Origin of the sequence: Pseudomonas sp. URMO17WK12:I6 (assembly GCF_003253625.1) — a bacterium.
In the GTDB taxonomy this organism is placed as follows: domain Bacteria; phylum Pseudomonadota; class Gammaproteobacteria; order Pseudomonadales; family Pseudomonadaceae; genus Aquipseudomonas.
This window is the reverse complement of sequence record NZ_QKYZ01000002.1, coordinates 1-57,671: the sequence shown is the minus strand read 5'-3', so window position 1 is coordinate 57,671 and position 57,671 is coordinate 1. Positions and strand designations below refer to the sequence as shown.

The following is a 57,671-nucleotide window of genomic DNA, read 5'->3' as shown; positions in this document are numbered from 1 at the left end:
CCGATGGCCGCAAGATGTTCGGCCTGTATTCGTCACCGGCCTCGTTGCATGAGCGTATCGAGCAGCAGATCGGTGAATTTCCGTTTCCGGGTTTCTGGGGTCCGGCGGCCGGCATCGCATCGAGCCGCTGGATCGTCGACTGCGCCATCGCCGAATTCCAGCTCGATCGACCGGACCTGCAGTTGGTCTACCTGCCGCATCTCGACTATTGCCTGCAGCGACTGGGCCCTGATCATCCGTCGATTGCCGACGAGGTGCGGGCCATCGACAGTGAAGTAGGTCGCCTGCTGGCCTTTGCCCAGGGGCAAGGCGCGGCGGTGATGCTGTTGTCCGAGTACGGGATCGAAGCGGTACAGCAATCCATATCGATTAACCGGCTGTTGCGCTCGGAAGGCTTGTTGCAGGTGCGCCAATCGCTGACCTGGGAGTTGCTCGACCCTGGCGCCAGCGCGGCCTTTGCCGTGGCCGATCATCAGGTCGCGCACATCTACGTGAAGCAGGCGCACGACATCCCTCGCGTCAAGGCGTTGTTGCAGCGCCAGCCCGGCATCGAGCAGGTGCTGGATAAAACCGAACAACGGGCCTGGCAACTGGATCATCCGCGCAGCGGCGAGCTGGTGACCGTGGCCGCGCCGGGTTACTGGTTCGATTACTACTACTGGCTCGACGATCGCAAGGCACCCGACTTTGCCCGCACCGTGGACATCCATCGCAAGCCCGGCTACGACCCACTGGAACTGTTCATCGACCCGGCCATTCGCTTCCCGAAATTGAAAGTGGCGCGCCGCCTGCTGCAGAAGAAGCTCGGCTTTCGCTACTACATGGACCTGATTCCGCTGGACACCCGCCTGGTCCGTGGCAGCCATGGTCGCCTGCCCGACAGCGAGAACACCGGCCCGCTGCTCATCACCAATTGCGATCTGCCGTTGCCCCAGCGCCTTGCGGCCACGGCAGTGAAGCAACTGCTCCTGGAACACTTCCTGGGGCATTCACACACCGACCCGGCCAATGCCAAGGAGCTTCCATGCGGCGAGCCATTTCTATAACAGTTCTGAGTGCCTTGGCCGGTTTGGCTCAGGCACAGGACACCAACAACTTCAACTGCAGCAACTTCCTGCAATTTGGAATCAGTGCCGACCAGACCCGTACGGCGTTCAACAAGCACCCCGAGACCATGGCCTGGAACTGGTTCGTCTGCCTGAACCAGCCCGACGCCCAGGGTTACAACCGCGTGTGGGAGTCGTTCAAGCCTTCCGACCAGGTCTACCTGGCCAATGGCGTCAACCCTGGCTCGTATGACAGCCGCATGAAGCCGCCGGACGAGGTGCTCAAGCAAGCCAAGGCCCTGGGGCTGGACGCGAACCGTCTGCTGCACAACCTCAATGCCACGCAGCAGGTCGACGGGATGAGCCTGGAAATGGGCGGTACCGTCGTGCCTGAGGCACAGCGAGGCCAAGTCGTGCGCTTTCAACTGCTGATGTCCCAGGACACTTATAACTACATCGTCAAGAACAATGTCTACAACGTAGATGGCCAGGAGGCCCTGACGAGCAACCTGAACTTTCCCGCCACGGCCTGGGAATTGAAAGCCGCCTGGCTGTGGATCGGCGCGGACATGGACTACAAGAAGAAGCTGGAGAACGACGGCTACTACACCGCCCAGGCCTATTACCAGCAGGGCACCGACTACAGGGTCGGCTATGCGGCGTTGAGTGGCTTGCATGTGGTCAACAAACTGGACTCCAGCTGGGTCTGGACCACCTTCGAGAACGTCAACAACAGAAAGTACACCGTGACCAAGGGCCACCCGCCCCGGCCGATGACAAACAGCACCGGACCGACATCGGATGCCATACCGGTCAATACGCAGTTCCAGGCCAACAACCCGACGCTGTCGAAATACGAGTTGATCGGCGTGGAATATCAACCCAAGACCCAGGTGCTGGCGAACTCGCAGCTGGAATCGGCGTTCCAGGACACCTCATCCTGCCTGGCCTGCCACGGCACCGCCGCCTACTCGAAGACCGACGGTTACTTCAATTTCGCCATCCCGACCCAGGGCGGTCTCACCTACCCCACTACACCGCTGCCGGACAAAGACTTCAACGGCTACAAAAAACTGGATTTTGTCTGGTCGCTGAAACGCGCCCAGTGGAAACGCTAAGGAGAGCACGACATGAGCGTATTGAATTTTCCCCGCATCTACCTCAACGGCCAGATGTTCTGGAACCCGCCAACAGCCAACAACAACGACATGTTCCCGCTGTATGACGCGGTGAACACGGACATCAACTGGTCGTTCATGACGCACTTCGGCATCGACCGGAACAATGCTCCCGACACCCTGATGCCATGGGCCATCTCGACGCAGTACATGGCTGGCATGCCGACCTATGTACAGCAGGTGCCAAACAATATCAATCCGAAGCATGACCCGTACATGCCCGCCGAATGGGATCTGTTTGGCGACAACGGTTGCGGCCTGGTGAACTACGGGAAAACCAAGTCGACCGTTATCGGCGGCGAAGTGCAGCCCAATAGCTACATCGATAAGGATGCACTGATCGGCGCGCAATACCACTTGCTCGGCAGCCCCCTGGGCAGCAATACCCCGACCGCGGCGCGCTTCGTGGATATCAGCCCATGGCAGAACACCTTCACGGCGCTGTACTTCGACAAACTGGTGTTAGGGGACGCGAACTGCGGCCTGACCCTCAACCGCAAGTACCGGATGATGGACCGTTTCCTGAACTTCAGTTGGGGAGCCCTGGGTGGCCTGGTGAACGTCAGCACCACCTGGCAGACCTGCTTCCCCAAGGAGAATCTGGAATGGGCGCTCGGCAACTCGTCCCTGCTGGCCAACCTGAAGCAGCAGATGGAGCAGCAAGGGGCACAGGGCCTGATGTTCCGCTTTTGCGTCTACCTGACCTGCTATGACAAGAACGGGATATTCAACGATTACCCACAGCGCCTCGACACCCGTTCCAACAACCCGAACGTCATGGCGAAAGTGCGTGACCTCTACAGAAAGGGCTTGGACAACGTCAACGAGATTTTCTTCAATCCTGCCTACAGCCGCACCTCGGCGGTCCTGGGGCTGTGGTTCGCCGGTGAATACCCCACCGCGCCCGCCGGAAGGCGACTGGTGGCCAATAAGGCGGTGTCGATGAGCCAGCTGTATTCCCAGGAGACACAACAAGTCAAGTTGGGGGTGATTTCGGCACAGATCAACGACTACACCCTGTCACTTGACCTGGGCAATACCTTTCCGAGCTATCCCGTGGATGCCACGGCTGATATCCCCGTCCCGGAAAAATTCAATGCCGGTACCTACCATTTGGGTGCCGAGAAGGATGGAACATTCAAGCCGGCGGTCATCTTGAACTTCGCGGACTATCGGCAGTCGGCCTTCAACCAGCGCTCGGGTATCCTCGATGTTCCCCTCGATGACTATACCAAGGGTGTATTGGAATCCGGTCCCCTGATTCTACGTCGGTTGGGCCTGTACAGCGCTCCCCAGACCGTCGCCGCCACCCAGCAGACATGGACCGCCGAGGTGATCGAAAGCGGCAGCTTCATCGACGTCGGCGACTACAAGAAGCTGACCATCATGGTGCAGAACAATGGCCAGCCGGCCGCCAACACGACACTGTGGGTGGCCGAGTACAACAACCCCTACATGGTGACCAGCAGCGACTACTACCTGGCATTCAGCAACGCCGCCGACTTCACGCTGTTCTACGACAACCCGGCGGACCGCAGCAAGAACACGGCCGGTCTGCCGCAGTTCACCGACGCACCCTCGGTCGGCCTCTACCGCAGCACTGGCAGCGGCCGCCGACTGACGGACCTGCAGGACGTGCCTGAACCTTCTGGAACCCCAGTCGGTTATCAAGAGTTCCTCACTGTTTCCGGTAAACCGGTCGCGGTGAACCTGCGCCCCTGCCTGACCCTGGACAAGCCCATCGGTCGCACCGGTACGCTGAACGACGAGAAGGGCAACTCCGTCAATTACACCTATGCCGTCATCACCACCAACGCCCAAGGTATCGCTCAGATAGGCTGCAAGGCAGTCGCGCCAGGCTTCCCCACCCTGCGCTTCTTCGTGAAGGAAGGCGATAAGGATCCGACCATCCCCTTCAGCTTCCCGCTCTCCGAGGCCTACGTCGACTTCCTTGCCCCGCTGCGGGTCCTGCCGCTGGACATGAAGTTGCAACAGGACTTCATCGACACCTGGAACGGCATGTGCACCTCCACGCAAGCTCCGGAAGAAATATGGAACACGTTCATCTTTCCAAAGGTGCTGCAGTCGTTCTATTACCTCTACCCCATCATGAACAAGTACATGCCCCTTGATTCACGCACGCGGGTGGAGGGCGCCGTCGACCAGTTACTCATATTGATCAACAAGGACAACCAGGACGAAAGCACCCTGGCCATGCCGATCACCCGAGACCTGTCGCAAAGCCGCCGCGCCGTGCTGCAGCTGTGGGCCAAACGCCTGGTGAAACTCAACTTCCCACCCAGGAAACTCTCCATGAGCGACTACAACGACCTTTGACGTTTCACGCCGGATTACCGGGTGGCGAGTCCGCCACCCGGCACTTCACAGGAGGTGTCCCATGAAAATCATCTTGGACCGGTTGTTGCTGCTGATCCTGCTGCTCAGCCCGCCTGTTTTCGCCCAGGACAGCGAGGCCATCTACTTCAGCATGGGGGTGCACAACAACCTGGGGTGTAACGAAAAGAACGGCAACTGCATCGCCAAGCGTTCCGTGGGCGAGCCTTCCGATCCGTTTTTCCCGGCCTACTGGATCAGCGACTGGACCATGTACCGGGTGATGCACAACTACGAGAAAAACCCGCCGCCCTACAGCAATCCACCCACCACCCTGACCCCGGCGGACTACACCGTCTCTCGCGGCACCAGTTACTACGACACCGCCTACATCCCGCCGGATGGCGACGGCTTCGGCGCGATGATGGAACACTACGAGAAATACTGCCTGCCGATCTTCCCGATCAAGAACAACAACTACACCTGCTCCTTCGTGTCGCTGGGCAACAAGGCCTACTTCCTGACCTATCCCCAGGACCGTCCCAAGGACATGCCGGCCTGCTGCATGTTCTCGCCGATGAACCACCCACCACGGCAGGATTTCATCAAGCACCTGCCCTACAGTGCCGCGCGCAGCCAGAACCTCAATGGCAGCGTGCAAGCCTATGCCCTGGATGTCGACTCGCCACAAGGCCCGATCCTGTTCGGCTACGCCTTCTACAAGAACGTCACGGGACAACCGCCCTACCGGCATCCGCAATCGTTCTATTTCTCCGGTGATGCCAGCGTCGCCAACGCCCCCATCGTCAGCCAGAACTACACCAACTTCCGCATCGCCAAACCGGACCCGGCCCAGACCTGGGCGCAAGTGGCCGCCATGTGCCCGGCGAATCCGCCGCCCTGCCAATTGTTCGAGCCACCGGCGTCACAGAGCAACGGCCAAAAGGCGCAGTGGAACAAGCTCATGCAACGCAAACCCTGAATAACGACGAAGGATCGCCATGAAAACCACATTCCGTTTCTGCGTGATGTTAGTGGGCCTGGCCAGTCTGCCGGCCTTGATCCTGGAGCAGGCCCTGGCCCGAGAACAGGCCATGCCGTCGACGCAGGCCAGTAACCTGAGTTGCCAACCCCCCAGCACCGCGCCGGTCGCCACCGCCAGTCAGGACCAGTTCGATCAATACAGCTGGCAGATGTTCATCGCTTTGAACTGGCCCGCACAGGATGGGCAACGAGGTGATCCCGACTGCGCCAAACAGCTTGGGGATCCCGGCTACACCGTTTGGCAAACCTACAAGACCGTGGAGGAAATCTTTCTGCCGAGGGGTGCCAATCCTGGCCCGTGGAATACCCCGCAGACCGCCAAAAGCCTGGGCATCATCAACATCGCCGCGCTGAAGAACAGCACCCAGGTGAATGCCGTCGACCAGGCCGTCGGCGGCTGGCTGATCGACCAGGCAGGTAACCCGACCTACTACGACATCTCGGCCAACGAGACGTCCTACGACTACATCGTCAACAACAACTTCTATAACGCCGACGTCGTTTCCAAAGCCAATAACATCAACTTCCCCAACGGGGTCATCGAGGTCAAGTCGAGCTGGCGCATCCTCACCCCCAACGACAATGCCAGCCACTACCTGACCATGCTGGCGCGCGTAGCCACGTTCAACGACCAGGGCCAGCGCAGCGGTGTCACCGAGGCCTACCTGGGCCTGGTGGGCCTGCACATCATCACCAAGGTCAATGGCTACCCACAGTGGATCTGGTCGACCTTCGAGCAGATCGACAACGTTCCGCCCAAGGAGCTGGTGCACGGTCAGTGGGTCGATCAGCCGACACCCGGCACAACCTACTCCTACTTCAACCCCACCGCGCCCCTCGTCAGCCTCAACCAGTCACCCTGCGACTGGCAGACTCAGGGCGGACAACTGGTCTGCGTGCCCAAACCCGGCACCACGTTCCAGACCCCAAACCCACTGAACCGGGTCACCCCGATTGCCGAGATCACCAACGGGGTAAACACCAATTACCGCACCAACCCGGACGTGCAAAAAAGCGTGTTGAAGTACTACCAGCTCATCACCACCCAGCGCCCGCTGATGCCGGACAACCCCAGCAACCCATTGGGCCAGCCGACCCCGTCGCTCTCGGCCAACGTCACCATGGAGAGCTACATCCAGCCCAACAGCAGCTGCATGAATTGCCACTCCATGGCGACACCGGTCAAAAGTCCCTACAAGGCCGATTTCTCCTACATGTTCAAATTCGCCAACGCGCCTGTCGGCAAAACCACCAAGGACGAGGAATAGATCATGAGCATTCTCAATGGACCACGCCTGAATTTCTGGGGCGGCATCCGCACGGACGTCAGCCTGCCAAACAACTCCCCCACCATTCCTTACGACGGCAATGAGGAATGGCCGCTCTTCGACCTGACCACCTCGACCCTGGCGCCGACTGCTCAGTCTTATACCGACGATCAGCTGAACAACATGATCAACGCGCCCGACGGCGACTACTACACCGCTGGCGGCTGGAATCACTATGGGCAGCATGTCGTCGACATGCAGAACGCCTTGATTAGTTCCCAGGGTAGTCCGGGCAGTATCAGCACCACCAGCGACATGGTGGGCCAGCCGGTTTATCTGCTCGGCTCGGTGGATCCGGTGACCGGACAAGGCCCCGTCTCCGGCCCGATGATGGTGGACCTGGACCCGACCTCCTCAACGACCACCCAGATATTCGTCGGCGGCCTGCAGATTGGTGGTAACAGCGACATCCAGTTGCTGATCCGCAGTAATACCGTGTGCAGCAGTTTCGACGTGGCGGGACGTGTGCTGTTGCCCGCGAAAATGGATGCGCCGGGATCTTTCCACGCCAGCGGTACGTTTCAACTGACCTTCCCTTTGAGCAGCATCGTCAGCTGGAACCAGAACAGCAGTGGCCTGCGCTCGATCATCCAGGCGCCGGGTGCGACCGGCATTGTCCTGCGTTTCGTCATGTTCGAAATGTGCCCCACGATGACCACGGAACAACTGGACGCCGATTATGCCGCCGGCCGATACACCCCCAACCCGAGCATCGGCAGGGTCATCGGTACGCTGGCCCCGGCCTTCGCCGACGAGCCGCTGAACTGCCAGCCGGGCCGGCAACTGGTCAACCAGAGTACGGGGAATGCCGGCTATGCCGACCTGGGCGGCAACGGTTACCTGAGCATCGACATGGTGAACGTCATTCCGAAGCAAACCTTCAGGGCCGTCAGGGACGATATCACCAGCCCTATCGGACCGAACGCGAACTACGGCCCCGTCACCATCACCGCAGGCACCACTGAACTGGCCACCCTGGACCCGACCAACCGCTTTCTATTCGACTACTACGTGTATGGCGGCATCGTCGACCTGCCCCTGACCGCCAACCAGCTACAGGCAGTGCAGACCGCCGCCCTGGCGATCAACGCGCCCGGCAAGGTCGCCGGTACCACGTTGCAAGCCACCGAATCGACCTATCGGGTGTATGCCGATCAGCGCAACGTGTATCTGGAGGACTACCCCAATGGCCTGTCAATCACCTTGCAGGTCAGGTACTTGGGCGGTCCGGTCCCCAAAGCCACCGAAATCGACCTGCAGGCTGCTGCTCCTGCTGTTTACGATGAACCGCAATACTGGGATTTCCTCGATTTTCCTGCATCGCTGACCGTTAACCCTGGCCAGCTCGCGATCAGTTTCCCGGTCACCGTCAAAGCGGGTTCTGCCGCCCAGGCGGGTTTTGTCGCCTTGACCTGCACAGCCAATGGCCTTCCAAGCAGTGGCTACTTCACCAGCTTTCGCAAATACGCACAGACCGACTTCGGCATCCCCGCGGGCACCCACATCACCTGGGAGCTGATGTACCCGAACGTCCTACGCTTTCACTACCTGGCCTTCCCCGCCATGTCGCGCTACATCCCGCTCAATCAGCCCGACGCGGTCATGGGCGCCAAGAACCCCATCCTCGCCCGAACTTCGGATGCGTACAAAGGCACCACGCTGTTCATGCCTGTGGTGCGCTCGATGTCGCCCTGCCAGCGGGCGCTGCTCCGGGCTTATCTCACCGGTGAACCGTGGCAACCGCCGCAGTAACCGCATCCATCCGTTATTCATGGAGAGAGCCCTATGCCCATTCCCATTAATATCCCTGCGCGGCCCAGCGAAACCCTGTGCCCGAGCACCATCATCGCCGAAGGCCTGCTGAACCCTCGGGGCATTTGCGTGCAGGCCGATGGCAGCCTGCTGTTGACCGAAGCCGGCTCGGGCCTGCCGGAACAGCCCTTCAGCGGTCGTATCAGTCGACTGCGACCGGATCCGCACAAGCCCGGCGCCTATCTGCCCGGCGAGATACTGGCGCAAGGTTTTCGCGCCATGAACATGCAGGCCCGCATGCTGCGCGATGAAATCATGGGGCTGTCGGACATCGCCTGCGGTGACGGGCGCTGTCTGGTCAGCCAGACCGATTACGTCGAGGGTTCCAAACTGCTGGACCTGCAATTCACACCGCCCGAACCGGTGTTTCACAGCCGTGGCAATCTGAATGCGCTGTGTTACCACCCGACCCGCCGCAGTTGGCTGGCGGTCAAGCCCGATACCAATCAGTTGGTGGAATTCACCAGCGGACAGGACGAACGCGTGCTGGTCCAGTTGCCCGAACTGGATCAGGGCCAGGAAGCCGTCCCGGTGACCCTGGTGTACGAACCGGCGACCGACGCAGTGCTGATCAGTCTGTTTTCCGGAGAGTTGCAGGGCGACCCGACGCGCAAGGGCATCGACTTCGCCGAGAAGGCCGGCCAGGTGATTCGGGTCTGGCCTGACAGTGGGCAAGTCGAGCTCCTGATTCGCGGCCTGCAACTGCCCACCGGACTGGCGCTGTGTCCGAAGGGCAACGTGCTGGTGCTGGAACTCTGCGATCGCCTGCAGCAACCCTTGCCACCCGACTGGAACGGCGAACCGCTGCATGGCGGCTTTACCCGTTTTACCGGGCGACTGCTGAGCTGCAACTTGCATACCGCCCAGGTCGCCGTGCTCGCCCGCGACCTGGATACCCCTTCCAACCTGTGTCTGCTGGAGGATGCGGTACTGGTGAGCGAAGGCATGGGTTTGACCGGCCGGCCACTGCCCATGCCAGACAACACCGTCGTCCCGTTGAGCGGCAGGCTGCGGCGGGTGCAGCTCTGAAAAGGTGGGCCACACGTTGCCTGAACATTACCTGCCCCGAATTTGGCAGGAATGTTCAGGTCACGCATGACGATGGGATAACCGATGACGCTGCAATCGTTGATGACGATAGAAAACGTGCTTCACGCATTCGGCTGACACCATGTACAACAGGCTGATCGTCAACACCATCCCCAGAATGTGGAACGGCAGAGGCACCAACCCGAACCAGGATGCTGCCGGACTGTAAGGTAACCCGATTGCCAGCAGGCCAATGCCCAGCGCACTGATCATCAGCAGTTTCGCCGGGCGGCTTCGATAAAACGGCTTGTAGGTCCGCACAATAAATATTGTCAGCAGTTGGGTCAGCAGCGATTCGATGAACCAGCCACTGCGAAATACCTCGGGCACCATCTCCGCCAGCAGGTACAGGGCAATGAACGTCAGCATGTCGAAGAACGAGCTCACCAGCCCGAATACCACCATGAAGTTACGGATCTCGGTGATGTTCCAGCGGTGAGGTGTCTTTTCCCACTCGCGATCCACGTTGTCGTTGGCAATCCCCATGGCTGGGATGTCGGACAGGAAGTTGTTGAGCAAGATTTGTTTGGCCAACAACGGCAGGAATGGCAACGCCAAAGAAGCAAGTGCCATGCTGATCATATTGCCAAAGTTGGCGCTGGAAACGATGGAGATGTACTTGAGGGTGTTGGCAAAGGTATGCCGGCCCTCTTCGATGCCCTCGCGCAGTACATCCAGATTGTGCTCCAGCAGCACGAAGTCGGCGGCCTGCTTGGCCACATCGCTGGCGTTGTCCACGGAGATCCCGATATCGGCAACCTGCAGCGCCGGCGCATCATTAATGCCATCGCCCATGTATCCCACGGCATGTCCGGTCTTCTGCAGGGCTCGGATGATGCGTTCCTTCTGATTGGGATCGACCTCGGCGAACAGTGTCGTCAGCGGAGCCAGATGCATCAGCGCTTCGTCTTTCATCTGCGACAGTTCAGAGCCGGTAATGATTCGCGCCACTGGCAGGCCTACCGCCGCGGCGACATGGCGGGCGACCAGATGGCTGTCGCCACTAATGATCTTCACTTGCACGCCGAGCTTGTCGAGCGTGGCTATGATGTTTCTGACCCCAGGCTCCGGAGGATCGAAAAACAACAGAAAGCCGCGAAACGTCATTTCTTTTTCGTCGTCCCGACCATAGTGCGGCTGATCCGGCAACGTGCGGCTGGCCAGGCCCAAGACTCGAAAGCCCTGCTCACTCCAGTCGGCGAAACGCTGAGCGATCGCCGCAAGTTCACTGTCATTCAGCGCTGATACCCGTTCACCTCGTTGCAGGTGAGTGCAAACCTGGAGCACATTGTCCAGCGCCCCCTTGGTGATCATCAGCGTGCCGACCTCGGGTGCATTGGCCACTACCACGCTGAGGCGCTTGCGGATGAAGTCATAAGGGACTTCATCGCGTTTGATGACATCGGCGCACGAAACCTTGTCTTTGCCTGCCAGGGTGATGGCATCGTCCATAGCGTTGCGCATACCGGTTTGCAGACTTGAATTGAACACGGCCAGCTGCAAGACGTGCGGGTTGGCGACCCCGTCAACATCCATGGCACCGTCCAGCACCACGACACCCCGGGTCAGCGTACCGGTCTTGTCGGTACACAGGATGTCCATTGCGCCCAGGTTTTCGATGGCATTGAGGTGACGCACAATGACTCCTTTGGCAGCCATGCGTTGGGCACCTTTGGCCAGTGTGATACTGAGGATCGCCGGCAGCAGTTCTGGCGATAGCCCGATGGACAAGGCAATGGCGAACAAGAGTGTGTCGAGGGTCGGACGATGCAGCAGAATGTTGATGCCGAAGACCACGATTGTAATCACCAGCATCACCCGCAGCAGCAAGCCACCGAAATGACGCAAGCCACGCTCGAATTCCGTTTCGGGTGGTCGTAGCGACAAGGTCTTGGCGATGTGGCCGATTTCACTTTCTTCGGCATAGCGCGTCACGAGCACCTCGGCAGTACCGCTGCGAACCGAAGTGCCCATGAACACACAATTATGGCGCTGTCCCAAAGTCGCGTCGGGCGCACAATCACCTGGCAGCTTCTCCACCGGAAAGGTTTCCCCGGTCAACAGGCTTTCACTGATAAAGCAATTGAGGGCCTGTAGGACGCGGCCGTCAGCGGCGATCAGGCTACCGGCGCTAAGCAGCAAAATGTCACCCGGCACAACTTGATCCGCGGCAACATCGAGGGTCTTGCCCTCCCGACGTACCGTTGCCTGCAAGGCAATCTTGCTACGCAGTTGTTCCACCGCCGTGCTTGCACGATTTTCATACCAGGCGCTGAGTACCGCGCTGATCAACACGATGCACCAGACGATCGCGGCGTCCAGCCAATCTCCCACCACCAGCGCCACCAGCGCGCCGGCAATCAGAATCAGCACCAGTGGTGTACGCATTTGCTCGATCACCAATTTTGCCAAACCCTGTGGCCGGCCCTTGGCCTGAACCCGGGCACTGCGCATTCGTGCTTTGGCCTGCACACTGCTCAGCCCCGTTTCGGCGCTGTGCAATGTGCTGAACAACTGACTGATCGGCGGGCTCCAATAATCAGCGTTCGTGTAAAGCGCTGTTGCTTTAGGGGTGGCATGCCATTCGCGATGGGCCAGCCAAAGACCCGGCAACATTGGCAACCAGAAGGTCAGGCCGCGAAACAGCAGGGTGGCGGAAAGCGCCACCGCAATGTTCACGCCGATCCAGTGCAACGTCACGACAGCCGCCGCTTCGAAAGCGCCGAGACCACCCGGAACAATGCCGATACTGCGTAACACGCTGGCCAGCATGAATCCGGCAAATAGACCCAACGGTGGTGCCGATACGCCCAATGCACGTACCAATACCCACAACGTTGCGCTGTCCAGCAGGATGATCACCAACTCCAGTAAGGTAATGCGCCAGAGCAAGGCGCGGTTGCGTATCAACTGCTTGTCTGCCCCGGTGAGCAACAAAATTCCTTTGTTGATCATGGAGAAACGTTGTCCCGGCACATGGGTCGCCAGATGGGAGTTGCCCGCCAGTCTTGGCGTCAATACCGCCAACGCCAGGCTTACTGCAACAAACACCAGGCATGTGGTCGTGATCGCAGCCGTCGCATGCCCTTGAAATATCACCACTGGCAATGCCACGCCCACCGAGAGCACATAGGCCAGGAAGTACCCGGACAAATCCAACACCAGGCACGCCAGAACCACCGGTTTTGCGAATCCCATGCGCACGAAGGACGCGACGACCGCGAATGCCCCACTGATTCCGGAAGACGGCAAGGCTTGATCGACGAACAGCTTCATCAGGCTGAGTTTGCCCGCCTCCCACAGTGAAAGGTTCTGCGCCCCGGCTTTGAGCACCACACGAAAAATCTGTCCCTGCGCCATATAGGTCAAGGCTTGAAGACCGAGTGCACCGACGAGCCATATGGGTTCTGCTTGAGCCAACAGCTGCGCCAGGGATTCGACATCGGTCAGCCGCAGCGCGACGCCAATAACCGTCGCGAGCATCGCGGCGCCCAGCAGCCAGGTGATCCAGAGCGTAGAGCGACGGTAATGCTGCGCCTCCTCGAGCGCAGGCGCATTGGTGCAATCTGGAATGGGTGCTTTAACAGACATGCCATGCCCCTGAGCAATCCAGCAGATCGCTTGATTCTGGGCCGGTGTTTATGAAGTTGTTTGATCCATGTCAATCACACTGGCCCGAACGGACTCAGTCCGAGTTCTCTGTATCGCTGGGAACATTGTGCAGCTGCTCGCAAGAAGCAGCGTTGGCCTGAAGCGATCCTTGCAATGATATCCACGGAAATCAAAGCAAGGGTTCGCAGAAGTGTTTTTATACAGGCCGGGCCCGCGTCAATCGCGCTGTAAGGTGCCTCGGATTCGAGCGGGTGACACGATGATTTTCACGTTGTGCTCCTTGTTGTTAACCAATTGCTCAAAGCCCTGCCCGACAATCTGTTCCAGCTGAATACGCCCGGTTATCAGCGGCGTGATGTCCAGCCGACCGTCGGCGATAAAGGCGATCACGTCTGCGAACTCCCCGTTATAGGCGAGTGCACCCAGCACCTGTTTTTCGGTGGCGACCAGCTCGAAGAAATTGAACTCGCTGGGCTCCTCGAAGATGCCCACCAATACACACGTGCCGGCCTTGCGGATGAGGTCGATGGCGAGCTTGGCCGTGTGTTTGTTGCCGATGCATTCGAAACTGACATCCGCCCCCAGCCCGCCGGTCAGCCGCCGCACCTCAGCCAACGCGTCACACTCATTGGGGTCCAGCACCTGACTCGCCCCCACCTCCAGGGCCTTGGCCTTGCGCGCTCCCGACATTTCCAGAGCAATGACCTGGGCCGCGCCAGCCGCCTTGGCGCACATGATGGTGCACAGGCCGATGGTTCCCGCGCCAACCACCACCACATTTTTCCCCAGCAAACTCCCGGCCTTTTTCACCGCGTGCATGCCCACTGCCAGCGGTTCGATCAACGCCCCGGCTTCGGCGGGAAAGTTGGCCGGCAACTTGTAAAGCAGGTTGGCCGGTACGTTGACCAACTCGGCGAACGCGCCATTGTTCATCAGCCCGGTGAACGCCAGGTTCTCGCAAATGTTGTACAGCCCATGGGTGCAGTAATAACAAGTGCCACAGTGCTGACAGGCATCGGCTGCCACCGGTTCGCCCACACTGAACCCCTGGACCCCGGCGCCGATTTCGACGATCTCGCCACAGAACTCATGACCGAGAATGCACTGCCCCTTGATGCCGGTCAGCGGGTGCGGCGCATCCACCGGAATGAACACTGGCCCGGCCACGTATTCATGCAAGTCGGAGCCGCAAATACCGCACCATTGCACGCGAATCTGCACCCAGCCCGCCGGTGGCGAGACGGGCAACGGCACATCTTCGACGCGGATATCGTGACGACCATGCCAGACAGCGGCACGCATGCTGCGGGTCGGATCAATTGGAAGGCTCATGTTGGAATCTCCTTGAAATCGTTGGCCTTGGCGCCCGGCAAATGGCCGGCCGCCAAGGGAGGCATCAGTGTTGTTGGACAAAGTCCAGAATCAGCCGATTGACCTGCTCGGCCGCTTCCATCTGCACCATGTGCGCCTGACCCGGCAGGATTTCGACCTGAGCAGCCAGGCCAGCGCTGTGGGTCGCAGGAATGATCGCGTCGTCACTGCCCCAGATCAGCAACACCGGTTGCCGGTTTTCTTGCACCACGCCGCGCAGATCGAGTTGTTGCCGCCCTTCTTTGAACAGCCCCGCAACCAGCAGGCGCAGGGCCGCATCCACCCCTTCCAGACGCTTGTACTTGAGCATGTCTTCGAGCATCTGCCGATTGACCAGTTCGGGGTCGGAGAACAGTTTCACCAATTGTGGCTTGAGGGCATTGCGGCTGGCTGCCTCGACAAAACCTTGCAGGTAATCGCCGTTGATTTCCGCACCCAGGCCGGCGCTGCCGATCAAGCTCAGGGAACGCACCCGCTGGGGAGCCAGGCGCGCCGTGTTCAGCGACACCGCCCCGCCCATGGAATGCCCCACCAGATGCGCCACGGGAACATCCAGATGATCGAGCAGAGCCAGCAGCACCCCGCTCAACTCATCCAGAGTTCCGTGCTCCAACTGTTTGCCCGACTCGCCATGGCCCGGCAGATCCAGAGCAATCACCCGGCGCCCGGCGGCCAATGCTTCATGATTGAACATCCAGTTATTCAGGTCACCGCCGAACCCGTGCACCAGCACCAACGGCACCCCGCCTTCGCCGCGCTCGAAGTAACGGATCAGTCGCCCGTCCAGTTCGACCTTCTGCGGCTTCGGCCCACTGTCTTCCTCGGCACCGTCACCTGGCACGAACGCGGCCTGGAACTGCTCGATCACCGCATCGATCTCGGCCTCACTGGCTTCGCCGTCAACCACGATGCCGAGCAATGCGCCGACCGCGAGGGTTTCATCCTGGCGCGCGATCTGCCGGCGCAGCACACCGGAAAACGGCGCTTCGACACTGCTGGAAATTTTGTCGGTTTCTACGTCGAGCACTTCATCGCCCTTGGCGATCGCCTGGCCCTCCTCCTTGAGCCAGACATCGACCCGGCCTTCGGTCATGGACAAGCCCCACTTGGGCATGGTCAGGGTATGGATCTGGCTCATGAACGCTTGCTCCACTCGATCAGTTTGAGCACGGCGTTTTCGATCTTCGCCGCGTCGGGGATATAGAGGTCTTCCAGAGAGTCGGAGAACGGCACCGGTGTGTGCGGCGCGGTGACCATCTCGATGGGCGCCTTGAGCGAGGCGAACGCTTTTTGCGCCACCAGGGCCGAGATGTCGGTGGCCATGGAACAGCGCGGGTTGGCTTCGTCGATCACCACCAGGCGCCCGGTCTTTTCCACGCTTTCCAGAATGCTGTCTTCGTCCAGCGGGCTGGTGGTGCGCAGGTCGATGACCTCGCAGTCAATGCCTCGCCCTGCCAGGCTGCGGGCTGCATCCATCGCCGTATTGACCGTGCGCCCATAGGAAACCAGAGTCACGTCCTTGCCGTCGCGCAGGAAGTTGGCCTCGCCGAACGGGATGGTATAGAGCTCTTCCGGCACCTCGCCCTGCATGCTGTAGAGCAGTTTGTGTTCGCAGAAGATGACCGGATCGTTGTCGCGGATGGCCTGGATCAACAGGCCCTTGGCGTCATAAGGGGATGACGGGCAGACAACTTTCAGGCCGGGGATGTGGGTCCACAGCGACGTGAGCATTTGCGAGTGTTGGGCGGCGGCCCGCAGGCCCGCGCCGACCATGGTGCGAATCACCAACGGGGTGGAAGCCTTGCCCCCGAACATGTAGCGAAACTTGGCCGCCTGATTGAGGATCTGGTCCAGGCAGCAACCGGCGAAGTCGACGAACATCAACTCACACACCGGGCGCACGCCGCAGGTTGCTGCGCCTACCGCGGCACCGACATACCCCAACTCCGACAGCGGCGTGTCCAGCACGCGGCCGGGAAATTGGTGGTAGAGGCCCTTGGTCACGCCCAATACCCCGCCCCAGGCGTCGTTTTCACCGGGAGCACCGGCACCGCCGGCGACGTCTTCCCCCATGATGAACACGCTGGGGTCGCGACGCATTTCCTGGGCCAGGGCTTCGTTGATTGCCTGCTGATAACTGATTTTTCTCGCCATGATAAAGGTCTCGATTCTTGTTATAGGGGGCGTTCAGGGATAGGAAACGTAGACGTCGGTGAGCAGGTCGGCGGCGCTTGGCTTGGGGTCGGACTTGGCCTTGCGCACGGCATTTTCGATCAACAGGTCCACTTCGCCATCGATCTGGTCCAACTGGCTGGCATCGATCAAACCGGTCCGGGTGGTGCGCTCGCGAAACTGCATCAAGCAGTCGTTGTGTTCGCGGAAATACTTGACCTCGTCCGGTGCCCGATAGGTCTGGGCGTCGCCTTCAAAGTGACCGTAGTAGCGGGTCAACTTGACCTCGATCAACGACGGTCCTTCACCGGCTCGGGCGCGCGCCACCGCGGCACCGGCGGCTTCGTGAACGGCGAAAAAATCGAAGCCGTCGACGGTGACCCCAGGCATGCCGAAACCGGCTGCGCGGTCGGCGATGTGATCGCAGGCCACTGACCAGTTGGACGCCGTGGCCTCGGCGTAACCGTTGTTCTCGGCAATGAACAGGCACGGCAGGTTCCACACCGAGGCCATGTTCATCGCTTCGAACACGGCCCCTTCGTTGGAACCGCCGTCGCCGAAGAACGCGACGGCGACGCCATCGGTCCCCTTGAGCTTGGCGGCCAGGGCCGCCCCTACCACCAGCGGTGCACCGGCACCGACGATGCCATTGGCGCCGAGCATGCCTTTCTCGAAATCGGCGATGTGCATGGAGCCGCCCTTGCCCTGACAGACTCCGGTTTTCTTACCGTAGATTTCGGCCATCATCCCGTGCACATCAACGCCCTTGGCGATGCAATGACCGTGGCCACGGTGGTTGGAGGCGATGCAGTCGTCATCCCTCAGGTGAGCCATGACACCGGCGGCCGAGGCCTCTTCACCGGCATAAAGATGGACGAAACCGGGAATCTCGCCGGTGGCGAACTCCACGTGCAGGCGCTCTTCAAAGACGCGGATGGTGCGCATCACCCGATAGGCATGCAGCAATTGATCAGCAGTCAGCTGTGTCGACATTTTTATTCTCCAGGGTGTCTTGAGGCTCAAGTTTCAAAGTGCAAGGTTCAAAGGGTGTTGCGGGTGTTCACGACCGATGGCCAGCAGCCGCTCTTGCGCGGCATAGGCCAGCGCCGCATTGACATCGATGCTCAACGGGCCGCCGGCATCGAGGGTCACGGTGGGCAAGTCATGGGCGTTGAATTCGATTTCCCGTTCGCCATCCAGGGCCAGGGTGCCGTTGCTCAGGCACAGGCGATGGGCAACACCGGGTTCAAGGCTGCCGGCCGCGAGTACGCCGCAGCCTTGCAACAGGCCGGGCGCCAGGGGCACCAGCAAGGCTTCGGACGATTGCGGATCAAGGCGCATCCAGGCGCCGTTGGGGGCTTGGCGCGATACTGGAAACCACAACCCGCAGAGGGCCGATATGCCGATGGACTGAGGTTCCGCGAAAGTGACGAACACCTCCGCCAGATCGATCCCACGGCTGATTGCACGGGCGCCGATGAAGGGCAGCGGGGACACTGCCACGTCCACCAGCGCCACTTCGCACAGGTCGCGGCTCGGAATCCGCACCAGCAGGCGTTTATTGCGACGCAAGGCAATTTCGGGTGGGATCCGGCCGCTGGCGAATAGCCCGCCGGCCAGCCCGGCGCTGGTGGCCTCACGCAGTTCCGGGAAGGCATTGTTGGTCCCCGTCGACAGGGTCAGCAATGGAATGTCGCCGACTTCGGCAGCCACCGCTTTGTGGGTGCCGTCACCGCCGAGCACGGCGATCAGCGACACGCCGCGTTCAGCCATCCAGCGCGCGGCCTGGCGAGTGTCCGCCACGCTCTGGCGCAAGGTCAGTTCCAGGAACTCCAGAGTTGGCCAGTGGCTGTCACGCGCCTGGCGGCCATGACTGTTCTTCTTCACCGCCGCCGCGATGCCGGTCATGTCGGTGGGCATCAGCACGCGCTCGACACCGGTGGCGCCAAAAGCCGCCAGCAGCCGTTGGATCACCGAGACCTTGTCGGTGCTGGAAAACAACCCGGCATTCGCCGTCAGGCGCCTTACGTCCCGGCCGGACGCCGGATTGGCAATGATGCCGACGGTCAGGGGCAAGCGACTCATGTCGCCACCACGGGTACGGCAAAGTAAAAGCCTCGGCAGGAGGACATAGGGCACCTCTTGTTATTATCGGGTTGCCAGTCGTGCTGGTTGCCAGGGTTAGAGCAAGGCCGGTGCCAGAATCGCAAAAGATCGCCGAAAAGCCCGTTCCAGAGCGGTTTTGACTACATTTCCAAGTGATGGGATCCCGCTCGATTGAGACGTCCCATGTCAGCCTGCACGGGTTAGCGGCCAGACCTTGAGACGTCGCGTCTCAGCTTCGCAGTGGGGTGAACCGATGCTTGTCGACCGTCCGTGAACGGCGCTTAATAGCCCGAACAACTAAAAGAAGATCGAATCGGAGGCCCTAATGCTTTCCGCACACTCGAAGGCGCATGTGGATTGCGTCAGCCGTGTTTTGAAGAACGCAGCGCACCTGCCGCAACTGCCCGTGCCGGACTTGATCCTGGATTCCTGGCGCCGCTCCATGGAGCAACACCACTTGGACCCTGGCTCATTACAAGGGCCGCGGATCCTGTCCCAGAACGTGCTGCAAGAGTGTCGAGAACGCTCCGAACTGTTCCTGCGCATCGCCAGCGAAGAAGTCGCCCGACTCCATGGTCGCGTCCGCGATGCCGACTACTGCGTGTTGCTCACCGACGCCCAGGGCCAGACCATCGACTATCGCGTGGAAACCTCCATCCGTAATGATTGCCGCAAAGCAGGCCTGTACCTGGGCACCTGCTGGTCAGAAGGTGAGGAAGGCACCTGCGGGGTGGCCGCGGTGCTGACCGCACGAACACCGGTTACGGTGCACAAGCGGGATCACTTCCGCGCGGCTTTTATCGGGCTCACCTGCTCCGCCGCTCCGGTCTTTGACCCTCGGGGGGAACTGCTCGGGGTGCTCGATGTGTCTGCGGTGCGTTCGCCGGACGACCGTCGTTCGCAGCATCTGATCCGGCAAATGGTGGTGCAGAGCGCACGGGAAATAGAACAGGCGTTTTTCATGAACAGTGCCCAGGGTTACTGGGTGCTGCGGGCCCACAACAGCCCGGGCTACGTCGACAGCCAGCCCGACTACCTGCTCGCCTGGGACGACGACGGCCAACTGCAGGCACTCAACCCCGCGGCGCGGCAGTGGCTGTCGCAAAGTTTTGGTCAACTGCCGGACCACATCGGCCAAGTGTTCGATCAGCAGTTATTGCATCGCGCCAAAGACGAATCACTCTGCCTGTTTCACTGCCGGGGTGGCCGCCATGTCTTGCATGGGCGACTCAGCGCGCCACGGCAAGTGAAACGCAGCCCGGCTCGGCGGGTACTGTCACCCGCCGAACTCGACCCGCGACTGGAAGAAAGTTTGCGCCTTGCGGTTCGGGTCAAAGACCGTAATCTGCCGGTGCTGATCCACGGCGAAACCGGTTCCGGCAAGGAAGTCTTCGCCCGCCAGCTGCACCAGGCCAGTCTGCGCCGTGATCGACCTTTTATTGCGGTGAACTGCGCAGCGATTCCCGAAAACCTGATCGAAAGCGAGCTGTTTGGTTATGCAGCCGGCGCCTTCACCGGGGCTTCGAATAAAGGCATGCAAGGCCTGCTGGAACAGGCCGATGGCGGTACCCTGTTTCTCGATGAAATCGGCGATATGCCCCTGACCCTGCAAACCCGCCTACTGCGGGTTTTAGCCGAGGGCGAAGTGGCGCCCCTGGGAGCGTCAAGAAGCAAGGCGATAGACATTCAGGTGGTCTGCGCCAGCCACCGCGATCTGGAAGCCCTGGTGTCCAGCGGGGAATTTCGCGAGGACTTGTACTTCCGCCTCAGTGGTGCGCGATTCCAATTGCCGCCGTTGCGCGAACGCAGTGATCGACTGGCATTGATCAACCGGATACTCGAGGAAGAATCATCGGCCTGCGCGACAGCGATGCAACTGGGAAGCACCGCACTGGAATGCCTGCTCGGCTATCGCTGGCCGGGTAATGTACGCGAACTGCGGCACGTGCTGCGTTACGCTTGCGCCGTGTGCGAGTCCCAATTGATTCTGTTGAGTGACTTGCCTGAACATCTGCCTGGCCGTCGACTCAATGATTCGGCTTCAGCTGACGCCTTGGAACGCTGCGCCAGTCCGGAACGCGAGGCACTCATCGATGCCCTCGTGCGTCATCGCTGGAAACCCACCCCCGCGGCCAAGGCTTTGGGCATCTCCCGGGCAACGCTGTATCGACGGGTGCATCAACATGGCATCGACATGCCTGGCAGGGGCTGACCACGAGTTCATCCGGCGGCCCCGCTTAATGAGCGTTGGCCACCGGACAGCACAATGGACTTGCATCGATCACAGTATTGGTGAACGGCATCGAATAAATGTGGGAGCAAGCCCCGGCTATTAAAACCAGGTTTCCATCTGTATCCCGTATTGCCACACACCGCCGGCGTTGAAGTCGGTCTTGCCGAAGTTGTCTGTGGAGCTGTATCGGTCCAGGTCCGAAGACCAGTTCATGAAGCTGGCGAACACTCGCAACTCGGGGCGTGTAAGCAGGTCTCCAACGTCAGGTTTGAAGGTCGGGGCGATGGTGAATTTCCAGAAATTGCCGTCCACCGCATTACGTTGCAGGTAACCCTTGGGGTCGAGGTTCATGGTTTGCCAGCTCATTTCGTAGGCCATCTCGAAATTGCTGTTGATTTCATTGGCCAACCGCACGTTCAGGGTCATCCAGCGGTAGTCGTCACCCTTGACGTAGCGATCCTTGCTTTGTTCGGCCAGCAAGCTGGGGCCGATACGCCAGTGGGGTGCAATCGGTGTTTCGCCGTACAGCGCCAGGCGCAGCGCACGGGCGTCGTCGATCAGTTCGCCGTCCGAGCCGATGTTCTTGACCTCGGCTCCCAGGCCTTGCCCGTAGAGCAGCGCCGTCTTGAAGAAGCCTTCCCTGCCGAAAAAGTTTTTCTGATGATTGGCGATCATGGTGTGCAAGCCGGAGTCCGCAGGCTTCAGGCCCGCTTCATTGGTGCGAGTGCCAAAGTCGTTTTTCTTTGAGCCAATGCCATTGAACATCCACTGCCACTGACCATTATCGAAGAACTGGTTGGAGGTGAGGATGTAGCTTTCCACATCGGCATTGACACCGCCCTCACTGAAATCCCCGTAGTTACGCCCGATCAACGAGTAATTCGAGCGCCAGTTCTTGTTCATCTGCACGTCGTAGATACCACCCCCGGTGCCGGCCAGAAAGACGACGTCCGAGTCCAGCCAATGGATATCGAAGTTGTCCCTGTCGAATCGCTTGCCTGCCCACAGGGTGGCGTTTTCGAACGTCGAATTGCCCTTGAATGCGGCGAGATGATCGAGTTCCGTAAATACCTGGCGCACATTCAGGTTACTTTCGGCGGCCGTCCAGTCATTGGAGCTTTCCACTCCATCGGCGATGGAAACCGTGAATTTGGAATGGGTGCCGTTCTGCGCATAGGCTTCTTTCGACAGGTCTATACGCATGTAAGTATCGTCTTCATTACCCAGTCGCCCGACTGCACCACCGACTGAACCGGCAGGCGTTGTATAAGGACCGCCCCGCCCGCCCCCCAGGCCATCGTTGATCAGCAATCCCGAGCGGGCGTAGCCCTTGAAGCTGAACCCGTCGGTGAGGTGTCCGGTACTGCCCTCCTTCTCCAGGCTTTGCTGACGGGCTTCGAGTTTTGCCAACCGCGTATCCAAAGTGGGCGCCGCAGTGGCGGTCGCAGTGGACGCAACAGGCTGCAAGGCGGGAGTGGACTGTTTGAGCTGCTGCAATTCCCTGGCGAGCGCCTGGGTTTGTTGTTCGGCGGCGGCTGCACGTTTTTCCGCAGCGCTGGCGCGGGCTTCAAACGCGGCCATGCGTTCTTCCAGAGTCGCGGCCTGAGCAGTGGCCGCCGAGGTGCCGAGTACGCCTGCGAGTAGCCAGCTTGATGCTTTCTGCATGGGGGATTTCCTGTTTTGTTTTTATTTTTTGTCCTGCGACCGGCCTTTTTTTCGTGAATTGTTAATTGTCAAAATCCACGAAAAAAAGGATGCCTCATCGCAAATACGCTGCTACATTTGGCAATGTTAACGTTAACTTTTCTAAAAACAAAAATAAAGAGGGCTTTATGAAACAGCTCAAATCACTCTTTCCAGCAGCACTGCTTGCCCTTTGCGCCGGGCTTCCATCCCTCTCCAGCGCAGCCAATCTGACGATTTCCTGCGGTGCGGTGGGCGCGGAATTACAACTGTGCAAAGAGGCCGTCGAGGCGTGGTCTCAACAGACCGGCAATCACGTCGAGGTGGTGTCCACGCCTAACTCGGCAACCGAGCGGTTGTCGTTCTATCAACAGATCCTCAGTGCGCAGTCCAGCGACATCGACATCATTCAGATCGACATGGTGTGGCCGGGGATGTTGGCCAAACATCTGCTGGATCTGCGCGAGGTGCTGCCCGCCGACGCAACCCAAGGCTACTTCCAGGCACAGGTGGACAACGCCACGGTGAACGGACGGCTGGTGACGATGCCGTGGTTCACCGACTCGGGCCTGCTGTATTACCGCAAGGACTTGCTCGAGAAATACAACAAGCAAGTCCCCCAGACTTGGGAGGAAATGACCGCTACCGCCAAGGATGTACAACAGGCCGAGCGCAATGCCGGCAACGCCAACGCCTGGGGGTACATCTTTCAAGGGCGTGCCTACGAAGGCCTGACGTGTAATGCGCTGGAATGGATCAGCAGCCAACCGGACGGCGGGCTGGTCAATCCACGAGGCGACATCGTGGTCAACAGCCAGGCCTCAAGAACGGCGTTGACCCTGGCCAAAAGCTGGGTAGGCGACATCTCCCCGCGTGGCGTGCTCAATTACACCGAGGAAGAAGGACGCGGCGTATTCCAGTCGGGCAATGCGTTGTTCATGCGTAATTGGCCTTATGTCTGGGCCCTGGTGCAAAGCCAGGACAGTGCGGTAAAAGACAAGGTCGGGGTCGCTCCCCTGCCCCGCGGCGGCAGCACCGGCACCCATGCCTCCACCCTCGGCGGTTGGGGTTTGGCGGTATCGCGTTACAGCGCCAACCCGAAGCTTGCCGCCGAACTGGTGAGCTACCTGAGCAGTGCCCAACAGCAAAAACATCGTGCGCTGATTGGCGCCTATAACCCGGTGATCGAGTCGCTCTACCAGGATCCCGAGCTGCTCGCGGCCATGCCTTATTACAGTCAGCTGCACAGCATTCTCAATGATGGGGTCATGCGCCCCGCTTCAATCACCGCCGCTCGTTATCCACGGGTTTCCAATGCGTTCTTCGATCAAGTGCATGGCGTGCTGGCCGGCGAGTTGCCGGTCGATCAGGCGCTGACCGAACTGGAAGGCGAACTCACGCGTATCAAACACCGGAACTGGTAAGCCACAAGGAAGAAAATCACCATGTCTGTCTCTACTACCCATGCTCCCTGTGACGAGCTCCTGCTCGCCAGGGAAACGCCGGTACAGCGCCGCCGAGTGCGCGCTGCCTGGCTGTTTCTGACGCCGATGTTGCTGTGTCTGGCCCTGGTAGCGGCCTGGCCGTTGCTGCGGACATTCTGGTTCAGCCTGACCGACGCCAACCTGGCGGACACCGCTGGCGGCACCTTCGTTGGCCTGAGCAATTATCTGTTCCACAACGGTTCCAGCTGGTCGGGCATCCTGGTCGATCCGCAATGGTGGAATGCAGTGCGCAACACCTTGCATTTCACCGTGGTGTCGGTGGGGCTGGAAGTCGTGCTGGGGCTGCTGGTGGCTTTGCTGCTGAACATCCAGTTCGCCGGCCGTTCCCTGGTGCGAGCGTTGATTCTGATTCCGTGGGCGATTCCGACCATTGTCTCGGCGAAGATCTGGTCGTGGATGCTCAATGACCAGTTCGGCATCATCAATCACCTGATGCTCAGCCTCGGCCTGATTACCGCGCCTCTGGCCTGGACCGCAGATGCCGATCTGTCGATGTGGGCGGTGATTATCGTCGACGTCTGGAAGACCGTGCCGTTTGTCACCCTGCTGATGCTCGCCGCCTTGCAGATGTTGCCGAGTGACTGCTACGAAGCCGCCAGGGTTGATGGCATTCATCCACTGAAGGTGTTCTGGCGGGTCACGCTGCCACTGCTGATGCCCGCGTTGCTGGTGGCGGCGATCTTCCGCATCCTCGACTCCCTGCGGGTGTTCGACGTGATTTATGTGCTGACCTCGAACTCATCGAGCACCATGAGCATGTCGGTCTACGCCCGCCAACACCTGGTGGAGTTCCAGGACGTCGGTTACGGCAGCGCCGCCTCGACCCTGCTGTTTCTGGTGGTTGCAGTGATCGCCATGCTTTATCTCTACCTCGGACGCCGTCAACTGGAGGTCCGGTCATGAGCCCTCGCCTACTGAAAAAAGCACTGTTGCGCTTCGGTTTCTGGTGCCTGATCGGGGTGTTGCTGCTGTATGCGGTGTTCCCTTTCTACTACGCCATCGTCACGTCGCTGAAGCCGTCCAGCGCCTTGTTCGAGGTGAGTTACTGGATCAAAAAACCCGACTTCTCCAATTACGCGGCGGTGCTTAACCAAGCCTCATTCCTGCGGGCTATCGGTAATTCACTGGTGGTCGCGCTTAGCGTAGTGACGCTGGCGCTGTTCCTCAGCCTGACCGCCGCTTATGCCTTGGGCCGGGTGAAATTCCGTGGGCGTGGCACGGTATTGATGATGGTCCTTGGGGTGTCGATGTTTCCCCAGGTCGCGGTGTTGTCGGGGCTGTTCGAGGTGATCCGTGCCTTGGGCCTGTACAACACGTCCTGGGCGTTGATTCTCAGCTACACGATTTTCACCCTGCCCTTCACCGTCTGGGTGCTGACCACGTTCATGGGTCAACTGCCCCATGAGCTGGAAGAAGCGGCAATCATGGATGGCGCCTCGCCCTGGGTCACGCTGACCCGGGTGCTGTTGCCGTTGCTCTGGCCCGCACTGGTCACCACTGGCTTGCTGGCTTTCATCGCGGCGTGGAACGAGTTCCTGTTTGCCCTGACCTTCACCCTCACCGACACCCAACGCACGGTGCCAGTGGCCATCGCCCTGATTTCCGGCGGCAGCCCCCATGAGTTGCCTTGGGGGTTGTTGATGGCGGCATCGGTGCTGGTCACCGTCCCACTGGTGATTCTGGTGCTGATCTTCCAGCGCCGAATCGTTTCCGGCCTCACTACCGGCGCGTTAAAGGGTTGATGCCCGACAACTACAAGGAACAGCATCGTGATCAAGTTGAAACTGGATAACGTGAACAAACAATTGGGCGGCGCGCGGATTCTGCGCGACGTCAACCTGGAGATCGCGGCGGGTGAGTTCGTGGTATTCGTCGGCCCTTCGGGCTGCGGAAAATCGACCCTGCTGCGCCTGATCGCCGGACTGGATTCGATCTGCGCCGGCGACCTGCTGATCGACGGGCGTCGGGTCAACGACCTGGAGCCGCGCGAGCGTGGCGTCGGCATGGTGTTTCAGTCTTATGCGCTGTACCCGCACATGAGCGTCTACGACAACATCAGCTTTGGTCTGAAGCTGGCCAAGACCGAAAAGACCAGCCTGCGCGAGCGCGTGCTGAAGACCGCGCAAATCCTGCAATTGGACAAGCTGCTGCAACGCAAGCCAAAGGAGCTGTCTGGCGGGCAGCGTCAGCGTGTCGCCATGGGCAGAGCCATGGCGCGGGAACCGGACATTCTGTTGTTCGATGAGCCGCTCTCCAACCTCGATGCGTCCTTGCGGGTGCAGATGCGCAACGAAATCGCCCGGCTGCATGCCCGGCTGGGCTCGACCATGATCTACGTCACCCACGATCAGGTTGAAGCGATGACCCTGGCCGACAAAATTGTCGTGCTCAATGGCGGTCGCGTCGAACAGGTCGGCTCACCGCGCGAACTCTATGAGCGCCCGGCCAGTCGCTTTGTCGCCGGCTTTCTCGGTTCACCCAGAATGAACTTTCTGCTGGCGCGCTTGCAGGCGCCGGGCGAAACCAGCCTGGTCGACAGCACCGTGTTGGGGATGACGTCCCTGCCCTTCGACAGTTCGAACCTGGCGGCGGGCACGCTGCTGAGCCTGGGCATTCGCCCGGAACACGTGTCGCTCAAGTCAGCGGAAGGAGCCGCCGGCATCGTGGTGACCGCGGTCGAATACCTGGGCAGTGAAACTTATGTGCACCTCGAGACAGGTCAGGACGAGCCACTGATCAGTCGTTGTGAGGTCCACGCCGGATGGCAGGTGGGCGACCGGGTCGAGCTGCTGCTGGACATCGACAACCTGCACCTGTTCGACGCCGACGGCACAGCCTTGAAGCGTCACCCACATGCCATTGAAACCGTCCCTCTGCGCCCGGCACGAGCAGGCGCCCTATGACTTTGTCTTTGAATACCATGAGCGATCCAATGCCTGACTCCCTTGACCTTGCGCAACAGGCGCTGAGTGACGGCCTGTCTCGGGTCATCCACGATTACCGCCCCGGTTATCACATTGCCCCCTCGACAGGCTGGATGAACGACCCTAACGGGGTGGTGTACTTCCGTGGCGAGTATCACGTTTTCTATCAACACCACCCCTTTGACGCCAAGTGGGGCCCGATGTATTGGGGGCATGCCAAGAGCGCCGACCTGGTCCATTGGCAGCATCTGCCCATTGCCCTGGCGCCCGGCGATGACTTCGACCGCGACGGTTGTTTTTCCGGTAGCGCGGTAGTGTGTGGAGACACCCTGGCGCTGATCTACACCGGGCACACCTGGCTGAAGGACGTGGGTGATGAAAGCTCGATCCGTCAAGTCCAGTGCCTGGCCACCAGTGTCGACGGCATTCGCTTCGTCAAGCATGGCGCTGTCATCGACACCGCGCCGCAAGACTCGATCATGCATTTTCGTGACCCCAAGGTCTGGCAAGCGGACGACTATTGGTACCTGATTGCCGGCGCACGTCTGGGCGATCAACCGCTGCTACCGCTGTATCGTTCCACCGATCTGCACACCTGGGAGTTCCTCGATTATGTAGCCAGCGGCAGCGAGGGCGATGGCTATATGTGGGAGTGCCCGGATCTGTTTCGCCTGAACGGGCGCGACGTGCTGCTGTACTCCCCTCAGGGCATGCAACCCCACGGTTACGAACGGCTCAACAAATACCAGACCGGTTATCGAGTGGGCCAACTCGACAGCCAATGGCACTTCACCGGCGGGCCTTTTATCGAGCTGGATAACGGCCACGATTTCTATGCCGCGCAAACGCTGGTGGCCGCCGATGGTCGGCGCCTGGTGTGGGCGTGGCTCGACATGTGGGAAAGCCCGATGCCGAGCCAGGCCCATCACTGGTGCGGCATGCTCGGTTTACCGCGCGAACTTGAACTGCATGACGATCGCCTTTGCGTGTATCCGGCACGGGAGCTCACCGCGCTGCGCGAGGCGCCATTGCCGAGTACGCCTTGGCGGGATGAGTCGGGAACCTGTTGGGTGCCGGAAGTGAATGGCGACCTGCTGGAAATCCATGTGCATCTGGATTTACGCGGCTGCACCGACGGCCACCTGGGCATCGCCTTGCGCTGCAGCAACGATGGCCGTGAAGAAACCCTGCTCTATTACGATGCGGCATTACAGCGCCTGGTGCTGGACCGCAGCCGCTCGGGTGCGCAAGTCAGCGGCCAGCGCAGCGTGTCGATAGACCCGACACAAGAGCGACTGGAACTGCGCGTGTTTCTCGATCGCTCGTCCATCGAGGTGTTCGACGAAAACGGCCGCTTCAGCCTCAGCAGTCGCCTCTATCCGCGGCCCGACAGTCTGGGCGTGAAGTTGTTTAACCACGGCAGTGGCGGGCGTGCTTCGATTCCCAGGGCGTGGCCTCTCGCTTCAGGTTGGGTATGAGCGTTGTCATTCGAGTCGCGAGAAACCCGGGCCCTGTGTCATGATTCTGCGTCAACCTGACCGGCCTCGCCTCGCATGACTTCAGTGAAAGACGTTGCACAACTGGCCGGCGTGTCCCTGATGACGGTTTCTCGAGCGCTCAACAACCCGGAAAAACTGAGCCCCGAAACCCTTCAGCGGGTGCGTCGCGCCATTGATGAACTGCAATTCGTACCGAGCCTGTCGGCGCGCAAGATGCGCGGCGACAACCTCCAGTCGCGCACCATCGGTGTGTTCGCGCTGGACACCGCGACCACACCGTTCGCGGTGGAGCTGCTGCTGTCCATCGAACAGACCGCGCAGCAGGCCGGCTGGAATGTCTTCATCCTTAACCTGTTGAGCAACCCGCCCACCGACCAGAACATCGACCTGATGTTGTCGCACCGCCCTGACGGGCTGATCTTCAGCGCCATGGGCTTTCGCCACGTCAGCATTCCCGAGCGCTTGAAGAGCAAACCGCTGGTACTCGCCAATTGCCTGGCCGATGACAGTCGCCTGGTCAGTTACGTACCGGACGACGAAACGGGGCAGTATCGCGCCGTGCATCACGCGTTGAGCCAAGGCTATCGGCGCCCGCTGTGCATCAATCTGCCAAAACAGAGCCTGGCCTGGGGGCTGCGGCAAGAAGGCCTGCTGCGCGCCTGTCAGGCATTCGGGCTGGCGCCTGACGCGCTTCTGCAATACGACCTTTCCGAGCATGACGCCTACGGTGAAACCGCAGCTATCCTCGACCGGCACATTGTTGAGGGTCGCCCACAATTCGACATTCTGATCTGTGGCAACGACCGCATCGCGTTTTGTGCCTATCAGCTGTTGTTGAGCCGAGGCCTGAAAATTCCCGGCGATGTCGCCGTGCTCGGCTACGACAACATGATCGGTATCGCCGAACTGTTCATCCCGCCGCTGACCACGGTGCAACTGCCGTACTATGAGATCGGTCGCCGGGCTGCCCGGCATCTGATCGAAGCCCTTGAGGTAGAGGGAGCCCAGCCGGTTGATTGTCCATTGGTGGTCAGGGCGTCGCTATGAGTGCGAGCGCCGCAGACCAGCCTGTGCACGAGGTGCCTCAGGATTCGGCATCGACACCCGCGAGCATTGCCTCTCCCAATACGATTTTCCCGCTGTCCTTGAGTGCCTGACCTGCACCACGGATGTCTCTCGCTTCCTTATTCTGGCCCAGCTTGAATTTACCGACCAGGCGAGTGATCTCGATCTCTACCCCAACGATCGCTTTAAGCATCGAGGCGATGTAGTCCTTCGGGGCGTCCGTCATTTTCCATGGCTCGGGCTGGGAGGACTCATGGGTTCGGGTCAGGAGCGCCACCAACCCACGGACATAGCGCTCATCATCGTGAAGGGTGATCCTCCCATGGGCGTGCACCACCTTGTAGTTCCAGGTCGGAACCTGTTTATGTGTTTCGTGCTTGCTCGGATACCAGGTGGGCGAGATGTAAGCCTCGGCACCGCGAAAAACCACCAAGACTTCGTCGCCATTTTTAACGTCTTGCCAGACCGGATTGGCACGCGCGACGTGAGCTTGGAGAACACCGAACTGCCCCTGCGCAGCCTTCAACTCGAAAGGAATGTGGTTGGCATCCAGTCCGCTTTCACCGTTGGTAAACAAAATGCCCAGTGGGTGCTGCACGATCAGTTCATGAAGGGCTTCGGCGCGAGGCTCATCAAAATGGGCAGGTACGTACATATCAACTCCTTCAATCGTTCAAGGGTGGGGACAGCGCGCCAGTGGTGAGGTGGCCTTCGTGTGAATTGTGTGGATGAACTGGCCCATGGTATAGAGCCAATATCCAACATAATCACTGAGCCAGAATTGATGGCACGTAAAGCCAACGTTGTTGAAATTCCATCGCTGGGCACGCTGGATCGAACCGCCGGTCAATTGGGACGACAACTTGCTCAAGCGCTCAGGTCCGCGATCCGCAGGGGCGACCTCAAGCCTGGTGAGCTGCTGCCATCGACGCGCATTCTCGGCAAATCGCTGACGATTGCCCGAGGCACCGTTATCGAGGCCTTTGAGCAGTTGATCGCCGAGGGCTTCCTGGAATCCCAAGGCAGAGCAGGTACGCGGGTGGCCCGCTCTTTGGCAGATGCGTCGCCAACCACCCGGCAGGAGCAAGGTCGGCCCACCGAAGCCAGGTCGTGGACGCCCTCTTCCCGAATCGAACGGTTCGCTCAGGTGGCCCAGCAATTTAGAGCGGCTGCGCAGATTCCGTTCTCGGTCTCGGTGCCGATTGGCAAAGCGGCGCCTGACGATATCTGGCGTCGCCTTGGCAATCGCATCAGGGCGCGAGGGGCTGGAGCGCCCTCGGGATACGGCGATCCACAAGGTGCGCTTGAGTTACGGGAAGCGGTAGCGGATTACGTGCGCAAGTCACGCTCTGTGCGCTGTGAAGCGAGCCAGGTCATCATTACATCCGGCACGCAACAGGGCCTGTATCTCGCCTGTCAGGTGCTGCTCGATGTGGGGGATTTTGCGTGGGTGGAGGATCCGGCCTACCGGGGTATCACAGGAATTCTGGAAAGCGCAGGCCATACAAATCAAATGATCCGCGTCCCGGTTGATGCCGAGGGGCTGAATGTTGAAAACGGCATAGCGCAATGCCCCCAGGCACGAGCAGCCTTCGTGACCTCGTCACATCAATATCCACTCGGCATGCCAATGAGCATGGCCAGGCGCGATGCCTTGCTGGCATGGGCCCGGGCGTCCGATGCCTGGATCGTCGAGGACGATTACGACAGTGAACTGCGTTACGCCGGCCACCCTTTTCCATCCTTGCAGGGGCTGGACCCCGACCGGGTTATCTACCTGGGGACGTTCAGCAAAATACTGTTCCCCTCGTTACGACTCGGCTACGCAATCGTTCCGCCTTATCTGGTGCAAGCCTTCTGCGGTGCGCGGGTCCTGATGGATCGGCATCCCGCCAACGCCGATCAGCACGTACTCGCAGCATTCATCGCAGAAGGACATCTGGATCGGCACATCCGGCGAATTCGCGGCGTATACGCAGACATCCACAGGCAAATCATCGAGGCGGTTGCCAGGCTGATTCCTCGCGAACTTGCATGGCTGGAACCGAGCGATCAGGGCATGCATCTGGTGCTTTGGCTGGCGGAAGTTATCGACGATCAGTGGGTCGCCGCCAAAGCTTCCGAAGCTCAGGTATCGGTACGTGCCGTGTCGCCGATGTATGCCGGTGGCAATGGCCGTTCGGGATTGATTCTGGGTTTGGGCGGTTTCAGTGCCGAAGACATTGAGTCCGCCACCCGGCGCCTTGCGCAGGTCATCACGTTGGCCGCGAACCCGTCGGGCCGCAGAATCATGCCAATTGCCATAAAACATTTTTAAAACAATTAGTTGGACAACCTTAATAACTTATTGGACAGAAGGCTATATTTTTGACTAGTAACATTTGACAGGCCACCTTGAGTGATCAATACCTAACAGGGTCGACACCTGACAAAGGCGACGATCTAGTGGATGAATATCCATTGCTGACTGCATTGCAAATAAGGATTACGAACAAAAGTACTTATTTTTAAAGGGCCGAAGGTTCGGACCGTGCGGTAGCTTTGGCCATCGCAAAGTATCGGCTTCATTTCGTGCCTGAAGGCGACATCATGCACAGCGTTAATTAAGGTTTACACATTCCACTTTGCAATCACTTTGAAATCACTTTACCGTTTCCCTGGCGTTACATGCTTCATCATTGATACACCGTTTTAAAAGCTTAACACTTTCGCGACTTCCACAACCTCATTGCGTTCACTGGAAGGATAACGGCATCGCTGATACGCAACAGGCATGCTTAAACCAACGTTACGGAGCTTGCCAGTATGCTGACGACTACCCAAGCCTCTAACTGGTATCTTTTGCAGTGCAAGCCACGTCAGGACGAACGGGCGAAAATCAATTTATTGCGGCAAAACTATGTCATATTTTGCCCGCAAACCGTTAGCCAACGCAGGATACATGGTAGCCCCCATCAATCCCTTGAGCCGCTCTTCCCGGGGTACCTTTTCATTCAGCTAGGCCGTGACGACAAGTGGGCCCCTTTGCGTTCTACACGTGGCGTCAGCCGAATCGTCGATTTTAATCACGGCCCGGCAATGGTCCCTGACGATGTCATCACACACTTGCAAGAGCGGTGTTATAAACCACCGGAAATTCTTGCACCTCACACGTTCAAGCCCGGTGAAAAACTGCAAATAACCCGAGGACCGCTGTCGACACTCGAAGGTATTTTCATGACCATGTTAGGTGACGAGCGAGTTATGATCCTGCTTCACTTTCTGAATAGAGAGCAGCCGGTTCGTATTCCACTGACTGATATTGAGCGAGCACGCCTCCATCTATAAGCCCCTATTCAACTTACTTCAATAACAAAACCTGAACACATTCACCCAACTTTAAATTCAAACAAAAATTTATGCCTTTTTTATTTCATGGATTGTTTCCAGGCGAGTGATTACTCACACTTACGGACTCCATTCGCATGAAGAAATCACTGACATCAGCCGATATTACATCGCGCACATTCGGCCCTGTTTTTCCGGTCTATAGTCATTGGATTCATCCCCAAGGAGCAATGATATGACCCTTAAGACCCATGGCCCCTTCGCACTGATAGTGATCTCTCTATATCCCGGAGCGGCCTGGAGTCTCGACCCCCAGGCCATTAACATCTACGGATTCGACTTCACACCCACGTTGTTATTTTCAGAGAGCTACGATGACAACTTCCGGGAGCTGGATCGGGGACGTCAGTCTTCCATGGTGACCAAGGTGGCGCCCTCTTTCGAACTCAAGGCCGAAGATCGAAACAGTGCCACGCGACTTATCTGGCAGCCTACCCGCTACATTTATCATGATCATCCGGACGCCTCGAATACGGCACAACGTGTGCGGCTCGACAGCATCATGGAGTTCACCGACCGCCATCGCCTGAAACTTGAAGGGGAAGCGCGTAAATACGAACGCACGACATCGACTGCTGTCGATGGCATCAATGACAAGATTCGCACTAATCGCGTCAATGGTCTCTATACCTACGGCGCCAGGAGCGCTGCCAATCAGATCGATCTGGGCGCAAGTTACGCTCAACTTCGTTACGACAACTCCGACGGCATCAATAAAGACAAAGAGCGCAATACCACCGGCCTGACCACCACCTGGTACCACCGTATAGGCAGCAACACCCGCGGCTTGCTGGAGTACGACCATACCGTCTTCGACTACCTGCTCTCCGACAGCCGTCTCAACAGCACATCCAATGCGGTCCTGGCCGGTGCAGAGTGGGACTTCACCGCACGCACCACCGGCAAAGTACGCCTTGGTTATGAGCGTAAGAACTTTGATGACAGCAGTGTCAAAGACCTCAGTAACCCGACCTGGCAGGTGGACCTGCGATGGAAGCCACGAACCTACTCGACCTTTTCGTTCGTTGCTCGCCAGGCGCTGGCCGAGGGCGACGACGGTGCTGACGCCGTCAAGACCAGCTCTGCGCTGTTCGGCTGGCGTCATGGCTGGACCGAGCGGATCACAACGGTGGCCGAAGCAGGGCTGGCCCGCTATGAGTACGAGGGGCAGAACCGCACCGACAACCTTCGCGACTACAACTTCGCCGTGGAATACCAGATGCGCCGCTGGCTGGATATCGAATTGGGCTATCGCCACCGCAACGACAATTCCGATGCCGACAACCATAGTTTTGAACGCAACATCTTCCTGCTCAGCTTCAACGTAAGTCTCTAAGAGGTTTCCCCCCATGAACTCGCGAATGCTTGCCTTGTTGTTCGTGCCGTGGCTGTTGCCCGTGACTTTTGCAGCGGACACCGGCGCCCAGTACAAACTGGCGGCCGGCGATGTATTGCGCATCACCGTATTCGGAGAACGGGATTTAAGCTTCGACAAAATCCGCCTCAATGACGCCGGTACATTTTCCTATCCGTTCCTGGGTGAGATCTCCGCCAAGGGGCTCACCCCCAATCAGGTGGAAAAGATCATCGTCGACGGGCTCAAGCAAGGTTACCTGGTCGACCCCAAGGTCAGCCTCAACCTGATCGTCTACCGCTCGTTCTACATCAATGGCGAAGTACAAAAGCCCGGCAGCTATCCATACGAGCCCGGGCTGACACTGGAAAAAGCCATTGCACTGGGCGGTGGCCTGACCGAACGGGCCTCGATCAAGCGAGTGACCATCGTGCGCGGCGATGGCTCACCACCATTGACCGATACGGTCACGCGCAGCACCGCCATCGCTCCCGGTGACACCATCTCCATTGCACAAGGCTTTTTCTAAATCATGGATAACAGCCCAAGCATCTACGTTGAACGTCCGCTCCAGGCGCATCTGCCTCAGCACCAGCAGCATGGCGAGGAGAAGGACACCATTGACCTGCTCAAATTCTGGAGGGTGATCTGGCGTGCTCATTGGAAAATCGCTTGGTTGGTGCTGCTTGCCTGTGCGCTTGCGATGGCCATTCTGTCATTCATTCCCGCGCAGTACATCGGCAGCGCCACCCTGCTGATCAAAGAAAAAACGCCACCACTGCTGACCTTCCAGCAAGTCACGGACTCAAGCTCCGGTACCGTCGATTACTTGCAGACGCAATTGGCGCTTCTGCAATCGCGGGACTTGGCCGAACGCGCCGTCAAAAAGCTCAACCTCACCACTAACCCGGTGACCGATCCCCGCCAGCAACCGCAGTCATGGTTTACGCCACGCGAATGGTTGGCAAACCTTGATCTTGGACAGTGGTTGCCGGCATTGGGCTTTTTGATACCCCGACAGGTAGTGCCCACTGAAACCGATATTTTCAATGAAGTTACGCAGAACCTCATGAAGCGCACCGACGTCAAATTCGTCGGCAAGAGCCAACTGCTCAACATAGAGGTGTTGCTGCCCGACCCTGACCTGGCGGCCGCAACCGCCAATGCGATTGCCCAAGGCTTCATTGATAGCCAGTTCGACAATAGCCTGAAGTCCTCGCAGACCAACGCCAGTTGGATGAATTCACGCCTGGTCGAATTGCGCAATAACCTGCGCATTGCCGAAGACAAGCTTCAGGCTTATCGGGAAGAACAAGGCCTGGTCGATGTCGGCGGTGTCGCCACCATCAGCGCCAATGAACTGGAAATGACCGGCAACCGCATGATCGATGCCCGCCGTAACCTGGCGGAAGCCGAGAGCCGGTACCGTCAGGTCCAGGCCCTGAGCAATGGCGATCTGAGCAGACTCTCCAGTGTGCCCGCCGTCTTGAGCAACGCTTTGGTGCAGAAATTCCAGGCACAACAGGCCAAGGCTCAAGCCAAGGTCGAAGAATTGTCCGGGCGTTACGGTCCAAAACATCCGACCCTGATCGCCGCCCTCGCCGAGTTGCGTACGGCCACCGACAGTTTGCGTCTACAGGTTCGACAAGTGGTTGCCAGCATCGAACAGGATTACCAGCTAGCCAAGGCCAGTGAAAGCTCACTGCATAAATCATTCAACAGCAACAAGACGCAGATACAGGATATCTCGCGCAAGGAGTTCCAGCTGCGTGAGTTACAGCGAGAAGTCGACAGCAGTCGCGCGTTGTATGAGACCTTCATCACTCGCTTGAAGGAAACTGCGGCCACCTCAGACATGGATTCCACCAAAGCGCGTATCGTCGACCCAGCGATTGTGCCTTTGGAACCGAGCAAACCCCGTAAAACACTGATCATGGTGATTGTCGCCATCGCGGCCGCGCTGATCGGCATGGCGCTGGCATTAATATCCGAAGCCCGGAACAAAACCTTCAAGACCGACGAAGCGGTCGAAAGCATGCTTAATATCCCCCTGCTCAGTGTGGTGCCGCTGGTCACGAAGAGAAGCCGCCGGCAACTGGCGCGATTGTTCGACGACAACGAGCATCCGCGTTTTTGCGAGACCATTCGCAACTTGCGCACCTGGCTGATGTTGCACAGTGGAGAAAAGCCGTCACAGGTAGTGCTCGTTGCCTCGACCATGGCCGATGAGGGTAAAAGCACCATTGCCAACAACCTGGCTTACTCGCTTGCATTGCTGGAGCGGGTCCTGTTGATCGATGCCGACATGCGCCGATCCAGCCTTTCGCTCAATTTCGATTTTCCGGCAGACAGCCCGGGGCTGGCCAATGTCCTGGCGGGTACCGCCCGACTCGAAGACTGTATCCGGACTGTCGGCAATCTAGACATGTTGCCGGCCGGCAAGCTTGCGCCCCCGCCGCTTGATCTACTTAGCTCGCCGTGCCTGGCGCCCCTGCTCGAAGCGCTGAAGTCGCGTTACCAGCGCATCATCATCGACTCCCCGCCTGCGCAAATGGTCAGCGACGCGCTATTGCTGGCCAAGCATTCGGACGCGGTGATCTACGTGATCAAAGCCGAAAGCACACCGGTCAGCCAGGTGCAGAAATGCCTCGCCATTCTGCAACAGAGCCACGCGCCGGTGTTCGGTGTAGTGCTCAACCAGGTTGACCTGCGCAAGGCGCGCAAGCAGGGCTACAGCCATAGCGATACGTTCCAGAACTACGACTATCTGACCCGGTAAACCCTTGCGCCTGTCTCTTGAGTCGCTTCTTTCCAACAAACACCAAAAACTGCTTCATCCCAGTCGATCGATACCAGCGTGCGGGAACGAGGGCGTGCAGAATTCGACGCCGATGTCCAACCCATGCCTGGAGGTTGAGCCGATGACATCGCTATATACCGCTCAAATGATGCACCGGCGAGGTCTGACTTTCTGGGGCCAATGGGTGTGTGCGCTCAGCCTGGTCAACCTGCTATTGATATTGCTGGTGCATTGGAGGGTCGGCAGCCTGACCAGTGAATACCGCATCCTGATGGTTCTCACTGTGCTCGGCTCGATTCCGATCTACAGCGTCATGCAGGTTTACCACAAGCGTCATGAGTGGTTGTCGGGGCTCGGTCGTTTGCTGGCGGCCTGGCTGATTCTGCTGGCCGTTCTGATCAGCATCGCCTTTGTCACCCAGACCAGCGCGATTTTTTCGCGTCAAGTGATCATCGTCTGGACCGTATTGGGTTACCTGATCCAGGCTGCGAGCTTCCTGCCCTTGCATTACCTGGCTCGATTGCACTCGCGCAAGCTCTGTAACGAACGCCGCGCGGTAATCATCGGTACTTGCCCGACCGCATGCCGGCTTGCAAGGAAACTGTCCAGACCGAACCGCGTACCCGTACTGGGGTTTATCGCGACCGCCGAACATACCGGCCCGGCACCGAGCATTTTGCCGCTGCTGGGCCGCATCGACGAGATTCGCGAGATCATCACCCACCTGCACGTACGCCGGGTCTACATCGTCCTGCCGTTGGCGCAGGCCGCCATCATTGAAGCCCTGTACATCGACCTTCTGGACATGAATGTCGATGTGGTCTGGATTCCTGATTTCGGCAGCATGGTGCTGCTCAATCAATCGATCTCGGAAATAGAGCGAATGCCGGCCATCTACCTCAATGAAAGCCTCATCAGTTCGCACCCCGGCAGCCTGCTCTGCAAAGAGCTGTTCGAACGTAGCCTGGCCGCCGTGGCCATTATTGTGCTCAGCCCCTTGCTGCTGATCGTGGCGGCAGCGGTCAAGCTCTCTTCGCCCGGCCCGGTGTTGTTCAAACAAGATCGTTACGGCTGTAACGCCGAGGTGATCAAGGTCTGGAAGTTCCGCTCGATGCATGTGCATGACGACAGCGAAGTGCGCCAAGCCTCTCGCGAAGATGAACGCATCACCCCGCTCGGGCGCTTTTTGCGCCGTAGTTCGATCGATGAGCTACCGCAGCTCTTCAACGTGCTGTTCGGTGAAATGGCCCTTGTCGGCCCGCGACCGCACGCGGTCACTCACAATATTTACTACACCGGCAAAGTACGCGCCTACATGGCCCGTCATCGCCTCAAGCCAGGCATCACCGGGCTGGCCCAGATCACCGGGCATCGCGGTGAAACCCAGACGCTGGAAAAAATGCAGCAACGCGTCGCCCAGGACCTCAACTACATCAACCAATGGTCGCTGTGGCTGGACATCAAGATTCTCGTCAAGACCCCTTTCACGTTGTTCTCAAAGGACATTTATTAAGGAGTCAGCCATGATAGATCTGGAACTGATCGGGCATTTCGCACCGAACCTGCTGGACGCCAACAAAGCATTTTCCTTCATTAACTTTGCGTCCATCGGCAGTCTGTTCGATCGGAGTCCGACGTCCATCGCCTATTTTTGCGATGGAATGTTGATGTCTACCTTCATGTCGCGCATCACCGGCCGGACGATCGGTCGGGTCAGCTTCGACTTCACGTCCATCGCCGACGCTGTCTTCAGTTGTGCCGAGAAACAAGGCAAGCGAATCTATTTTGTCGGTGCCAGGCAAACCGAACTGGACCTGTTCATCAACAAGATCAAGGGGCGCTACCCGGCGTTGCTTATCGCCGGTCATCACAACGGCTATTTCGATGCACCGCAGGCCGCGTGCATTCAGGCGGACATCTGCCGCAGTGAAGCCAACATCCTGATCGTCGGTCTGGGCGCCGGGCTTCAAGAGCAGTTCGAACAGGATGCCCTGCGTGCCGGCTTCAACGGTGTGGCATTCACCTGTGGCGGCTTCATACGCCAAGAGGCGACGGCCACACACCATTACTACCCTGAGCTGATCAACCGTCTGCATCTGCGCGCGTTCTATCGGATGTACCGCGAACCCCACACCATCAAGCGCTACCTGGTCGATTACCCGACCAATTTTGTTCATCTGCTGGCGATGATCGTCCGGCGCCAAGTGACGATCCATATCACTTATCCCTGAGCGCCAACCATGCATATCCTGTTCATCCTCAAGGACTTCAAGCCCGATGGCGGCCTGGAGCGTGTCCAGCAGCGCCTGGCCCGGCAGTTTCTCAAGGATGGCCAGCGGGTCAGTTACTTCGTCATGAACGGCGATACCGCGGACGACGAAGAAGCGGCCACCTTCAATGGTGGCGGCAATGGATTCTTCGGTCTGCTCAAGTCGATCGGAGTGCTGCGTCGCCTTATCCGCCGCGAGCGTGTGACCCACCTTATCGCCGCCAAGGAACAGGCCAACCTCTGCACCTGGTTTGCCACCCTGGGTCGCTCATGCAAGGTCATCTACGCCCGTCACGCGGCACTGGATTGCGGCGAGCAGAGAATAGGCCTCACTACCCTGCGCCTGCTCTATGGGTTGTACCTCTGCGGCAACGATCAGGTGGTGGCGGTATCCAAAGGCCTGCATCAGGCCCTCGCCGATCTGGTGCCCTGGGGTCGCCAGCGTATCCGTTATTGCCCCAATGCGGTGGTCACCGAACAACTGCTCAGCGCCGCGCAGACGCCCCTGCTCAGAGGGTTGCCGACCGAGTTCTGGTTGGCAGTGGGCCGGCTGGTGGAACCGAAGGGCTTCCATTTGCTGCTCGATGCCTATGCCATGGCCTTGAGCAGCGCCGCGCTGCCGGATCTGGTGATCATTGGCGATGGGCCGCAACTCGCCGCGCTGACATTGCAGGCAAACCACCTGGGCATCGAGGACCGTGTGCATTTCACTGGTTTCCTGAGCAATCCCTACCCATTGATCAGGCATGCACGACTGCTGATCCTGAGTTCCTTTCATGAAGGCTTGCCGACCGTCCTGATCGAGGCCCTGGCGCTGGGTACGCCCGTGCTGGCCTGCGACTGCGAGACCGGGCCCAGGGAGCTGCTTGATAACGGCCGACTCGGCCAACTGGTCAAGGTCAATGATGTACCGGCACTGGCCGAAGGAATGCTGCGCAGCCTGGCCTCACAAGACCAGGCTGCGCCAAACGCACAAGTGGCCGCTGATGCAGTCCGCCAGTACACCAGTCAATACGCCGCGCAGGCGTATTACCAGGTATGGAATCAATGAAAAAATTGCTGATTATTCTGCAGGACTTGGGTGGAGGCGGTGCCGAAAAAATGATGGCGCGCCTCGCTGGAGCGCTGACTGACGCTGGCAATGACGTGACTTTACTGATGCTCACTGGCACCGGCGTGAACTCGGCGCACCTCGACCCACGGGTAAAACAGGTCGAGTTGCACAGCGCGCGCAGCTCCAGGGCCGTGCCGGCGCTGGCACGCTTTCTTCGCCACAATCGCTTCGACGCGCTACTGGCCGCCCTCACCCACGTCAACGTCGTGGCCATCGCTGCCGCCGCGCTGTCAGGTACGCTGGCGCGCCTGCATGTCAGCGAGCGCAACGCGTTTTCCCATGACAAATATGTCAACCCTGCGTTGAAGGTGCGCACAGCGTATCTGCTGGCACCATTGCTGTATCGACTGATCCCCAATCCGGTGATCTGCGTCTCGCGCGGCGTAGCCCAGGATCTGATCGACACCACCATCACCCGCCCCCAGGATGTCACCATCGCCGACAATCCGGTGCTCGACAACGATTTTCGCGACAAGGCACCGGCGCGTCCAAACCACCGCTGGCTGCAGGAAAAGTCCACCCCGGTGATTGTCGCCGTGGGCCGCCTGGCGCGACAAAAAGGCTTTGACGTATTGATCGACGCCTTCGCCCGACTGCCCGATCCCAGTGCCCGATTGATCATTTTCGGCGAAGGCGCGCTCAGGGCCCAATTGCTCGAACAAGCGGTCGCTGTGGGCGTGGCCGACCGGTTCGATTTACCAGGCTATACCAGTGATCCGATGGCAGAAGTGGCGGCGGCCGATTGTTTTGTACTGTCGTCGCGTTTCGAGGGCAGCCCCAACGCACTGGTCGAGGCCATGGCCACTGGCACTCCGGTGGTATCGACTCACTGCCCCTATGGACCGCAAGAGATTCTCGATAATGGCGCGATCGCTCCGCTGGTGGCCGTCGACGCCCCTGACGCGCTGGCGCAGGCCATCACGATGCAGCTGACGTTGCCGCGTGATGTAAATCGCCAGGCCCGCATCGATGCCGCCGCCCGTTTCGTGAGCGCTTGCGCGGCGAAAACTTATCTCGATGCGCTACTCGGGAGGCAGTCGTGATGAACACACTGGAACTCAGGTACAGCACGCTGCGCAACGCCTTCACGCTGTTCGGTGTGCTGTTCTACATCCAGGTGATCGGATTTTTTTCCGGGCTGGCGGATACGTCAAATCTGGACTTGGCCGAAAAAGACCTCGAAGGCAACGCGGTCAATCAGATTTGCGGTCTGATCACCCTGCTGGTACCGCTGTTCTTCTTCATCCGCAACAAGGTCTTCCTCAGCAAAAGCTTTTACAGGAACAACGCCTTCTTGCTGGTGTTCATGCTCTGCCTGGCGGTATCGATCAGTTGGTCCCACGACCCGATGTTAAGTTTCAAACGTTTTGTGGCGCTGATCAGCGTGGTCTTCTTTGCGGGTTTCATCGCCTACAACTACAGCCTCGAGAAAATCGCCTTCATGCTCGGCTGTCTCATCGGCGCCGCTGCGTTGTTCGGCTTGATACTGGCGCTTGTCAGGCCCGATGTCGCCTTCATTAACGGCGGTGTTCGCGAGGGTGCATTCAAAGGGATTTTCCCGGATAAAAATGCCGGCGCCCGGATCAACGCGATCGCCATTTTGCTACTGCTGCCGATGATCCGTCAGGGCAATCCCTGGGCCATCATCTGCTCGTTGTTCTCGCTGATCGCGATTGCACTGGCCCAATCCGCCACCGCCACAGCACTGATTGTTGCCGGCACCGTGAGCTACTGGTACTTCCTCACGCTGATCCGTTTGCACATCAACCGTTCATGGCCCGCATTCCTCGGCACGACGATCGTCTATTTGCTGATCTGTTTCTTTCTCTACGGCAACTACACGCTGCTGCTGGAGCTGACCGGTCGTGATCCATCACTCACCGACCGCACGTTGATCTGGGACCTGCTCACACCGCTGATCGACGCCGAATTCCTCAAGGGTTACGGCTTCGGCGCCTTCTGGTCCAGCCCCAGCGCCGAGGTCTTTATCAGCCGCTGGGGTTACATCGGTAATGCCCACAACGGCTACATCGAAACCTTGCTGAACGGCGGTATCGTTCAGTTGATAGCGCTGCTCCTCATGCTGATCGAGGCACTGCTAAAACACTATCGGGCCGTGATGGCGGACCAATCGGCACGGTTTCATGTCAGCGCGATGGTCATCGTCGGATCATTCATGCTCACCAACTATGTAGCGTATGTCGTGCCCAACTACCGCTCGGCGGAGTTTCTGGTGTTCTGCGTCCTGGCCCTGTCCTTTCGGCATCACCACGCGAAATACCCCGTGTTGTCAGCAGCAACCCTGCGTCAGCGTCCGTCCGGCGAGGCATTGCCGCGCGATTCAGCCAAGGCGTAACGAAAGGAGAAATAACCATGCCAGACCAAGCCCACCCTTCACCCAATACCGTGTGCGTCATAATCGCGATGTACAACGGCGCCGACAGCATTGAGCAAACACTGGCGTCCGTGGCCGGGCAAACGCGACTGCCCGATCACGTCATCGTCATCGACGATGGTTCCACCGATGATGGACCCCAACGGGTCAGGGACTTCGCGGCGCCGTTTCGCCTGACGCTGTTGCATCAAGCCAACGAAGGCCAGGCCAGCGCCCGCAACCACGGACTGCAGCACACTGAAGAGACTCTTGTGGCGTTTCTCGATGCCGATGACAGATGGTATCCGCGAAAGCTGGAGCAACAAGTGGCACTGTTTGAAGAACTGGATCGTCAGGGACGGCCGGTGGGGCTGATAGATTGCTACGTGCATAACGACTACAGCGATGGCAGGCGAATACTGGAAGACCGGCAAAAAAACGGTAGGCATTTCGACGATTTCATCCGCGCCAACGTCCTCAATGGCGTGTCCTCCGCGATGGTCAAACGCGACGTGATCATGCAACTCGGCGGCTTCAATGCCAGCCTGCGTTACTCCGAAGACCGCTTCATGTGGACCCGGATCGCCGAACACTGGGAGGTCCATACGGTGCCAGAGGTGCTGCTGCAGCGCATGGTCAACAGCGCCAACATGACCGCGCAACCGACAAGGTACTACCCGCACAAGATCAGGTTCATCGAAGAGTACCTCGCCCACTTTGGCCCGCAGCTCAGCAAGCAGCAACGGATCGATTTCGCGCTGGGCAGCCTCTCCGACTTTCTCGAACTGTTTTCCCGCAGAGGAGAGCATGCCCAAGTGATCGGTGTGTACCGGCGAATGCTGGAGTATTCCTGGCAAGCGCTGATCTTCAGGAACGGCAAACCGACATTGCGCTTCCTCTATGCATGCGTCCAATCATTGCGCAAGGCACCTGCGTCCACCACCGCTCATTGAGCCGGTATCCGCCATGGCCAATCATCGTCTGGTTAAATTGATCTGGATTTTCACCGAGAAATTCGGCCTGATTTTCCTGTCGATGATTACCTTTGTCGCGTATGCCAGGCTGCTGTCGCCCACAGAGTTGGGTGTGGGCACGGTCATCATTGCCGTCGTCGAGTTGATCGGGATGATTTATTCCTCGGTTCTGGAAGACCCGCTGGTACGACTCGAACGACTGGAAGACAAACACATCGCCACAGCCTTCTGGGCGTCGGTACTCGTCAGCCTGCTGTCCATCGTCGTCATCTCGGGCGCGGTAACGCTGTACACACCCGACCCGGTGCTGCGATGGATGACGGCGGTGGCCTCGGTGAAAATCCTGTTCACCATGATGGCGCGGGTCTATGTGGCGCAAATGCGCCGTAGCGGCAACTTCAGGATGTTGGCGTCGCGCACGTTACTGGGCAAAGTGTGTGGTGGCGTGGGTGGCATCGCTGTCGCGCTTTGGGGGTTGGGGGCCTGGGCGGTCATTGCCCAGGTACTGATCATGGAGTTCGTGTCCATTGTCGTATTGATGCGTGCAGACCCGCGCCGCATTGCCTTTTACATTGACGGCCCGCTCCTGCGCGAACTGTTGAAGGCCGGCGCACCGGTTGCCATCAACGCGCTGAGTTCGCAAACGCTACAACGCGGGGTCACCGTCATCCTGGGCATGACGGCCGGTAGCAACGCGGTGGGCATGTTCAACATGGCGATGCGCATCATCGATCTGCCGCGCACGGCGATCTATCACGGCCTGATCAGCTATGCGCTGCCGGTGTTTGCCCGGCGCAGCGCCGATCCCTCGCGGTTGCGCGCGATCATCAGCGATTCGACCGCCGTCAGCGGCTTCCTGCTGACGCCCCTGTTCATCGGCATCGCACTCACGGCGCATGACCTGATCCTGTTGATCTTCGGCGCCAAATGGACCGAGGCCATTCCCCTGCTGCAAGTGCTTGCGTGCACGGCAGCCATCGGCAATACCGCCATGTACGCCACAACCGCACTGGTCGCGGTCAATTGCAGCCACCTGACCATCAAGGCCGAAGTGGCAACCACCGTACTGGCACTGGCGCTGGTCTATAGCTTCGGCAGCCTTTATGGCGGCATGGCCGCCGCCCTCGCCCTGCTAGCCCGGATGGCGATCATCACGCCACTGCAAATCCGTGGGTTGAACCGCGCAATCGGCTATGACTGGCGGCTGTTTTTCGAAACCAACTATCGCAGCGTGGTTGCCTCGTTGGTCATGGCTGCGATCGTCCTGATGGTTTCTTCCCGATTGAGTGTTCAAGGCTACCTGCACCTGTTCTGCAGCATCGTGGTTGGCGCGCTGAGCTATGCCGTGGCGTACAGCGTGATGCATCCGCGCTGGCTGCAAGAATTCAAATCGGTTTTCACCACCCGCTGAGAGGACGCACCCGACAACCTTTCTCCTACCCGGCCCACATTCTCCTGACTCGCGCAATTTCCTTGTGACAGGAACGCCTCATCATGCACAAAACCACGTTGATTACCGGCGGGGCCGGATACATCGGCTCGCATACCACCCTGACCCTGATTGACGCCGGTCAACAGGTGCTGGTCCTCGATAACTTGTGTAACAGCTGCCGCGAATCGCTCGCGCGCCTGGAGTATCTGACTCGCAAGCGAGTCGACTTCATTGAAGGTGATATCCGCGATAACCACCTGCTCGATGATATCTTCAGCCGCTACGACATCGATGCCGTGGTGCACTTTGCCGGTCTCAAATCCGTGGAGGAAAGCATTCGAAAGCCGCTCGACTATTACGCCAACAATGTCATTGGTACGCTCAATCTTTGCCATGCGATGGCCCGATTCGAGGTCTTCAAACTGGTGTTCAGCTCATCGGCCACGGTGTATGGCATTCCCCGACAGATACCGCTCATTGAAGATCTAGGCACAGGCAAACCGATCAATCCCTATGGTCGTACCAAGCTGCTGATCGAAGAGTTGCTCACCGACTTGTGCCTGTCCGATCCGCAGTGGAGCATTGCGGTGCTGCGCTACTTCAACCCGATTGGTGCTCACGATAGCGGGCTGATCGGGGAAAACCCCAATGGCAAGCCCAACAATCTGCTGCCTTGCCTGACACGAGTCGCGATGAGGCAAATGCCCGAACTCACCGTATACGGCAGCGACTATCCCACCGTCGACGGAACGTGCGTGCGCGATTACGTCCATGTGGTCGACCTTGCCGAAGGCCATCTCAAAGCGTTGCGGGCGTTGCAGAACAGAAACGGTATCCACGTCTGGAACCTGGGAACAGGCATTGGCCACAGCGTGCTGCAAATCATCCGCAGCTTCGAGGACATTACCGGTATTACCATCCCGTTCCGGTTCGCGCCGCGCCGTGTCGGCGATATCGCCGAATGTTGGGCCGACCCCACCAAGGCGGGGCGTGATCTGGGCTGGTACGCACAGCGCGACCTGATGCAGATGATCATCGACACCTGGCGATGGCAAATGTGTAATCCGCACGGATACCGCTCCCAACCCGGATTGGCCGCATCGATTGTGTTAAAGCAATGGGTATGAGCAGGTACATCCTTTTGGCAGCCCTGGTATCGGTTGTGTGCTACGCGTCGGGGGGCACTCCCCCGCCGCTGGCCAACGGCCTGGTGCTGTGGCTCGACGCTGCCGATGCTTCAAAAATGACCTTCGATGCCCAGAACCACCTCCTGCGGTGGCACGACAAGTCCGGCAAATCCAATGACGTTACCGTAGACGATGCCGCAGGCGCCGCACTTCCGCTGCGTGTGGAGGACGCCATGAATGGCCATTCGGTGGTGCGTTTGAGTGGCTCGTCGGCGTTCCTTGGCAAGACAATTCGTGCCGCAAAAGGCCCCATGACCTTATTGATCGTGTCACGCAGACTGAACGGGCAAAGCGGCGGCGAGACCTGGCAGCGGCTGTTCAGCTCGCGCCCGTGGATCGCTGAAAACGACAACGTGGCACCGAATTTCGCGATCAGCGTGCAACAGCCCACCGCCTACGATCCAACCCTGTTTGTTCTGGAACTCAACGACGTGCCTATAGGCCCGTTTGCGGTGGGGCGCAATGTGGTCGGTAGCACTGAAGACTTGCGTGGCGACATCGCGGAAGTGTTGGTGTACGACCGTCACCTGGCCTCTCTGGAGGAACGGCAGCGCGTGTTTCAGTATCTGGCGCAAAAGTGGTCCGTCGCTATCCCCAAGGCTGCCAATTCCTGGACCCGTATCGGCCCCCTGGACGCTGTACCGCAGCGGATCAATGCCGAACTGCCGTTGTCCGATCAGGCCAATGTCGGCCAATGGAGGGTGGACAGCCAATTTTCCGACGACTTCAACGGTGCGACCCTTAACACCAGTCGCTGGCACGTCAACAATGCCACGGGCACCGAATCGCTCGGGCGTAAACCGGCGCTGTTCACGCCGAACAATGCCTACCTGAGTGATGGCAATCTCAACATCGTTTTCCGCAAGGAAAACGTGCCGCAAAAGTACGTTCGGCTGGGTTACCAAGGCTATAGCTCGGCGATGGTCCGCACGATCGAGCGCAGTTTTTACGGCTACTACGAAGCCCGCGCCAAACCCATGGAATCGGCGGGTTCCAGCGCCTTCTGGCTAGCGTGGACGGGGCTTGCCGACAATGCCACGGAGATCGACATATTCGAGATCGGCGGCAAGACCAAGGGCGCCGCCTTCGACCGTCTATACAACATGAACGCCCACGTCTGGGCCACGCCACAGAGCACCGCCCACCTCAGCGACGGCAGCAGCTGGATCGCCCCGTGGCGCCTGGCCAGCGACTTTCATGTCTACGGTTTTGACTGGCAACCCGACACCTTGCGCTGGTACGTAGACGGCGTCCTGGTGCGAGAGGCCAAGAACACCCACTGGTTCTTCCCGATGCAAATCAACTTTGACAGCGAGGCCATGTGGAATTGGTTCGGCGTTGTCGACGACGCCGATCTGCCCTCCACATTCAGCGTGGACTACCTCAAGGTGTGGCGGCGCGGTCGATAGCCGGGTCTTGATCCAGCGTCTTTGAATTTGATCCTTCCCCCTTCACGTCAATCGAGAGGGCGCGGTGAATGAACGGCACGATGACTTCCGAGCAAGCGACAGCCTGTCTGAATCTGGCGCTTGAACGAAACAGACAACTGTTCAATGAAGCCTATGACCTGAGCCGCGCCGCCCTTGATCTTCTCGATCAGCCCCACATGGACGCGGAAAAATTCACGCAGTACCAAGAGAAAAAACGCAACGCCGATCGTAAATACCAGGAAGCCATCGAACACTTGCGATTAATCATGGCTGAATATTCTGTCCTTCCTTGCTCAGCGGCAGATTCATCACATCAGCCATCGGATTCGGCCAAAGGATGAAGCCGATGGTTATTCGTGTTGCTCAGCGGACAAACGCCATCGGGCAGCACATGGGTGCCGGTCAGGCGTTTCGCCGCTACAATGCGCACCTTGACCGTGACAAGCCAGACTAAAAAAACATGTCCCTACCCAAGCATCACCTGGAATTGCTCAGCCCCGCCCGTGACGTGGCCATCGCCCGCGAGGCCATCCTGCATGGCGCCGACGCGGTGTACATCGGCGGCCCGAGCTTCGGCGCCCGCCACAACGCCTGTAACGAGGTGAGCGATATCGCCCAATTGGTGGAATTCGCCCGTCGCTATCACGCGCGGGTGTTCACCACCATCAACACAATCCTGCATGACAACGAGCTGGAGCCGGCGCGCAAGCTGATCCACCAGTTGTACGACGCCGGCGTCGATGCGCTGATCGTCCAGGATCTGGGCGTGATGGAGCTGGACATTCCGCCGATCGAGCTGCACGCCAGCACCCAGACCGACATCCGCACCCTGGCGCGGGCAAAGTTCCTCGATCAGGCCGGTTTCTCGCAGCTGGTACTGGCCCGCGAGCTGAACCTCCAGGAGATCCGCGCGATTGCCGACGAGACCGACGCGGCCATCGAGTTTTTCATCCATGGCGCGCTGTGCGTGGCGTTCTCCGGCCAGTGCAACATCTCCCATGCGCAGACCGGCCGTAGCGCCAACCGTGGCGACTGCTCCCAGGCCTGCCGCCTGCCCTACACCCTCAAGGATGAAAAAGGCGGTGTGATCGCCTACGAAAAACACCTGCTGTCGATGAAGGACAACAACCAGAGCGCCAACATCCGCGCGCTGGTGGAAGCCGGTGTACGCTCGTTCAAGATCGAGGGGCGCTACAAGGACATGGGCTATGTGAAGAACATCACCGCCTACTATCGCCAGCGCCTGGACGACGTCCTCGAAGACCGTCCGGACCTGGCTCGCGCTTCCAGCGGCCGCACCGCGCACTTCTTCCTGCCCGATCCGGACAAGACTTTCCATCGTGGCAGCACCGACTACTTCGTCAGCGAGCGCAAGATCGACATCGGCGCCTTCGACTCGCCGACCTTCACCGGCCTGCCGGTGGGCGTGGTGGAGAAAGTCGGCAAGCGCGACCTGCTGGTGGTCACCCACGAACCGCTGTCCAACGGCGACGGCCTCAATGTGCTGGTCAAGCGCGAGGTGGTGGGCTGGCGTACCAACATCGCCGAACCGAAAGGCGAGTTCGAAGAAGACGGTGAAAAGCGCTACCGCTACCGTGTCGAGCCCAACGAAATGCCAAAGGGGCTGCACCAGTTGCGGCCGAATCACCCGCTGAGCCGCAACCTCGACCACAACTGGCAGCAAGCCCTGCTCAAGACCTCCGCCGAGCGCCGGGTGGGTCTGGCCTGGGTCGCTCGCCTGCGTGAGGATCGCCTCGAACTGACCGTCACCAGCGAGGAAGGTGTCAGCGCCAATGTCGCCCTGGACGGTCCATTCGGCCTGGCCAACAAGCCGGAACAGGCCCTGGAGCAACTGCACGACTTGCTCGGCCAATTGGGCACCACGCAGTACCATGCCACGGATATCAAGCTGGATGCACCGCAGGCGTATTTCATCCCGAACTCGCAGCTCAAGGCCTTGCGCCGCGAAGTCATCGAAGCGCTGACCGCGGCCCGCATCGAAGCCCACCCACGGGGTGGCCGCAAGGCCGAGACCAATCCGCCACCGGTGTACCCGGAGTCCCACCTGTCGTTCCTGGCCAACGTCTACAACCAGAAAGCCCGCGACTTCTATCACCGTCACGGCGTCAAGCTGATCGACGCGGCCTATGAGGCTCACGAGGAGACCGGCGAGGTGCCGGTGATGATCACCAAGCACTGCCTGCGCTTCTCCTTCAACCTCTGCCCCAAGCAGGCCAAGGGCGTCACCGGCGTGCGCACCAAGGTCGCGCCGATGCAGCTGGTGCACGGTGACGAGGTATTGACGTTGAAGTTCGACTGCAAGCCTTGCGAGATGCACGTGATCGGCAAGATGAAGGGGCACATCCTTGGTCTGCCGCAACCGGGCAGCGTGCAGCAGGTTGTCGGGCACATCAGCCCTGAAGACCTGCTCAAGACCATCCCTCGCGCGCCCCACTGAGTGACGGGCGAGCGCGCCGCTACGGCGTCGCGCTCGCTGTTCACTTAAGCCGTAATGCGATCTGTAGCAGCTGCCGAAGCCTGCGTTCGGCCTGTAGCAGCTGCCGAGCTCGCGAGGCTGCGTTCGGCTGCGCAGCAGTCGTAAAATCAGGCACTGCGGTCCGTCAGGCGCACCGTGCATTCAGGGTTTACGACTGCTTCGCAGCCGAACGCAGCCTCGCGAGCTCGGCAGCTGCTACAAGGAATGCGTCGCGGCTGAAATTGCTTAAGTGAACAGCATTACACCAAGAGGGGTATTTAACCGACACAAAAAAACGCCAGGCCGGATCGGCACTGGCGTTTCTCGTAAACACGACCATCCTGGACTCGCGCAATACTGTCGACTGAGTCATGACTGGATGAGTGTAAGGAAAATGGCAGGGGCGGCTGGATTCGAACCAACGCATGGCAGGATCAAAACCTGCTGCCTTACCGCTTGGCGACGCCCCTGTAGCTGTTGCGACGAGTGCCTGGCACTCTCTTTCTGATTTCGCAGCTTACGAGCAATAGCGAGCTGCTGCGTCCCTACGCTGCAAGCCCCGTAAGGGCCTCTGCAAGAACGCGCGGAAATTTATCAACTTTCGCTGCATCTGGGAAGCCCAAAAACAAACTAATTTGTTTTAAAACAGAGATTTACTGTTGATCCAGGCTATTCGGGATATCCGGAGGGTGCCATGGCAGCCGTTACCGATACGCTGAAGCTGTTTCTCACCGGCGATGTCATGACCGCCCGAGGCATCGACGCAGTGCTGCCGCATCCTGGCGATCCACGGCTTTACGAAGACTACGTCAAGAAAGCCGGCGATTACGTCCGGTTGGCAGAACGACGCAATGGCCCGATTCCCCGCCCGGTCGATTTCACCTATATCTGGGGCGTTGCGCTGGATGAGTTCGAACTTCGCCAGCCACACGCACGCATCATCAACCTGGAAACAGCGGTATCCCGACGCGGACGACCGGAGCCAAAGGGCATCAATTACCGCATGAGCCCGGAGAACTTCCCGGCCATCAGTGCCGCCGGCATCGACTGCTGCGTGCTGTCCAACAACCATGTGCTGGACTGGGGCGTGCCTGGCCTGGCCGATACGCTGGCCACCCTGGCGAACAACGGCATGTGCAGTGCCGGCGCCGGGCTCAACCGACAATCTGCCGAAGCGCCCGCCGTGCTGCCGTTGTCTGGCGGACAGCGCTTGCTGGTGTTTGGCCTCGGCGCTCCCGACAGCGGCATTCCACCGCAGTGGGCCGCCACGGATAGCCGCGCGGGCGTCGCGCGGCTGGAAGATCTGTCGATGCAAAGCCTGCGCCCTGTGGCCGAACGGATTCTCCAGTACAAAAATCCTGGGGATCGGGTGGTGGCCTCCATTCATTGGGGCGGCAACTGGGGGTTCGAGATCCCGCAGGAGCAGGTCCGGTTCGCCCATGCCCTGATCGATGAGGCCGGAGTTGACGTGGTGCACGGCCACTCCTCGCACCACGTCAAGGGCATCGAAGTGTACCGCGAGCGCCTGATTCTCTATGGCTGCGGGGATCTGCTGAACGATTACGAAGGCATCGAGGGCCACGCAGATTATCGCGGCGACCTGGGGCTTTTGTACTTTGCCTCGCTGGCCCCGGACGGACGCCTGCAGACGCTGGAGCTGATACCCACTCGCCTGCAGCGCTTTCGCCTCTGTCGCGCCGAAGGGGATGACCGTCAATGGCTGCAAGACACCCTTTCTCGCGAGTGCAAACGCTTGGGCAGCAGCCTCCAGACGGACGCGCAAAATGCCATCGAGTTGCATTGGTAGGCTTTTTCATTTCTGCGTCGCTTTTGCATTTCTGTGCGACAGATCGCACTTCAGGTACTCCCGTACTACTCCCTCTTGGTGTTAGTTTGGAAAAGTTTCTGACTAATCAATCAGATATTTCCTACCAACCACCTGCAAAGGAATGCCCCCAGCAATGGACTTTTCACTTAAGCAACTGGCCGCGACAACCCTGATGCTGGCCAGCCTTTCGTCGTTCACCACCTCAGCGCACGCCAACATTACCCCGCAACAGAGCGCGACCATCCTCAAGACCTTCAGCGATGCATCGGTAACGGATTTCAGGCAATTCCTGGAACGCCTGGCCAAGAGCGAGCTTGCCAAAACCGCCGACCTCGGCCCGGCAATCAGTGCTTTCCAGGGCAACAAGCCCCTTTCCGCTGAACAACAGAACGAGATTCATCGCCTGCTTGGCCTCTATGCGCGGGTGAAGTACGGCAACGCGGCTACCGAGACCCTGCGCGAACTGGTGGCCATCCCGACCTTCCGCGTGGACGGCGTGGCCCAACACGACAACCCTGAATTCATCAAGATCGCCGACAAGCTCAAGGGCCTGGCCCAGGCCTTCAACCTGAACTTTCGCAATATCGACAACCGAGTCTATGAAATATCCCTCGAAGGGGCTGGCGACGAAATCGTGGGCATTCACGCACATGCCGATGTGGTGCCCGTGACGCCGGAGAACTGGGTCTTGAAAGACGGCACCCGCCTCGACCCGTTCAAGGTCACCCTGGTCGGCGACCGTATGTATGGCCGAGGCACCGAGGATGACAAAAACGGCATCGTGGTCGCGCTCTACGCCATGAAGATCATCAAGGAAGAGAAGCTGCCGCTGGCTCGCCATTTCAAGCTGCTGGTAGACACCACCGAGGAAACCACCGGCGACGCCATCCCCTATTACTTCGAACACAACCCGACACCCAACTACAACCTGGCGCTGGATGGCGGCTACCCGGTGGTGATTGCCGAGAAAGGCTACGGCACCGTCATGGCGAACTTTGCCCTGCGGAGCGCTCAGGGCAAGGGCGCCGAAATCACCTCAATGACGGGCGGCCTGGCAACCAACCAGATTCCGTCGACATCGGTCGCTACCCTTGTGACTGACAAGCCCGCCGAACTGGCCGCCAGTCTGCAGAAGGCAGGTAGCGATTATGCCAAGCGCAATGGCGGCAACTTCGAGGTGACCGCCAAGGTCGTCGGCAAGGACGTCAAGCTCACGGTCACCGGCGTTTCCGCCCACTCCTCCGAGCCCGAGTCAGGCATCAACCCGGTGGCACGGATGCTGGGCTTCATCAACAGCCTCGACGGCAAGGTCGCGCTCAAGCACAACCACATTACCGACGCCGCCCGTTATGCCGTCGACAACTGGGGACTGGACTACCTGGGCGGCAAGTTGGGGGTCGGTTTTTCCGATGCCTTCATGGGGCCGCTGACCACCTCCCTGACCTATGTCGGGATGGATGAAAAAGCCTTCAAGCTTGCGGTCAACCTGCGCGTGCCGAAGGGCAAGTCCCCGGAAGCGCTCAAGGCTGAAATCGCCGAAAAGCTGGGTGCCTGGAGCAAGAAGACTCACATTGCAGTGGCTTTCGACTACAAGATCGCCGAGCCGATGTACCGCAACCCCGAAGGTGAATGGGTCAAGGCGCTGTTGGCTGTGGCCAGCGAGAACCTTGGCATGGAACACAAGTTCGGTACCTCAGCCGGCGCCACTTCGGTCCATGAGCTGCCCAACGGCGTGCAGTTCGGTTTGGCCAGGCCCGAGCTCAAGTACACCGGCCACAACGACAACGAGTTCAAGACCGTCGACCAGTTCCTGCTGGACCTGCAGATCGTGACCGAGATGATGGGTCGCATCGGGCAGTTGCCGACACTCTGATCCCCCTTCCGGACCCGCCATTCTGGCGGGTCCATCGTTTTGATCGTCTTGCCATGAACCGACGGCTATCGCATAACTGACCTATTCTGAATCAACCGACAAGAATTCAAACCCCACCTGATGTACCCGGACTCTTTACAGCAATGGAGGCTAGGCGATGAAGGAGCAATCGATTGAGTTCCGCCCTGGAGAGGGACACTTTGAAGAGGGGCACTCTGCGCTCCTCGCCATGACCCACGCCACCCAATCTTCCACGACCAATAGCCGCATCGAGCTCTACACCCAGGAGTCGATGGTCAACTGGTTAGGCCCGTTTCAGCTCATGCGCACGGGCATGCAATCGGCCGCGGCCACCACCATGGGTGCCTTCGCAGACCCACGCGATGTGTTGGCCATGCTCAACCCCCGGGGCTCTAACCCACCCATTCAGGTGGCTGCCGACGGTGATGTGTGGATCGACTATCTGGCGGATACCGGCGATGGCTGGGACTCCACCTATTCCATGGCGCTGTGCGTCAGCCAGGATGTCAAGTTGCCGGAGCTCACGCTGCCGCGCGGCGACGTGCTGCTGCTCGGCGGCGATCAGGTCTACCCCACACCGGCCCAATCCGGCTATCGCACCCGTTTCCTTGATCCCTTCCGCGCCGCCTTCCCCGCGCCGGTCCCCAAGGTCCGCCCGAATGAGCAGGACCAGCCCGTGCTGCAGCCAGGTGCACCGTGGATAGTGGCGACGCCCGGCAACCACGATTGGTATGACGGCCTGCGCGGGTTCTCCCAACTGTTTTGCGAGCAGAAGCCCATCGGCGGCTGGGAAACCCGTCAACACACCAGTTACTACGTGCTGCAGCTGCCCAATGGCTGGTGGATCTGGGGCCTGGACCTGCAATTGGAGTCGATGATCGACCGCCAGCAGAAGCAGTACTTCGAAGAGATGCGCGCCAAACTGCAGCCAGGCGACCGCGTGATCCTCTGTACACCCGAGCCGAGCTGGGTGGATGAGGCCGAACGACTCGCACGCGTGGGGCGCAAGACCCTGCCCTCGATCGAGACCCAGACCTTGCGCTTCAGCAGTCTGCGCGAGATCGAGCAGCTCTTGGGTGACCACTTGGCGGTGGTCCTGGCCGGAGACTCGCACCATTACGCGCGCTACCAGCCAAAAGCCGGCAGCCAGGCACCGCAACGCATCACCTGCGGAGGCGGTGGCGCCTTCCTGCATGGCACTCATCAACTTCCAGATCCGCCCGAGCCGATCAGCGTCGGCGGAACGCCGCAGCACTACGAGCTGGCGGCAACCTACCCGGATAAAAAAACCTCCGAGCAGCTGCGTAACCGGGCATGGCGGCTACCCACCCACAACCTCTCGTTCTGCGGCATGCTGGCGATCTTGTACTTGCTGTTCGACTGGATGGTAGAAAGCGCCAGCAAGGTGCCCCATCCGGCGCGCGATAATCGCAGCCTGGTCGAGGTATTGTCTGGCCTCGAAGCCTCTATTCCCAACCTGCGCGAGGTATGGCGACAGCTGGTCCTGGTCCTGGCACACAGTCCTTCGTCGGTGATGCTCGCCGTGACCATTGTGCTGGGCTGCGCAGTGCTCTCAGCCGCCGGGGTCAAACGCACCCGAAAGCTTGCCTATGGCGTCGGGGCCGTTCACGGGTTGCTTCACCTGGGACTGGCGATCGGGCTGCTGTGGCTCATGGGCCGTATCAACATCCACTACTTGCAGTTCGAGGTAGAAAACCTGCTCCAGGTCTTGTTGTTCCTGGTGGGGACACTGGTGCTCGGTGGTAGTTTGGGAGGCCTGCTATTCGGTGCCTGGATGGTCATGGCCAACACTTTATGGGGGCTACATAGCGAAGTGGTTTTTTCCTCGCAACGCATCGCCGACCACAAATGCTTTCTGCGCATGCACTTCAACGGCGACCAACTCACCCTCTACCCGCTCAAACTGGAGAAGGTCTGCCGGCGCTGGTCCGTGGCGTCGGGAGTCGCCAAACTGGCGAAGGTGCAGCGCACCTGGAGGTTGCGGGCAACGCCTGAAAGCACTGGCCCGCGCTTCGTGCCGGCCTCGGGCGAGCTCGAACTGCGGCTGATCGAGCAGCCCATCGTGATTCGGCGTGGAGGAACCAGCTCATGAGGTCGCCCCCGCCGCCGTCTTGTGCTCATTCACAAACGTAATATACGACGTTACTCCTTCGCGCCCTCCTCCTCTTTCCCCTCCCAAGTAGTCTGAAACTCCCATCCCGCATGGGAGTTTCGGCCGATGCGCAATCCCCGGCGCTTCTCCATAGTTGCGACCAAAGGTCAACGGTCAGGCCTCGATGACCGCAATTGCTCTGGAGAAAGTCATGGCTACCGGCGAGCAAAATTCATCGCTAACGGGCGATCCGACCCCCCTATACATTCCGACCCTCGACTCAGTGGTCAACGCTCTCAGCGTTGTGACCTCTGGCGCGAGCGTTACGCTGGACGAAACGGCCGGGTTGCAAAACAGCACCGCCACGCCAAGCCCCGCGGGAGACGCTGACGACAACGACATTTTGCTGGCCTCCCTGCCCTCGACTTTCTCTACCCGTTTGACCGCACTGGGTGCAGGTACCGCAATGGGTGCGGCCTTGAGTGGCTATACCGGCGCCGTGGGCAATACCGGCAGCAATGCGTTCAGCGTCACCGCCGACCCTGGAGCAACCATTACCAACGTCAGCTTCGTCGACAGCACTGGCGCACTGCTCAATGGCGTGGACAGCGGACTGGACACCCTCGATGGCACCAGCATCCTTCTCTATACCGATACGAGCAACGACAACATCCTGGTGGGCCGAGCCGGGAGCGCAAGCGGCGCAATCGTGTTCGCGGCCTATATCGAAGAAACCGGATCGCCACTCTCGGGCGGCAAGATCTGGACCGTGGAGTACCAACCGCTCAAGCATCCAGATGCGACGAACCCCGACGATGCGGTCAATCTGCTGAATAAGGTGTTCATCGGAGCCGGTCAGGACGCGGAATTCAGTCTGGCCAATGCGCCGTCGGGTCAGCAGTTGTTCCTGATGTTCACGACCGCGGGCGCGACGGCCGATGCGAACGGCCGGATTCCCGGCGTCTCGATCGTCGTCACCGGCAGGGATCCGCTGGATCAGTCGGCAAGCAGTGCTGCCATCACCAGCGCCGACACGGT

Annotated in this window: 42 protein-coding genes and 1 tRNA gene (1 of these 43 running past the window's edge); 34 read left to right on the top strand and 9 right to left on the bottom strand. The window is 59.4% G+C overall.

The window, feature by feature from the left end; translation table 11 throughout:
• The 7 genes from F475_RS03915 to F475_RS03885 form a co-directional block, all read left to right on the top strand.
• Positions 1 to 1,046, top strand: the 3' portion of a protein-coding gene (locus F475_RS03915; protein ID WP_111453176.1) for an alkaline phosphatase family protein. It extends 400 nt beyond the left edge of the window; only the last 1,046 of its 1,446 coding nucleotides appear in the window; its start codon lies off the left edge, out of view; it ends in the stop codon at positions 1,044 to 1,046.
• On the top strand, positions 1,025 to 2,164 hold the full coding sequence (locus F475_RS03910) for a hypothetical protein (RefSeq protein WP_019578685.1): 1,140 nt from the start codon (positions 1,025 to 1,027) through the stop codon (positions 2,162 to 2,164). Before F475_RS03915 ends, F475_RS03910 begins: the two co-directional genes overlap by 22 nt.
• A 12-nt stretch (positions 2,165 to 2,176) precedes the next feature.
• The gene (locus F475_RS03905) at positions 2,177 to 4,561 is read left to right on the top strand and encodes a hypothetical protein (RefSeq protein ID WP_111453175.1); all 2,385 of its coding nucleotides are present in this window, start codon (positions 2,177 to 2,179) and stop codon (positions 4,559 to 4,561) included.
• Between the two features lie 61 nt (positions 4,562 to 4,622).
• Positions 4,623 to 5,540 (top strand): hypothetical protein, encoded by a 918-nt coding sequence (locus F475_RS03900; RefSeq protein WP_028940750.1) that lies wholly within the window; start codon positions 4,623 to 4,625, stop codon positions 5,538 to 5,540.
• A 19-nt stretch (positions 5,541 to 5,559) separates the two neighbouring features.
• Complete coding sequence (locus F475_RS03895) at positions 5,560 to 6,870, top strand: hypothetical protein (RefSeq protein WP_086945631.1); 1,311 nt, start codon at positions 5,560 to 5,562, stop codon at positions 6,868 to 6,870.
• 3 nt (positions 6,871 to 6,873) lie between these two features.
• A complete protein-coding gene (locus tag F475_RS03890) occupies positions 6,874 to 8,682 on the top strand; it encodes a hypothetical protein (protein WP_111453174.1) in 1,809 nt (602 codons plus the stop codon).
• Between the two features lie 33 nt (positions 8,683 to 8,715).
• Positions 8,716 to 9,771, top strand: a complete 1,056-nt coding sequence (locus F475_RS03885; protein ID WP_111453173.1) for a hypothetical protein — start codon at positions 8,716 to 8,718, stop codon at positions 9,769 to 9,771.
• A 60-nt stretch (positions 9,772 to 9,831) separates the two neighbouring features.
• Here the strand turns inward: F475_RS03885 and mgtA are convergent, their stop codons facing one another.
• From mgtA to F475_RS03855, 6 genes are all read right to left on the bottom strand, one after another.
• Positions 9,832 to 13,422 carry a magnesium-translocating P-type ATPase gene (gene mgtA / locus F475_RS03880; RefSeq protein WP_018928918.1) on the bottom strand — a complete coding sequence of 1,197 codons (3,591 nt, stop codon included), beginning with the start codon at positions 13,420 to 13,422 and terminating at the stop codon, positions 9,832 to 9,834.
• A gap of 237 nt (positions 13,423 to 13,659) precedes the next feature.
• Positions 13,660 to 14,745 (bottom strand): 2,3-butanediol dehydrogenase, encoded by a 1,086-nt coding sequence (locus tag F475_RS03875; RefSeq protein WP_245220360.1) that lies wholly within the window; start codon positions 14,743 to 14,745, stop codon positions 13,660 to 13,662.
• 94 nt (positions 14,746 to 14,839) lie between these two features.
• The gene (locus F475_RS03870) at positions 14,840 to 15,952 is read right to left on the bottom strand and encodes an acetoin dehydrogenase dihydrolipoyllysine-residue acetyltransferase subunit (protein WP_111453172.1); all 1,113 of its coding nucleotides are present in this window, start codon (positions 15,950 to 15,952) and stop codon (positions 14,840 to 14,842) included.
• Complete coding sequence (locus tag F475_RS03865; protein WP_018928915.1) at positions 15,949 to 16,968, bottom strand: alpha-ketoacid dehydrogenase subunit beta; 1,020 nt, start codon at positions 16,966 to 16,968, stop codon at positions 15,949 to 15,951. Before F475_RS03865 ends, F475_RS03870 begins: the two co-directional genes overlap by 4 nt.
• Before the next feature lie 33 nt (positions 16,969 to 17,001).
• Positions 17,002 to 17,979 (bottom strand): thiamine pyrophosphate-dependent dehydrogenase E1 component subunit alpha, encoded by a 978-nt coding sequence (locus F475_RS03860; RefSeq protein ID WP_111453171.1) that lies wholly within the window; start codon positions 17,977 to 17,979, stop codon positions 17,002 to 17,004.
• Between the two features lie 33 nt (positions 17,980 to 18,012).
• Positions 18,013 to 19,071, bottom strand: coding sequence for an ATP-NAD kinase family protein (locus F475_RS03855; protein WP_111453170.1), 1,059 nt, complete (start codon positions 19,069 to 19,071; stop codon positions 18,013 to 18,015).
• Positions 19,072 to 19,417: 346 nt separating this feature from the next.
• Between F475_RS03855 and F475_RS03850 the strand changes: the two genes are divergently transcribed.
• On the top strand, positions 19,418 to 21,304 hold the full coding sequence (locus F475_RS03850) for a sigma-54-dependent Fis family transcriptional regulator (protein WP_111453169.1): 1,887 nt from the start codon (positions 19,418 to 19,420) through the stop codon (positions 21,302 to 21,304).
• Positions 21,305 to 21,424: 120 nt separating this feature from the next.
• Here F475_RS03850 and F475_RS03845 read toward each other — a convergent pair whose 3' ends face one another.
• Complete coding sequence (locus F475_RS03845; RefSeq protein ID WP_111453168.1) at positions 21,425 to 22,990, bottom strand: carbohydrate porin; 1,566 nt, start codon at positions 22,988 to 22,990, stop codon at positions 21,425 to 21,427.
• A gap of 167 nt (positions 22,991 to 23,157) precedes the next feature.
• On the opposite strand from F475_RS03845, the gene F475_RS03840 reads away from it, so the two are divergent.
• The 6 genes from F475_RS03840 to F475_RS03815 all read left to right on the top strand — a co-directional run bounded on the left by F475_RS03840 (position 23,158) and on the right by F475_RS03815 (position 29,983).
• Complete coding sequence (locus tag F475_RS03840; RefSeq protein WP_028940759.1) at positions 23,158 to 24,432, top strand: ABC transporter substrate-binding protein; 1,275 nt, start codon at positions 23,158 to 23,160, stop codon at positions 24,430 to 24,432.
• Positions 24,433 to 24,453: 21 nt separating this feature from the next.
• A complete protein-coding gene (locus tag F475_RS03835) occupies positions 24,454 to 25,416 on the top strand; it encodes a carbohydrate ABC transporter permease (protein WP_111453167.1) in 963 nt (320 codons plus the stop codon).
• On the top strand, positions 25,413 to 26,255 hold the full coding sequence (locus tag F475_RS03830; RefSeq protein WP_018928908.1) for a carbohydrate ABC transporter permease: 843 nt from the start codon (positions 25,413 to 25,415) through the stop codon (positions 26,253 to 26,255). Before F475_RS03835 ends, F475_RS03830 begins: the two co-directional genes overlap by 4 nt.
• 27 nt (positions 26,256 to 26,282) lie before the next feature.
• Positions 26,283 to 27,416 (top strand): ABC transporter ATP-binding protein, encoded by a 1,134-nt coding sequence (locus F475_RS03825; protein ID WP_111453166.1) that lies wholly within the window; start codon positions 26,283 to 26,285, stop codon positions 27,414 to 27,416.
• Entirely contained in the window at positions 27,413 to 28,915 is a 1,503-nt protein-coding gene (locus F475_RS03820; protein WP_111453165.1) for a glycoside hydrolase family 32 protein, read from the top strand. Before F475_RS03825 ends, F475_RS03820 begins: the two co-directional genes overlap by 4 nt.
• A gap of 75 nt (positions 28,916 to 28,990) precedes the next feature.
• Positions 28,991 to 29,983: a LacI family DNA-binding transcriptional regulator gene (locus F475_RS03815; protein ID WP_028940763.1), complete on the top strand. Its 993-nt coding sequence runs from the start codon at positions 28,991 to 28,993 to the stop codon at positions 29,981 to 29,983.
• Between the two features lie 37 nt (positions 29,984 to 30,020).
• Here the strand turns inward: F475_RS03815 and F475_RS03810 are convergent, their stop codons facing one another.
• Complete coding sequence (locus tag F475_RS03810; RefSeq protein ID WP_111453164.1) at positions 30,021 to 30,656, bottom strand: FMN-binding negative transcriptional regulator; 636 nt, start codon at positions 30,654 to 30,656, stop codon at positions 30,021 to 30,023.
• A 60-nt stretch (positions 30,657 to 30,716) separates the two neighbouring features.
• Between F475_RS03810 and F475_RS03805 the strand changes: the two genes are divergently transcribed.
• From F475_RS03805 to F475_RS03730, 16 genes are all read left to right on the top strand, one after another.
• Entirely contained in the window at positions 30,717 to 32,318 is a 1,602-nt protein-coding gene (locus F475_RS03805) for a PLP-dependent aminotransferase family protein (protein ID WP_256597048.1), read from the top strand.
• Positions 32,319 to 32,806: 488 nt separating this feature from the next.
• A complete protein-coding gene (gene rfaH / locus F475_RS03800; protein ID WP_111453162.1) occupies positions 32,807 to 33,328 on the top strand; it encodes a transcription/translation regulatory transformer protein RfaH in 522 nt (173 codons plus the stop codon).
• Positions 33,329 to 33,563: 235 nt separating this feature from the next.
• A complete protein-coding gene (locus F475_RS03795) occupies positions 33,564 to 34,724 on the top strand; it encodes an outer membrane beta-barrel protein (RefSeq protein ID WP_028940767.1) in 1,161 nt (386 codons plus the stop codon).
• Between the two features lie 13 nt (positions 34,725 to 34,737).
• Entirely contained in the window at positions 34,738 to 35,271 is a 534-nt protein-coding gene (locus F475_RS03790; RefSeq protein WP_026286626.1) for a polysaccharide biosynthesis/export family protein, read from the top strand.
• Between the two features lie 3 nt (positions 35,272 to 35,274).
• Entirely contained in the window at positions 35,275 to 37,521 is a 2,247-nt protein-coding gene (locus F475_RS03785) for a polysaccharide biosynthesis tyrosine autokinase (RefSeq protein ID WP_111453161.1), read from the top strand.
• A 142-nt stretch (positions 37,522 to 37,663) separates the two neighbouring features.
• Positions 37,664 to 39,055 (top strand): undecaprenyl-phosphate glucose phosphotransferase, encoded by a 1,392-nt coding sequence (locus F475_RS03780; protein ID WP_111453160.1) that lies wholly within the window; start codon positions 37,664 to 37,666, stop codon positions 39,053 to 39,055.
• Between the two features lie 10 nt (positions 39,056 to 39,065).
• A complete protein-coding gene (locus tag F475_RS03775) occupies positions 39,066 to 39,773 on the top strand; it encodes a WecB/TagA/CpsF family glycosyltransferase (RefSeq protein WP_018928897.1) in 708 nt (235 codons plus the stop codon).
• Between the two features lie 9 nt (positions 39,774 to 39,782).
• Positions 39,783 to 40,862, top strand: a complete 1,080-nt coding sequence (locus F475_RS03770) for a glycosyltransferase (RefSeq protein WP_111453159.1) — start codon at positions 39,783 to 39,785, stop codon at positions 40,860 to 40,862.
• On the top strand, positions 40,859 to 41,968 hold the full coding sequence (locus F475_RS03765) for a glycosyltransferase (protein WP_111453158.1): 1,110 nt from the start codon (positions 40,859 to 40,861) through the stop codon (positions 41,966 to 41,968). Before F475_RS03770 ends, F475_RS03765 begins: the two co-directional genes overlap by 4 nt.
• Positions 41,968 to 43,281 carry an O-antigen ligase gene (locus F475_RS03760; protein WP_111453157.1) on the top strand — a complete coding sequence of 438 codons (1,314 nt, stop codon included), beginning with the start codon at positions 41,968 to 41,970 and terminating at the stop codon, positions 43,279 to 43,281. The genes F475_RS03765 and F475_RS03760 overlap by 1 nt, the downstream gene beginning before the upstream one ends.
• Before the next feature lie 17 nt (positions 43,282 to 43,298).
• The gene (locus F475_RS03755; RefSeq protein WP_111453156.1) at positions 43,299 to 44,252 is read left to right on the top strand and encodes a glycosyltransferase family 2 protein; all 954 of its coding nucleotides are present in this window, start codon (positions 43,299 to 43,301) and stop codon (positions 44,250 to 44,252) included.
• Between the two features lie 13 nt (positions 44,253 to 44,265).
• On the top strand, positions 44,266 to 45,684 hold the full coding sequence (locus F475_RS03750; RefSeq protein WP_086945653.1) for an oligosaccharide flippase family protein: 1,419 nt from the start codon (positions 44,266 to 44,268) through the stop codon (positions 45,682 to 45,684).
• 83 nt (positions 45,685 to 45,767) lie between these two features.
• A complete protein-coding gene (gene galE, locus F475_RS03745) occupies positions 45,768 to 46,832 on the top strand; it encodes a UDP-glucose 4-epimerase GalE (RefSeq protein ID WP_096480326.1) in 1,065 nt (354 codons plus the stop codon).
• The gene (locus F475_RS03740; protein WP_111453155.1) at positions 46,829 to 48,301 is read left to right on the top strand and encodes a family 16 glycosylhydrolase; all 1,473 of its coding nucleotides are present in this window, start codon (positions 46,829 to 46,831) and stop codon (positions 48,299 to 48,301) included. Before galE ends, F475_RS03740 begins: the two co-directional genes overlap by 4 nt.
• A gap of 68 nt (positions 48,302 to 48,369) precedes the next feature.
• The gene (locus F475_RS03735; protein ID WP_111453154.1) at positions 48,370 to 48,663 is read left to right on the top strand and encodes a hypothetical protein; all 294 of its coding nucleotides are present in this window, start codon (positions 48,370 to 48,372) and stop codon (positions 48,661 to 48,663) included.
• Between the two features lie 119 nt (positions 48,664 to 48,782).
• A complete protein-coding gene (locus F475_RS03730; protein WP_064617477.1) occupies positions 48,783 to 50,780 on the top strand; it encodes a U32 family peptidase in 1,998 nt (665 codons plus the stop codon).
• Positions 50,781 to 51,193: 413 nt separating this feature from the next.
• Here F475_RS03730 and F475_RS03720 read toward each other — a convergent pair.
• Positions 51,194 to 51,268, bottom strand: a tRNA-Gln gene (locus tag F475_RS03720).
• Between the two features lie 224 nt (positions 51,269 to 51,492).
• Here F475_RS03720 and F475_RS03715 point away from each other — a divergent pair.
• The 4 genes from F475_RS03715 to F475_RS03700 form a co-directional block, all read left to right on the top strand.
• Complete coding sequence (locus F475_RS03715; RefSeq protein ID WP_111453153.1) at positions 51,493 to 52,605, top strand: CapA family protein; 1,113 nt, start codon at positions 51,493 to 51,495, stop codon at positions 52,603 to 52,605.
• Positions 52,606 to 52,759: 154 nt separating this feature from the next.
• Positions 52,760 to 54,499 (top strand): dipeptidase, encoded by a 1,740-nt coding sequence (locus tag F475_RS03710; protein WP_111453152.1) that lies wholly within the window; start codon positions 52,760 to 52,762, stop codon positions 54,497 to 54,499.
• A gap of 157 nt (positions 54,500 to 54,656) precedes the next feature.
• Positions 54,657 to 56,633, top strand: coding sequence for a metallophosphoesterase (locus F475_RS03705; RefSeq protein WP_111453151.1), 1,977 nt, complete (start codon positions 54,657 to 54,659; stop codon positions 56,631 to 56,633).
• Between the two features lie 211 nt (positions 56,634 to 56,844).
• Positions 56,845 to 57,671: DUF5801 repeats-in-toxin domain-containing protein (locus tag F475_RS03700; protein WP_256597067.1), on the top strand; the 827-nt coding region annotated here is incomplete at its 3' end.

What these genes read in the sequence shown, in the direction of transcription:
- F475_RS03715 (WP_111453153.1), top strand. Translation starts at nt 51,493, where the DNA reads ATGGCAGCCGTTACCGATACGCTGAAGCTGTTTCTCACCGGCGATGTC.
- F475_RS03895 (WP_086945631.1), top strand. Translation starts at nt 5,560, where the DNA reads ATGAAAACCACATTCCGTTTCTGCGTGATGTTAGTGGGCCTGGCCAGT.
- F475_RS03810 (WP_111453164.1), bottom strand. Translation starts at nt 30,656, where the DNA reads ATGTACGTACCTGCCCATTTTGATGAGCCTCGCGCCGAAGCCCTTCAT.
- F475_RS03750 (WP_086945653.1), top strand. Translation starts at nt 44,266, where the DNA reads ATGGCCAATCATCGTCTGGTTAAATTGATCTGGATTTTCACCGAGAAA.
- F475_RS03815 (WP_028940763.1), top strand. Translation starts at nt 28,991, where the DNA reads ATGACTTCAGTGAAAGACGTTGCACAACTGGCCGGCGTGTCCCTGATG.
- F475_RS03775 (WP_018928897.1), top strand. Translation starts at nt 39,066, where the DNA reads ATGATAGATCTGGAACTGATCGGGCATTTCGCACCGAACCTGCTGGAC.
- F475_RS03765 (WP_111453158.1), top strand. Translation starts at nt 40,859, where the DNA reads ATGAAAAAATTGCTGATTATTCTGCAGGACTTGGGTGGAGGCGGTGCC.
- F475_RS03740 (WP_111453155.1), top strand. Translation starts at nt 46,829, where the DNA reads ATGAGCAGGTACATCCTTTTGGCAGCCCTGGTATCGGTTGTGTGCTAC.
- F475_RS03845 (WP_111453168.1), bottom strand. Translation starts at nt 22,990, where the DNA reads ATGCAGAAAGCATCAAGCTGGCTACTCGCAGGCGTACTCGGCACCTCG.
- F475_RS03885 (WP_111453173.1), top strand. Translation starts at nt 8,716, where the DNA reads ATGCCCATTCCCATTAATATCCCTGCGCGGCCCAGCGAAACCCTGTGC.
- rfaH (WP_111453162.1), top strand. Translation starts at nt 32,807, where the DNA reads ATGCTGACGACTACCCAAGCCTCTAACTGGTATCTTTTGCAGTGCAAG.
- F475_RS03795 (WP_028940767.1), top strand. Translation starts at nt 33,564, where the DNA reads ATGACCCTTAAGACCCATGGCCCCTTCGCACTGATAGTGATCTCTCTA.
- F475_RS03855 (WP_111453170.1), bottom strand. Translation starts at nt 19,071, where the DNA reads ATGAGTCGCTTGCCCCTGACCGTCGGCATCATTGCCAATCCGGCGTCC.
- F475_RS03890 (WP_111453174.1), top strand. Translation starts at nt 6,874, where the DNA reads ATGAGCATTCTCAATGGACCACGCCTGAATTTCTGGGGCGGCATCCGC.
- F475_RS03900 (WP_028940750.1), top strand. Translation starts at nt 4,623, where the DNA reads ATGAAAATCATCTTGGACCGGTTGTTGCTGCTGATCCTGCTGCTCAGC.
- F475_RS03790 (WP_026286626.1), top strand. Translation starts at nt 34,738, where the DNA reads ATGAACTCGCGAATGCTTGCCTTGTTGTTCGTGCCGTGGCTGTTGCCC.
- F475_RS03860 (WP_111453171.1), bottom strand. Translation starts at nt 17,979, where the DNA reads ATGTCGACACAGCTGACTGCTGATCAATTGCTGCATGCCTATCGGGTG.
- F475_RS03835 (WP_111453167.1), top strand. Translation starts at nt 24,454, where the DNA reads ATGTCTGTCTCTACTACCCATGCTCCCTGTGACGAGCTCCTGCTCGCC.
- F475_RS03785 (WP_111453161.1), top strand. Translation starts at nt 35,275, where the DNA reads ATGGATAACAGCCCAAGCATCTACGTTGAACGTCCGCTCCAGGCGCAT.
- F475_RS03730 (WP_064617477.1), top strand. Translation starts at nt 48,783, where the DNA reads ATGTCCCTACCCAAGCATCACCTGGAATTGCTCAGCCCCGCCCGTGAC.
- F475_RS03780 (WP_111453160.1), top strand. Translation starts at nt 37,664, where the DNA reads ATGACATCGCTATATACCGCTCAAATGATGCACCGGCGAGGTCTGACT.
- F475_RS03870 (WP_111453172.1), bottom strand. Translation starts at nt 15,952, where the DNA reads ATGAGCCAGATCCATACCCTGACCATGCCCAAGTGGGGCTTGTCCATG.
- F475_RS03770 (WP_111453159.1), top strand. Translation starts at nt 39,783, where the DNA reads ATGCATATCCTGTTCATCCTCAAGGACTTCAAGCCCGATGGCGGCCTG.
- F475_RS03735 (WP_111453154.1), top strand. Translation starts at nt 48,370, where the DNA reads ATGAACGGCACGATGACTTCCGAGCAAGCGACAGCCTGTCTGAATCTG.
- F475_RS03705 (WP_111453151.1), top strand. Translation starts at nt 54,657, where the DNA reads ATGAAGGAGCAATCGATTGAGTTCCGCCCTGGAGAGGGACACTTTGAA.
- F475_RS03910 (WP_019578685.1), top strand. Translation starts at nt 1,025, where the DNA reads ATGCGGCGAGCCATTTCTATAACAGTTCTGAGTGCCTTGGCCGGTTTG.
- F475_RS03865 (WP_018928915.1), bottom strand. Translation starts at nt 16,968, where the DNA reads ATGGCGAGAAAAATCAGTTATCAGCAGGCAATCAACGAAGCCCTGGCC.
- F475_RS03905 (WP_111453175.1), top strand. Translation starts at nt 2,177, where the DNA reads ATGAGCGTATTGAATTTTCCCCGCATCTACCTCAACGGCCAGATGTTC.
- F475_RS03760 (WP_111453157.1), top strand. Translation starts at nt 41,968, where the DNA reads ATGAACACACTGGAACTCAGGTACAGCACGCTGCGCAACGCCTTCACG.
- F475_RS03710 (WP_111453152.1), top strand. Translation starts at nt 52,760, where the DNA reads ATGGACTTTTCACTTAAGCAACTGGCCGCGACAACCCTGATGCTGGCC.
- F475_RS03820 (WP_111453165.1), top strand. Translation starts at nt 27,413, where the DNA reads ATGACTTTGTCTTTGAATACCATGAGCGATCCAATGCCTGACTCCCTT.
- galE (WP_096480326.1), top strand. Translation starts at nt 45,768, where the DNA reads ATGCACAAAACCACGTTGATTACCGGCGGGGCCGGATACATCGGCTCG.
- F475_RS03840 (WP_028940759.1), top strand. Translation starts at nt 23,158, where the DNA reads ATGAAACAGCTCAAATCACTCTTTCCAGCAGCACTGCTTGCCCTTTGC.
- F475_RS03875 (WP_245220360.1), bottom strand. Translation starts at nt 14,745, where the DNA reads ATGCGTGCCGCTGTCTGGCATGGTCGTCACGATATCCGCGTCGAAGAT.
- mgtA (WP_018928918.1), bottom strand. Translation starts at nt 13,422, where the DNA reads ATGTCTGTTAAAGCACCCATTCCAGATTGCACCAATGCGCCTGCGCTC.
- F475_RS03755 (WP_111453156.1), top strand. Translation starts at nt 43,299, where the DNA reads ATGCCAGACCAAGCCCACCCTTCACCCAATACCGTGTGCGTCATAATC.
- F475_RS03830 (WP_018928908.1), top strand. Translation starts at nt 25,413, where the DNA reads ATGAGCCCTCGCCTACTGAAAAAAGCACTGTTGCGCTTCGGTTTCTGG.
- F475_RS03850 (WP_111453169.1), top strand. Translation starts at nt 19,418, where the DNA reads ATGCTTTCCGCACACTCGAAGGCGCATGTGGATTGCGTCAGCCGTGTT.